The organism is Dyadobacter chenwenxiniae (genome assembly GCF_022869785.1).
GTDB classification, from domain to species: domain Bacteria; phylum Bacteroidota; class Bacteroidia; order Cytophagales; family Spirosomataceae; genus Dyadobacter; species Dyadobacter chenwenxiniae.
This window is the reverse complement of the sequence record NZ_CP094997.1, coordinates 4671396-4729066: the sequence shown is the minus strand read 5'-3', so window position 1 is coordinate 4729066 and position 57671 is coordinate 4671396. Positions and strand designations below refer to the sequence as shown.

At 44.8% G+C, this 57671-nt stretch carries 55 protein-coding genes (2 of these 55 cut by a window edge); 28 read left to right on the top strand and 27 right to left on the bottom strand.

Annotated features, from left to right (window positions below; genetic code table 11):
• On the top strand, window positions 1-118 hold the 3' end of the coding sequence (locus MUK70_RS20115; protein WP_244784481.1) for a hypothetical protein. Its footprint begins 1634 nt before the window's first position; 118 of the gene's 1752 nt are visible here — the last part of the coding sequence; the start codon falls outside the window, past its left edge; it ends in the stop codon at window positions 116-118.
• Here MUK70_RS20115 and MUK70_RS20110 read toward each other — a convergent pair whose 3' ends face one another.
• Window positions 119-580, bottom strand: coding sequence for an Lrp/AsnC family transcriptional regulator (locus tag MUK70_RS20110; protein WP_234607792.1), 462 nt, complete (start codon window positions 578-580; stop codon window positions 119-121). It abuts the gene before it with no gap.
• A gap of 171 nt (window positions 581-751) precedes the next feature.
• Here MUK70_RS20110 and MUK70_RS20105 point away from each other — a divergent pair, with 171 nt between their 5' ends.
• Both MUK70_RS20105 and kbl read left to right on the top strand, forming a co-directional pair.
• Entirely contained in the window at window positions 752-1705 is a 954-nt protein-coding gene (locus MUK70_RS20105) for an NAD-dependent epimerase/dehydratase family protein (RefSeq protein ID WP_234654878.1), read from the top strand.
• Window positions 1706-1739: 34 nt separating this feature from the next.
• The gene (gene kbl / locus MUK70_RS20100; RefSeq protein WP_234654877.1) at window positions 1740-2924 is read left to right on the top strand and encodes a glycine C-acetyltransferase; all 1185 of its coding nucleotides are present in this window, start codon (window positions 1740-1742) and stop codon (window positions 2922-2924) included.
• A gap of 134 nt (window positions 2925-3058) precedes the next feature.
• On the opposite strand, the gene MUK70_RS20095 is transcribed toward kbl, so the two are convergent.
• Window positions 3059-3865: a transglutaminase-like domain-containing protein gene (locus tag MUK70_RS20095; RefSeq protein ID WP_234654876.1), complete on the bottom strand. Its 807-nt coding sequence runs from the start codon at window positions 3863-3865 to the stop codon at window positions 3059-3061.
• 193 nt (window positions 3866-4058) lie between these two features.
• Here MUK70_RS20095 and MUK70_RS20090 point away from each other — a divergent pair, with 193 nt between their 5' ends.
• The 5 genes from MUK70_RS20090 to MUK70_RS20070 all read left to right on the top strand — a co-directional run bounded on the left by MUK70_RS20090 (window position 4059) and on the right by MUK70_RS20070 (window position 8174).
• The gene (locus MUK70_RS20090; RefSeq protein WP_234654875.1) at window positions 4059-4592 is read left to right on the top strand and encodes a YceI family protein; all 534 of its coding nucleotides are present in this window, start codon (window positions 4059-4061) and stop codon (window positions 4590-4592) included.
• Between the two features lie 138 nt (window positions 4593-4730).
• The gene (locus tag MUK70_RS20085) at window positions 4731-6083 is read left to right on the top strand and encodes a neutral/alkaline non-lysosomal ceramidase N-terminal domain-containing protein (RefSeq protein ID WP_234654874.1); all 1353 of its coding nucleotides are present in this window, start codon (window positions 4731-4733) and stop codon (window positions 6081-6083) included.
• A 9-nt stretch (window positions 6084-6092) separates the two neighbouring features.
• A complete protein-coding gene (locus MUK70_RS20080) occupies window positions 6093-7178 on the top strand; it encodes a Gfo/Idh/MocA family protein (protein ID WP_234654873.1) in 1086 nt (361 codons plus the stop codon).
• Window positions 7179-7241: 63 nt separating this feature from the next.
• The gene (locus MUK70_RS20075) at window positions 7242-7751 is read left to right on the top strand and encodes an acyl-CoA thioesterase (protein ID WP_234654872.1); all 510 of its coding nucleotides are present in this window, start codon (window positions 7242-7244) and stop codon (window positions 7749-7751) included.
• Between the two features lie 9 nt (window positions 7752-7760).
• Window positions 7761-8174, top strand: a complete 414-nt coding sequence (locus tag MUK70_RS20070) for a DUF2141 domain-containing protein (RefSeq protein WP_234654871.1) — start codon at window positions 7761-7763, stop codon at window positions 8172-8174.
• On the opposite strand, the gene MUK70_RS20065 is transcribed toward MUK70_RS20070, so the two are convergent.
• Window positions 8171-9727: a helicase HerA-like domain-containing protein gene (locus MUK70_RS20065; RefSeq protein ID WP_234654870.1), complete on the bottom strand. Its 1557-nt coding sequence runs from the start codon at window positions 9725-9727 to the stop codon at window positions 8171-8173. The two genes, MUK70_RS20070 and MUK70_RS20065, sit on opposite strands and share 4 nt — an antisense overlap.
• Before the next feature lie 219 nt (window positions 9728-9946).
• Here MUK70_RS20065 and MUK70_RS20060 point away from each other — a divergent pair, with 219 nt between their 5' ends.
• From MUK70_RS20060 to MUK70_RS20045, 4 genes are all read left to right on the top strand, one after another.
• On the top strand, window positions 9947-10987 hold the full coding sequence (locus MUK70_RS20060) for an alpha-E domain-containing protein (RefSeq protein WP_234607783.1): 1041 nt from the start codon (window positions 9947-9949) through the stop codon (window positions 10985-10987).
• Between the two features lie 97 nt (window positions 10988-11084).
• Window positions 11085-11933, top strand: a complete 849-nt coding sequence (locus tag MUK70_RS20055; RefSeq protein ID WP_234654869.1) for a transglutaminase family protein — start codon at window positions 11085-11087, stop codon at window positions 11931-11933.
• A gap of 103 nt (window positions 11934-12036) precedes the next feature.
• Window positions 12037-13440: a phosphoglucosamine mutase gene (gene glmM / locus MUK70_RS20050; protein ID WP_234654868.1), complete on the top strand. Its 1404-nt coding sequence runs from the start codon at window positions 12037-12039 to the stop codon at window positions 13438-13440.
• Window positions 13441-13444: 4 nt separating this feature from the next.
• Window positions 13445-14593, top strand: coding sequence for a cysteine desulfurase family protein (locus MUK70_RS20045; protein ID WP_234654867.1), 1149 nt, complete (start codon window positions 13445-13447; stop codon window positions 14591-14593).
• A gap of 15 nt (window positions 14594-14608) precedes the next feature.
• Here MUK70_RS20045 and hemH read toward each other — a convergent pair whose 3' ends face one another.
• The 7 genes from hemH to MUK70_RS20010 all read right to left on the bottom strand — a co-directional run bounded on the left by hemH (window position 14609) and on the right by MUK70_RS20010 (window position 21315).
• Window positions 14609-15682: a ferrochelatase gene (gene hemH, locus MUK70_RS20040; RefSeq protein ID WP_234654866.1), complete on the bottom strand. Its 1074-nt coding sequence runs from the start codon at window positions 15680-15682 to the stop codon at window positions 14609-14611.
• A gap of 13 nt (window positions 15683-15695) precedes the next feature.
• Window positions 15696-16643: an N-acetylornithine carbamoyltransferase gene (locus tag MUK70_RS20035; RefSeq protein WP_234654865.1), complete on the bottom strand. Its 948-nt coding sequence runs from the start codon at window positions 16641-16643 to the stop codon at window positions 15696-15698.
• A gap of 34 nt (window positions 16644-16677) precedes the next feature.
• Window positions 16678-17811, bottom strand: a complete 1134-nt coding sequence (locus MUK70_RS20030) for an aspartate aminotransferase family protein (protein ID WP_234654864.1) — start codon at window positions 17809-17811, stop codon at window positions 16678-16680.
• Between the two features lie 37 nt (window positions 17812-17848).
• Window positions 17849-18856: an N-acetyl-gamma-glutamyl-phosphate reductase gene (argC, locus tag MUK70_RS20025; RefSeq protein ID WP_234654861.1), complete on the bottom strand. Its 1008-nt coding sequence runs from the start codon at window positions 18854-18856 to the stop codon at window positions 17849-17851.
• Window positions 18853-19221, bottom strand: a complete 369-nt coding sequence (locus MUK70_RS20020; RefSeq protein WP_234654859.1) for a four helix bundle protein — start codon at window positions 19219-19221, stop codon at window positions 18853-18855. The genes argC and MUK70_RS20020 overlap by 4 nt, the downstream gene beginning before the upstream one ends.
• A gap of 23 nt (window positions 19222-19244) precedes the next feature.
• Window positions 19245-20450, bottom strand: a complete 1206-nt coding sequence (locus MUK70_RS20015; RefSeq protein WP_234654857.1) for an argininosuccinate synthase — start codon at window positions 20448-20450, stop codon at window positions 19245-19247.
• Between the two features lie 136 nt (window positions 20451-20586).
• Window positions 20587-21315, bottom strand: coding sequence for a GNAT family N-acetyltransferase (locus MUK70_RS20010; RefSeq protein ID WP_234654855.1), 729 nt, complete (start codon window positions 21313-21315; stop codon window positions 20587-20589).
• A 360-nt stretch (window positions 21316-21675) separates the two neighbouring features.
• Between MUK70_RS20010 and aat the strand changes: the two genes are divergently transcribed.
• From aat to MUK70_RS19985, 5 genes are all read left to right on the top strand, one after another.
• The gene (aat, locus tag MUK70_RS20005) at window positions 21676-22287 is read left to right on the top strand and encodes a leucyl/phenylalanyl-tRNA--protein transferase (protein WP_234654853.1); all 612 of its coding nucleotides are present in this window, start codon (window positions 21676-21678) and stop codon (window positions 22285-22287) included.
• Window positions 22288-22366: 79 nt separating this feature from the next.
• Window positions 22367-23398, top strand: a complete 1032-nt coding sequence (gene proB, locus MUK70_RS20000) for a glutamate 5-kinase (protein ID WP_234607771.1) — start codon at window positions 22367-22369, stop codon at window positions 23396-23398.
• A complete protein-coding gene (locus MUK70_RS19995; RefSeq protein ID WP_234654851.1) occupies window positions 23398-24648 on the top strand; it encodes a glutamate-5-semialdehyde dehydrogenase in 1251 nt (416 codons plus the stop codon). The genes proB and MUK70_RS19995 overlap by 1 nt, the downstream gene beginning before the upstream one ends.
• Window positions 24642-25724, top strand: coding sequence for a M20 family metallo-hydrolase (locus MUK70_RS19990; RefSeq protein WP_234654849.1), 1083 nt, complete (start codon window positions 24642-24644; stop codon window positions 25722-25724). Before MUK70_RS19995 ends, MUK70_RS19990 begins: the two co-directional genes overlap by 7 nt.
• Before the next feature lie 35 nt (window positions 25725-25759).
• A complete protein-coding gene (locus tag MUK70_RS19985) occupies window positions 25760-26587 on the top strand; it encodes an enoyl-CoA hydratase/isomerase family protein (protein WP_234654847.1) in 828 nt (275 codons plus the stop codon).
• 31 nt (window positions 26588-26618) lie between these two features.
• Here the strand turns inward: MUK70_RS19985 and MUK70_RS19980 are convergent, their stop codons facing one another.
• The 3 genes from MUK70_RS19980 to MUK70_RS19970 all read right to left on the bottom strand — a co-directional run bounded on the left by MUK70_RS19980 (window position 26619) and on the right by MUK70_RS19970 (window position 29619).
• Window positions 26619-28181, bottom strand: coding sequence for an Rne/Rng family ribonuclease (locus MUK70_RS19980; protein WP_234607767.1), 1563 nt, complete (start codon window positions 28179-28181; stop codon window positions 26619-26621).
• Between the two features lie 258 nt (window positions 28182-28439).
• Complete coding sequence (locus MUK70_RS19975) at window positions 28440-29282, bottom strand: tetratricopeptide repeat protein (protein ID WP_234654846.1); 843 nt, start codon at window positions 29280-29282, stop codon at window positions 28440-28442.
• Between the two features lie 31 nt (window positions 29283-29313).
• Window positions 29314-29619: an HU family DNA-binding protein gene (locus tag MUK70_RS19970; protein ID WP_026631310.1), complete on the bottom strand. Its 306-nt coding sequence runs from the start codon at window positions 29617-29619 to the stop codon at window positions 29314-29316.
• A 159-nt stretch (window positions 29620-29778) separates the two neighbouring features.
• On the opposite strand from MUK70_RS19970, the gene mutY reads away from it, so the two are divergent.
• From mutY to MUK70_RS19945, 5 genes are all read left to right on the top strand, one after another.
• The gene (gene mutY, locus MUK70_RS19965; RefSeq protein WP_234654844.1) at window positions 29779-30858 is read left to right on the top strand and encodes an A/G-specific adenine glycosylase; all 1080 of its coding nucleotides are present in this window, start codon (window positions 29779-29781) and stop codon (window positions 30856-30858) included.
• 106 nt (window positions 30859-30964) lie between these two features.
• The gene (locus MUK70_RS19960) at window positions 30965-31822 is read left to right on the top strand and encodes a phytanoyl-CoA dioxygenase family protein (RefSeq protein ID WP_234607764.1); all 858 of its coding nucleotides are present in this window, start codon (window positions 30965-30967) and stop codon (window positions 31820-31822) included.
• Between the two features lie 55 nt (window positions 31823-31877).
• On the top strand, window positions 31878-33083 hold the full coding sequence (locus tag MUK70_RS19955) for a Gfo/Idh/MocA family protein (protein ID WP_234654843.1): 1206 nt from the start codon (window positions 31878-31880) through the stop codon (window positions 33081-33083).
• Window positions 33084-33143: 60 nt separating this feature from the next.
• Complete coding sequence (locus tag MUK70_RS19950; protein WP_234654841.1) at window positions 33144-33623, top strand: single-stranded DNA-binding protein; 480 nt, start codon at window positions 33144-33146, stop codon at window positions 33621-33623.
• 111 nt (window positions 33624-33734) lie between these two features.
• A complete protein-coding gene (locus MUK70_RS19945; RefSeq protein ID WP_234654839.1) occupies window positions 33735-35075 on the top strand; it encodes a transporter associated domain-containing protein in 1341 nt (446 codons plus the stop codon).
• Between the two features lies 1 nt (window position 35076).
• Here the strand turns inward: MUK70_RS19945 and MUK70_RS19940 are convergent, their stop codons facing one another.
• From MUK70_RS19940 to MUK70_RS19920, 5 genes are all read right to left on the bottom strand, one after another.
• Window positions 35077-35493, bottom strand: a complete 417-nt coding sequence (locus MUK70_RS19940; RefSeq protein ID WP_234654837.1) for a hypothetical protein — start codon at window positions 35491-35493, stop codon at window positions 35077-35079.
• A gap of 3 nt (window positions 35494-35496) precedes the next feature.
• Window positions 35497-36936, bottom strand: coding sequence for a RagB/SusD family nutrient uptake outer membrane protein (locus tag MUK70_RS19935; protein WP_234654835.1), 1440 nt, complete (start codon window positions 36934-36936; stop codon window positions 35497-35499).
• Window positions 36937-36970: 34 nt separating this feature from the next.
• Complete coding sequence (locus MUK70_RS19930) at window positions 36971-40405, bottom strand: TonB-dependent receptor (RefSeq protein ID WP_234654833.1); 3435 nt, start codon at window positions 40403-40405, stop codon at window positions 36971-36973.
• A 108-nt stretch (window positions 40406-40513) separates the two neighbouring features.
• Window positions 40514-41515, bottom strand: coding sequence for a FecR family protein (locus MUK70_RS19925; RefSeq protein WP_234654831.1), 1002 nt, complete (start codon window positions 41513-41515; stop codon window positions 40514-40516).
• Between the two features lie 17 nt (window positions 41516-41532).
• On the bottom strand, window positions 41533-42087 hold the full coding sequence (locus MUK70_RS19920; RefSeq protein ID WP_234607756.1) for an RNA polymerase sigma factor: 555 nt from the start codon (window positions 42085-42087) through the stop codon (window positions 41533-41535).
• 13 nt (window positions 42088-42100) lie between these two features.
• Between MUK70_RS19920 and MUK70_RS19915 the strand changes: the two genes are divergently transcribed.
• Together MUK70_RS19915 and guaB are read left to right on the top strand one after the other, a co-directional pair.
• Window positions 42101-42355, top strand: a complete 255-nt coding sequence (locus MUK70_RS19915) for a hypothetical protein (protein WP_244784478.1) — start codon at window positions 42101-42103, stop codon at window positions 42353-42355.
• Window positions 42356-42371: 16 nt separating this feature from the next.
• Window positions 42372-43847 carry an IMP dehydrogenase gene (gene guaB, locus MUK70_RS19910; protein WP_234607755.1) on the top strand — a complete coding sequence of 492 codons (1476 nt, stop codon included), beginning with the start codon at window positions 42372-42374 and terminating at the stop codon, window positions 43845-43847.
• 135 nt (window positions 43848-43982) lie between these two features.
• Here the strand turns inward: guaB and MUK70_RS19905 are convergent, their stop codons facing one another.
• Window positions 43983-44639: a DedA family protein gene (locus MUK70_RS19905; protein ID WP_234607754.1), complete on the bottom strand. Its 657-nt coding sequence runs from the start codon at window positions 44637-44639 to the stop codon at window positions 43983-43985.
• 39 nt (window positions 44640-44678) lie between these two features.
• Window positions 44679-45473, bottom strand: coding sequence for a phosphosulfolactate synthase (locus MUK70_RS19900; protein WP_234607753.1), 795 nt, complete (start codon window positions 45471-45473; stop codon window positions 44679-44681).
• 163 nt (window positions 45474-45636) lie between these two features.
• Here MUK70_RS19900 and MUK70_RS19895 point away from each other — a divergent pair, with 163 nt between their 5' ends.
• From MUK70_RS19895 to MUK70_RS19880, 4 genes are read left to right on the top strand one after another with little or no spacing between them, the layout of a single operon-like run.
• Window positions 45637-46119: a PaaI family thioesterase gene (locus MUK70_RS19895; protein WP_234654827.1), complete on the top strand. Its 483-nt coding sequence runs from the start codon at window positions 45637-45639 to the stop codon at window positions 46117-46119.
• Between the two features lie 25 nt (window positions 46120-46144).
• Window positions 46145-46975, top strand: a complete 831-nt coding sequence (gene mazG / locus MUK70_RS19890) for a nucleoside triphosphate pyrophosphohydrolase (protein WP_234654825.1) — start codon at window positions 46145-46147, stop codon at window positions 46973-46975.
• A 59-nt stretch (window positions 46976-47034) separates the two neighbouring features.
• Entirely contained in the window at window positions 47035-47517 is a 483-nt protein-coding gene (locus MUK70_RS19885) for a hemolysin XhlA family protein (RefSeq protein ID WP_234654823.1), read from the top strand.
• Window positions 47518-47525: 8 nt separating this feature from the next.
• On the top strand, window positions 47526-48194 hold the full coding sequence (locus MUK70_RS19880) for a thiamine diphosphokinase (protein WP_234607749.1): 669 nt from the start codon (window positions 47526-47528) through the stop codon (window positions 48192-48194).
• Here MUK70_RS19880 and MUK70_RS19875 read toward each other — a convergent pair.
• From MUK70_RS19875 to MUK70_RS19845, 7 genes are all read right to left on the bottom strand, one after another.
• Entirely contained in the window at window positions 48186-49823 is a 1638-nt protein-coding gene (locus tag MUK70_RS19875) for a M1 family metallopeptidase (RefSeq protein ID WP_234654821.1), read from the bottom strand. The genes MUK70_RS19880 and MUK70_RS19875 overlap by 9 nt on opposite strands.
• Before the next feature lie 35 nt (window positions 49824-49858).
• Window positions 49859-50839 carry a Kelch repeat-containing protein gene (locus tag MUK70_RS19870; protein WP_234654819.1) on the bottom strand — a complete coding sequence of 327 codons (981 nt, stop codon included), beginning with the start codon at window positions 50837-50839 and terminating at the stop codon, window positions 49859-49861.
• Window positions 50840-50979: 140 nt separating this feature from the next.
• On the bottom strand, window positions 50980-52359 hold the full coding sequence (locus tag MUK70_RS19865; RefSeq protein ID WP_234654817.1) for a glucoamylase family protein: 1380 nt from the start codon (window positions 52357-52359) through the stop codon (window positions 50980-50982).
• Between the two features lie 19 nt (window positions 52360-52378).
• On the bottom strand, window positions 52379-53722 hold the full coding sequence (locus MUK70_RS19860; protein WP_310590008.1) for a glucoamylase family protein: 1344 nt from the start codon (window positions 53720-53722) through the stop codon (window positions 52379-52381).
• A gap of 62 nt (window positions 53723-53784) precedes the next feature.
• The gene (locus MUK70_RS19855; protein ID WP_234607745.1) at window positions 53785-54612 is read right to left on the bottom strand and encodes a LamG domain-containing protein; all 828 of its coding nucleotides are present in this window, start codon (window positions 54610-54612) and stop codon (window positions 53785-53787) included.
• 44 nt (window positions 54613-54656) lie between these two features.
• Entirely contained in the window at window positions 54657-56159 is a 1503-nt protein-coding gene (locus MUK70_RS19850) for a RagB/SusD family nutrient uptake outer membrane protein (protein ID WP_234654815.1), read from the bottom strand.
• A 19-nt stretch (window positions 56160-56178) separates the two neighbouring features.
• On the bottom strand, window positions 56179-57671 hold the final stretch of the coding sequence (locus MUK70_RS19845; protein ID WP_234654813.1) for a SusC/RagA family TonB-linked outer membrane protein. It continues 1522 nt past the right edge of the window; 1493 of the gene's 3015 nt are visible here — the last part of the coding sequence; its start codon lies beyond the right edge, outside the window; its stop codon occupies window positions 56179-56181.

The following is a 57671-nucleotide window of genomic DNA, read 5'->3' as shown; positions in this document are numbered from 1 at the left end:
GGGCTTTTACACATCCGATCAAACCGGACGCTACCAGGTCGTAATTGAGGGAATTACGCCTTCTGGCGTTTCGGGAAGTAAAATACTTTCCTTTACTGTGGGTAAAAGCAGCCTTTGATCAAATATAAAATTCCGACGTGTGCTTGATCTCTTTGAGCACAAAAGTACTGTTTAAGACCCCAATGTTGTCGATCTTGGACAGCTTGTATTTTACAAAGTCATGGTAATCGTCGAGGCTGGCAACATTGATTTTAAGTAAAAAATCAACTTGTCCGGCCATGTGGTAACATTCCTGGACTTCCTGCAAATTCTGAATTTCCTGCTCGAATTTTTCGATAAACGCCTCGTTATGATAACGCATGGAGACCTGGCAAATGGTCGTAACCTGGCGGTTGATGAGTTTTTTATCCAGGATTGCCACATATTGTTTGATATAACCTAAACTCTCCAGCCTGCGTATGCGCTCATAAATCGGCGATACGGTCAGGTTTAGCATGGTGGCAATTTCTTTTGTCGTCTTCTTTGCGTCTTTCTGCAATATGCGCAGGATCTTGGTATCAATTTTGTCCAACTGTTCCATGGTGCAATAATATTTACTGTAAGCAATAACCCAACCGATGTTTAAAAGTAATATATTCTTTAAATATTCAATAGTGCAGGAACATTTCCTGTGAATGAGTTGAAAGGTTGAAATAATTATCAGATTGAGGGAAATTGCAAGTGATTAATGCTTTATTAAAACAGGCTTGTAATGAAATCGGAATGCATATTGGTGATCGGTGCGAACGGACAAATCGGTTCGGTTCTGGTCGAATATTTGAGAGAGATTTATGGAGCTGAAAAAGTGGTCGCGTCGGACATTCGTTTGCCCGAATTAGAGACAGGGATTTTTGAAAAACTGGATGCAACCGATGGCAGTGCTTTGGCAGCATTGGTAAAAAAATATAGGGTTACGCAAATTTATCACCTGGCCGCGATCCTGTCTGCGAAAGGCGAGCAGGAACCGTTAAAAACGTGGCATATCAACATGCAAACGTATTTTAATGTGCTGGAAGCAGCGCGGGAAAACAATGTTGCGAAGATCTTTTATCCGAGTTCCATCGCCGTATTCGGTGATCATGTGGATACAATGGCAGAGCAATGGTCCTATCTCGATCCTGCGACGGTTTATGGGATTAGCAAAGCAGCTGGTGAAAACTGGTCCAATTATTATTTTCAGCGATATGGAATGGACATTCGTTCGCTGAGATATCCCGGCATCATTGGTTACCAATCTATGCCAGGCGGCGGTACAACGGATTACGCCGTCGATATTTACCATAAAGGTGTGCAAGGTGAAGCATTTGAATGTTTCCTAAAAGCCGACACGACGCTTCCAATGATCTACATCAGCGACGCTATGGATGCGACGGTGCGATTAATGGAAGCACCAAAGGATAAAATTTCGGTGCGAACGAGTTACAATCTGGCCGGAATCAGTTTTTCTCCCGAAGAAGTGGCGTTAAGCATTCAGAAAATAATCCCGGATTTTAAGATCGCCTATAAGCCCGATTTTCGCCAGAAAATTGCTGAATCCTGGCCTGCGCATATTGATGATGCGCAAGCCAGAAAAGATTGGGGCTGGCGTCCGGCCTACAATCTGGATAAAATGACAGAGGAAATGATCTCTGAATTGAAGAAGAAATACCAATCGGTAAAAAGCTAAAAAGCAGTCACTAGCAACATTAAAAATCCAATTCATGAACACAACCATTCAGCAAGAACTGCACGAGGAACTGGAGGCCATTAAGGCGGCTGGTTTATATAAAAAAGAAAGGGTTATCACCACTCCGCAGGCGGCTCAGATCGCGACCGACGGAAAAGACGTGCTGAACTTCTGCGCTAATAATTATTTGGGACTTTCATCCCATCCCGAGGTGATTAAGGCAGGGATTGAAGCCATTAATACACATGGGTTCGGCATGTCATCAGTTCGCTTTATATGCGGAACGCAGGACATTCATAAGGAACTGGAAGCCAAAACTGCCGCTTTTTTAGGGATGGAAGACTGCATTCTTTATGCAGCAGCATTTGACGCAAATGGAGGCGTTTTTGAACCATTATTAAATGAAAAAGACGCCATCATCTCCGACGAACTAAATCACGCTTCATTGATAGACGGCATCAGGTTGTGCAAGGCGAAACGTTTTCGATACAAGCACAATGATATGGCGGATCTGGAACAGCAACTGAAAGATGCAGCCGGAAGCCGCCGTATCCTGATCGTCACCGACGGCGTTTTCTCCATGGACGGCACCATTGCGCAACTCGACAAGATTTGCGACCTGGCCGAGGCTAACAACGCAATGGTCATGATCGATGAATGTCACGCATCTGGTTTCATGGGCAAAACCGGCCGCGGATCACATGAGTTCCGGAATGTAATGGGCCGTATTGACATTATTACAGGCACTTATGGAAAGGCATTAGGAGGCGCTTCTGGGGGCTTTACCGCTGCAAAAAAGGAAATCGTTGAAATCCTTCGCCAGCGTTCAAGGCCTTATCTTTTCTCCAACACCCTTGCCCCGTCCATTGTCGGTGCTTCCATCAAAGTGCTGGATTTGCTCTCATCATCCACCGCATTGCGCGATAAGCTCGAAAAAAACACGGCTTACTTCCGCAAAGCCATGACAGAGGCTGGATTTGATATCTTGCCGGGAGAGCATCCTATTGTGCCCATCATGCTTTACGATGCGAAACTTGCGCAGGAATTTGCCTCGAAATTGTTAGAAGAAGGCATTTACGTGATCGGGTTCTTTTATCCCGTCGTGCCCCAAGGCAAAGCACGCATCCGCGTACAAATCTCCGCTGGCCACGAGCAGGAACATTTGGAGAAAGCCGTGGAGGCATTCACGAAGGTCGGGAAGCAGCTTGGGGTAATTTGAAATTGTTGCACAGAACAGCATTTGTCAGCCTGAGCGGCTAAGACCCTTGTCAGCCTGAGCGGAGTCGAAGGCACGTTACCAAGGAGTGGCGTGCCTTCGACTCCGCTCAGGCTGACAAGTTGCTTGTACGACTATCAATTAGTCGGCTCCTGCTCCAACAGCTGCGTCTCCACATGCAGTGATTGCAGCGTGGCGTTACCATACTGCGTTACCATCGCAACGTCTGCCGCATCGCGGCCGTGAGCGATCTCAATTCTATATCCACCTGTTTTTTCCTGTACGGCATCGAATGTATACCATTCTCCACCGATATAAACGTCGAACCATGCATGCAGGTCCATTACTTTAAGTCTGTCCAGATACCCGACCGTCATCCGCGCCGGAATGCATAAGTTTCGGCATAATGCAATGGCCAGGTGCGTAAAGTCGCGGCATACACCAATGCGGTTACGTGCAACATCAAGCGCTGTCGTGCTGGAATCGGTTACGCCGTATTGATATTTTACATTTTGATGGATCCAAGTACGGATTGCTTCAACTTGCTCATATCCGGGTGTAAGATTGCCTGCAATGTTCATTACAAGCATGTTAATTTCATGCAAATCTGACTCACAATAACGGCTTGGCAGAATGTAATGCATTACTTCGTCGGGCAGATCGCCCACCAGTATGAATGTTGGTGTCGGGGTTGGGATGGGCTTTGTTACACTTACCTGCGCCTGGACTTCTGTGGAAATGGTCACCTTGCCAACAGGTAAAATTGTCCGCTGGCACGGATTGCCATATATGTCGGTATATTCTGAAAATGGAACCGGTGGTTCTATGTTGAAACCTTCCTGAATGATGGACTGGCCTTCTTGTCTGCGGGGGCGTAACATGGTGGTTACTGTGGTGGGCGCATACACGTCATACGTGAATATGCTTCTTCCCTTCATTTTCATCTATGAGTCGATTTAATATATTTGGTAAATGTTATGACAACGAGTTAGTTAAAAATTACGTGCCATTATTTGGGATAAACATCCATTACGGTCTGAATTAAAACATTTTAATGGACGTTTGTATGTCAGGAATATTAATTTTAAGTTAATAATAGGCCAATGGCCAGCTTTGTAGAATTTAAATTTTTCGCCTATGTCAGTTACAAAATGGATTGTAGACCCCGTTCATTCAGAAGTTCAGTTCAAGATCAAGCATTTAGTGATTTCCACTATTACAGGCTCCTTTAATAATTTTGAAGGAGGCGCCACGTCGGATCTGAACAATTTTGAAAATGCTGAAATTCACTTCTCCCTGGACGTTAAGAGTATTGATACTAAGGTCGATATGCGTGACGCCCATTTAAGGTCCGCCGATTTTTTCGACGCTGAGCAATTCCCGCACATTACTTTTCAGTCGAATTATTTTCATAAGGTGAAGGGTGATAATTACAAGCTTTCAGGTTTGCTGACATTGAAAGGCATCACCAAACCCATCGAACTTGATGCCGAATACGGAGGATCGGAGCGGGACGAGAACGGTAATATCAAGATCGGCTTCGAGGTGGAAGGCAGGATCAGCCGACAGGAATTTGGCCTTAATTACATGCAATTGACAGATTCAGGTGGTTTGGTGATTGGCGAGGACGTAAAGCTGATCGCTAATATTCAGTTGGTTAAGCAATCATAAAACGCAATATTTGCCCGGTCTGTCCGGGCCGGAGCCCGACATAAGCCTTAAAGGAATGTCGGGCTTTTTCATAATGAGGATAAATCGTACGTTTATTCCTTTTGCATACTGGCAACCTAACCTCCCACATTTGTTTAAATGAGATTCCTACGATTTTTCCTGCGCGTCATCGGGGTGATCCTGCTGCTTTTGATACTGGCTATTTCCACGATGATCACAACCCCGGACAACACACCTTATAAAGAAATGCCTTATTACGGGCAATGGAAAAAACAAATAAGCAGTCTCAAAAAGGATACAGCCGGCGCCACAGGGCATTTACAGGCAGGCTGGGCCAAAGTGAACATTACACCGCCATCACCCACGCCAACAGCAGGTTATGGAAAACGGAAAGGCGCTTTATACACCGCTGTTCACGATTCGGTTTATGTGCGGGCAATGGTGATTGATAATGGTGAGACACAAGCCGCCATCATCGCTGCGGATCTACTTATAATGCCGCCTACGGTAATCAAACTCCTGCAATCACGGCTCACTGAAAAGGAAATTCCGTTTGATCAAGTGTTTTTTGGCGCGACACATAGTCATAATAGTGTAGGTGGCTGGGGAACGGGCATTTCGTCTCTTTTCTTTTCCGGGAAATACAATCCTGAAACGGTTGAGCGCCTTGCGGACGCTATTTTCCAGGCGATTGTGCAGGCAAAGGCGAAGCTGGAGCCTGTGGAACTGACTTACATGGAAGCCATTGACACCGTTGACATTCGGAACCGTTTGGTAGGAGAGGAGGGAGAGGTTGACCCGGAAATCCGTTCCGCCGCATTCGTGACAAAGAGTGGTAAAAAAGCAATATTGAGCTCCTATGCTGCGCATTCAACGATTTTGAATTCTAAAAACATCGTTTTGTCCAGAGATTATCCGGGCATGCTGGTGGATTCACTTGAAAAAGGAAGGTACAATTTCGCCATGTACATGGCCGGCGCTGTCGGCAGCATGGGGCCGATTGAAAAAGGGTCGGATGATTTTGACGAGGTTAAAAATCAGGCTTATGGTGTTCAGAAGGCATTATTATCTGACTCAGCATGGAAGGTAAAATCAAAAGGCGCCCTATTGCAGGCATTCACATTGCCACTGCCCATGCGTGATCCATCGCCAAGGCTGACGATGAACATTAACCTGCGTTCCTGGGCATTCAAAAAGGCTTTCGGTGACTATCCCATCTTTGTAAAGGCATTGCGTGTCGGTAACATACTAATGGTGGGGATGCCTTGTGACTTTTCGGGTGAGCTGGTGGCGGGATTGGACGCATATGCCAAGACAAAAGGCCTTAACTTGCTGGTAACGAGCTTTAATGGTGGTTATATTGGGTACATTACCCATGATAAATATTACGATAAAGACCTTTACGAAACCAAAACCATGAGCTGGTATGGACCTTATAACGGTGCTTATCTGCAAGAGGTGATCAAAGATATTATTGATAAATTATCCTGAACTTCGAACATGAAAACACTGCTGTTAGGTTTACTCGTATTTCTAAGTATGCAATCTATGGCACAAACGCCTGTAAAAGTGGCCGTTGCCGGACTAAGCCACGGTCACGTCGGCTGGATTTTCAATCGTTCGGATAAAAAAGATATCGAGCTCGTGGGTATTTATGAAACCAATCCGGACCTGGTTAATCTGTTCATAAACAAATACAAGCTCGACAGAAAGCTCTTTTACACGGATTTAAACAAAATGCTGGAAGAAGCTAAACCGGAAGCGGTTTCGGCTTTTGGGGCAATAAATGAACATATTGCAATTGTACGCGCCTGTGCGCCCAGAAAAATCCACGTCATGGTGGAAAAACCGTTGGCAACAACTTTCGCCGACGCAAAGGAAATCCAGAAACTGGCGGATCAGAATGGCATTCAGGTGCTCACTAATTATGAAACCTCCTGGTACGCAAGCAACCAGCACGTTCGTGACCTGTTGGTGCAGGGGAAATTGGGAGAAATCAGGAAAGTAATGGTTAATGACGGCCATCAGGGACCAAAAGAAATTGGCGTGAGCAAAGAGTTTCTGGCTATTCTCGCTGACCCTGTAAAAAATGGAGCCGGCGCTTTGATCGATTTCGGCTGCTATGGCGCAAACCTCATGACCTGGCTTTTGAATGGCGAACGTCCGCTTTCGGTGACGGCGGTTACGCATCAGAATAAGCCTGAGATTTATAAGGAAGTCGACGATGAAGCATCCATTATTTTGCAATATCCGAAAGCGCAATGCATCATTCAGGGCTCGTGGAACTGGTCTTTTGCCCGAAAAGATATGGAAGTGTTTGGAAATAAGGGTTACGCGGTTGCTGTGAATGCGACCACGGTGCGCCAGCGCCTTTCAGAAAAAATGCCCGAGGAAACAATCAAACTCGATCCGCGTCCTGCGCCATTTACAGATCCGTTCTCCGTTTTGGCCGATGTGATCCAGGGCAGGTTGAAGCTTGAAAAAAATGACTTGTATGGATTGCCGGTGAATGTGACGGTTGTTGAAATATTAGAAACAGCAAAAGAGTCTGCAAAGTCCGGAAAAACCATTTATTTGAAGAAATAACCAAACATTAAGCATTTGGAACCACGTTCAGTTCGATTTTCACAAACCACCTTAACGGAACTCATGATTCCGTCTTACGCTAATTTTGGCGGAAAAATACATGGCGGCATCTTATTGTCGTTAATTGATAAGGTGGCTTATGCGTGTGCCGCGCGACACGCTGGCACCTATTGCGTGACGGTTTCGGTTGATGGCGTGGATTTTTTAGAGCCCGTAGAGGTGGGCGACCTGGTTTCGCTGCACGCATCCGTGAATTATGTAGGCAGGACTTCGCTGGTAATTGGCATCAGGGTGATTGCAGAGAATGTCAAAACCGGTTCTCAGCGGCATACAAATACTTCCTACGTGACCATGGTTGCAAAAGGAGATGATGATAAACCAACTGTTGTGCCTGAATTATTGCTTGAAAATGAGGACGATGCGCGCAGGTTCCTGGAAGCAATCAAACGCCGCGAATTGAAGGAGAATTATAAGGATGCATTTGATAACGCGAAAACGCGGATGGATGTGCAGGATAACTTGCATAAACTGTCGAAACAGCGTTGCGTAATTGGTTGGGAAACAGAAAAATAGGAGATAACTATGCTTGTATGGATTGTGAGTTGCTTGTTAGGCTGGTTTGCGGAACCGGCAATGATATTGAATATTGAGTTTACCAATATACAAAAAGGCCAGGGCAAACTCTGGATCGCTATTTACAAGCCGGAGGAGAAATTTGCGGGGAAGGAAAAGCCGAACACATACAAAATCGTTGAAGTGAAAGCAGCTGCACCCCAAAATGTCGCATTTGAGCTGAGCCCGGGCCGTTACGCATTAGCGGTTTACCACGACCTGAACAGCAATGGTATGCTGGACAAAAATTTCGTGGGCATTCCCAAAGAACCATACGGTTTCAGCAAGAACTTTCGGCCAAAATTTTCTGCCCCGAAATTTGAAGACTGCGAATTCGTACTCAAAGATCCGGGACAGAAAATAAGTGTAAAACTAACGGACTAGAAACCAAACAATCCGCCGGTTTTCTTGCGGGTACTCGTCGTTTTTTTGCCAAATAACATTCCAAAAACGCCCCTAACGACTTCCCTGCCGATTTGTTTGGCTAATGGCGAGTTGAGCGCTTCTGAAAACATTCCTTTTTCTTCCTTTTCGTTTTTTACTTCCGCAACTTCTTCCTGCGCTTTTGCTTCAACCTGTGCTTGCGCTTCCATGCGCTTGGTAAGCATTTCATAAGCGCTTTCAGGGTCAATTGGGTCTTTGTATTTCAGATAAACGTCTGATTGTCTGACGTGATTTTCATAATCTGCCTGCACCATTGGTCCCATTATGGAATTGGGCGGGAGCAAATGTGTTGCAGCCACTTCGGTCGGAATTCCTTTTTCATTCAAAACGGTTATCAGTGCCTGCCCGATTCCTAATGTGGTCAGGATCCGATCAATTGCATAAAAATCGGATCTTGGGTAGGTCTTCACGGTTTGTTTCAATGCATCAGCATCTTGTGGCGTGAATGCCCGCAAAACGTGCTGGACGCGGTTTCCCAATTGGGACAAAACCGACACCGGAACGTCCTGCGCCATTTGTGTACAAAAGAAAATCCCCACGCCCTTTGAACGGATAAGCCGCACAACCTGCTCAATCTGGTCCAGAAATGCTTTTGGGGCATCTTTAAATAGCAAATGTGCTTCGTCCAGGAAGAAAACCAGCTTTGGCTTATCCAGATCGCCTGCTTCGGGTAATTTTGTATAAAGTTCGGCAAGCAAGCTAAGCATGAATGTGGAGAACAATGCCGGCTTGTCCTGCACATCGGAAATGTTGAGTAAGCTGATTACGCCCTGACCGTCGACACGGTTGATGAGATCCGTAATATCAAACGATTTTTCGCCAAATATCGTCCCGACGCCCTGTTGTTCCAGCGCCACTATTTTACGCAGGATCGTCCCTGCCGTGGAGGTGGAAATGCTGCCGTAATCACCTTTTATCTCAGCTGCGCCAGGTCCCTCGGAAAGATAGTTCAGCACTTTTTTTAAATCGTTCAGATCCACCATGGGCAGATCCTTGTCGTCGGCATATTTGAAAAGTATAGCCAGAACACCCGATTGCGTATCATTTAATTCAAATATTTTAGAAAGCAATATGGGGCCGAATTCCAGGATAGTGGCCCGCATCTGAGCGCCCTTATTGCCGCTTAATGAATATAGTTCAACAGGATAACCCTTCGGCTCGAACACCGTTCCCAACGCCGCAGACCTCTCCTGCAATGCAGCATTAGTTTGGCCTGGCTGCGCAATACCTGATAAATCGCCTTTTATATCCGACATGAAAACCGGCACGCCTGCGGCAGAAAGTTGTTCTGCAAGCACCTGTAAAGTCCGTGTTTTTCCTGATCCTGTTGCTCCTGCCACGAGTCCATGCCTGTTCATCATACGCAGAGGCAGATTTACGCGGGCTTCTCCAATGATTTCACCATCCAGAATGGCGGAACCCAAATGGATGACAGGTTTATCGGTATGATAAGATTTTTGTATAGCTGCAATAAATTGCTCTTTTTTTGACACAGGAATAATGGTTTTGTTTAAGAAATGTTAATTTACAAAAATTAACGGTTTTGGGAGGTTTCAGCGGAATAAGCGGCTGTTTCTTAACAATACTATTCTTTTGAGAAGTTATATTACTTTTCGTAGGTTCTTGTATTTGCAAAATTTTATTAGGTATTTTGGTGATATTGCCTAGTAAATATTCTGATTAAACAATTTTAGAGACAACACTTTCATTTTATGCTTAGCCGAGTTGCCAATTCAATTTACTGGATGAATCGTTACATAGAGCGGGTAGAGAACTACGCCCGTTTTGTGGGAGTTAATTTTAATCTGGCATTGGATCTGCCGCCGGACGTGGACGAGCAATGGGAACCGCTTCTGATCGCAACCGCGGATCATTATTTGTTTTATAAATATTACGAGAAGCCTACAAAAGAGGACGTTATACATTTCCTGACTTTTGATAAAAGAAATCCCAACTCTATTATAAGCTGTCTTTACGAGGCACGTGAAAATGCGCGGACGATCCGGGAAACCATATCGAAGGAGATGTGGGAGAGTATCAACACTTTCTACCTTTCCATTCGCAGCACGAATCCGGATAATTTCAGAAATATGGATCATATGCAATCCTATTTTACGGATATCCGCAAAAGTTGCCAGCTTTTTCATGGCGTCGTGGATTCGTCTATAACTCGGAATGAAGCCTGGCATTTTGGTCGCCTCGGCCGGCATATTGAGCGTGCAGATAAATGTTCACGCTTTCTGGATGTGAAGTATTTTACATTGTTACAAGACTCGGGAACCTCAGGCTCAACGCTTGATTTGATGCTTTGGACGGCGGTTTTGAAATCTGTGAGTGCCTATAATATGTATAGGCAGACACACCGTGCGCTAACGCCCATGAACATCGTCGCTTTTCTTATTTTGGACAAATTATTTCCGAGGTCCATCGCTTACTGCGTAAGGCAGGCGGAGCTGTCATTATATGCAATTGCGGGGTCCATTCCGGAACGGGGACACACCAATCCTGCCGAGCGTGCGTTAAGCAAAATCCGTACAGAATTAGAGTTTACAGACGTTGAAGATGTTTTCAAAATGGGTCTTCACGAATATCTGGATAAATTTCAGACTAAAAATAACGAAGTCGACAACGCGATTTTTGACATGTATTTTGGCTTGGAAAAGGGTCAGTCGCACAGTCAATCGCAAAGCCAGTCACAGGGACAGATCCAGTCACAGTCGGCAAGCCATTTCAAGACACAATGGATGAACTGATTAAAATTTGGATAACTTGGTGGCCATATAGTAAATCAGTTCAAAAACTGCCATTGGATTGGATGGGTCCGGTTTTTAATAAAACGCAGGAAACTTCATGAATCTAAAAGTCCGGCACTCTCTGGAATATCAATATAATTTTCCGGTAGTTCTGGAAATGCACACATTGTATTTATACCCGAGATCTTATCCACACCAGCGATTGCTGGAATACAATCTGTTTATTGATCCGCAGCCCTCTAAAATTGTAAAAAATATAGATGTGGAAGGCAATGTCCAGCATTTGATCTACTTCTATAATCAACCGTACAACAAGCTTTTCGTAGACGCATCCATTACGGTAAGCTCTGAGCCGGTGAATGTTTTCGACTTTGTGTTTTATCCTTTCGAAACCAGTAAGATCCCGTTTCTATACGATAACAGGATTTACAAATACCTGATCCCTTATCTGGACAAAACCGACGCGACGCAACAGGTTGAGCAATTTGCGCGCAAACTGGCAGCGCATGTCAACTATGCCACCATTCCGTTCCTCGTTGAAATGAGTCAGCATATCAGCCAAAACTTTGTATATCAGGACCGTGAATATGGGAAGGCATATCCGCCGGATGACACATTGCGTGACAGGAGCGGCTCTTGCCGGGAATTTGCGCGGTTATTCATCGGCGCTTGCCGAAGCCTTGGAATTGCGGCCAGATTCGTAAGCGGATATTTATACGGAAATCCCCAGCAGGCACATGAACTCCACGCATGGGCCGAAGTTTTTTTGCCCGGTGCCGGATGGCGCGGATTTGATCCGACCGAAGGTAAGGCGGTGATTAACAACCATATTAGTATGGGGACTTCTGCGGATTATGATCAACTGGCACCCGTGATGGGTTCGTTTCTAGGATATACAACCTCCCGGCTAACTACCCATGTAGACATTCAGTTACTGCAAGATTAGTTGCGACGATAAGTCAAATGTTGTTTTTGTTTCAAGAAAAATCGGATAGTAGAGAGGGAAATTTAGTATTTTTGCAACCAAACAAAAAGAGGAATTCTAGATCGTGACGTTAATTAAATCTATCTCAGGAATCAGAGGTATCGTGGGTGGAAAATCGGGTGAGGGGCTGACTCCCATTGATGTTGCCAAGTTTGCAGCGGCATACGGAACATGGCTGAGACGTACAAATCCACAAAATTTAAAGGTTGTTATAGGCAGGGACGCACGCTTATCCGGTGAAATGGTGAGCCGCCTTGTTGCCGGGACATTGCAGGGAGTCGGACTTCATGTAACGGATCTCGGACTTTCCACTACGCCTACAGTTGAGATAGCGGTCACGGCCGAAGGAGCAGCAGGAGGGATTATCTTAACAGCAAGCCATAACCCGATTCAATGGAACGCGCTGAAACTGCTGAACCAGGACGGAGAATTTATCTCGGAAGAAGAAGGTGCAGAAGTTTTAAGAATTGCAGACGAGGAAGATTTCGCTTTTGTTGATGTTAAAAAATTGGGAAGCTACAGTGCGGATGATTCATATTTACAAAAGCATATAGATCAGGTCCTTGCATTACCATTGGTAGATGTGGAGGCTATAACCAATGCTAATTTCAGGATCGTTGTTGATGCGGTCAATTCTACAGGCGGAATCGTTGTCCCGATGCTCCTGGAAGCATTAGGCGTTTCAGTTAAAAATATCAAAAAGTTAAATTGCGAGCCCACCGGAAACTTTGCCCATAACCCCGAGCCGCTTCCTGAACATTTGCGTGAGATCAGCAAAGAATTGAAGGATGGCTCTTTCAATCTCGGCATTGTAGTTGATCCTGATGTGGACCGGCTTGCGTTGATGTGTGAAGACGGAACGCCGTTTGGTGAGGAATATACGTTGGTTGCCGTTGCGGACTATGTGCTTAAAAACACACCTGGTAACACCGTTTCCAACTTATCTTCTACCGCTGCATTGCGCGATGTGACGATCAAGGCTGGCGGAAAGTATTTTGCTTCCGCGGTAGGCGAGGTGAATGTTGTCAATATGATGAAGGCAAATCAGGCGATCATCGGTGGTGAGGGAAATGGCGGTGTCATTTATCCGGAGAGTCACTACGGACGCGATGCATTGGTTGGAATCGCATTGTTTCTGACACATTTGGCCAAATTTGGCAAAACGGCTTCCGTTTTGCGCCGGTCATATCCAGGTTATTATATTTCAAAAAACAAGATTGAGCTCACGCCCGATATAAATGTCGATAACATTCTCAGTCGCATTCAAACCAGATATTCTAAACAGCCTTTGAACACGATTGATGGCGTTAGGATTGAATTTGACAGAGAATGGGTACACTTGCGCAAGTCAAACACTGAGCCGATCATTCGGATTTATTCGGAATCAGAAACGCAAACGACCGCAATCAATCTGGCCAACAAGATCATTTCCGACATTAAGGAGATCATTTCAGAGCCAAAAAAATAATCAAATGAAAGTTTATTTGGACAATGCGGCCACGACGCGTCTTGATCCGGAAGTTTTAGAAGTGATGCTGCCGCTCATGACCGAGCAATTTGGCAATCCATCCTCCATTCACGCTTACGGTCGTGCCGTGCGGTCGTCTATTGAGCGAGCCAGAAAGACCATTGCCGGTATTTTAAATGCGGCGCCTGCTGAAATATTCTTCACATCCGGCGGCACAGAAGCAGATAATACGGCCATTCGTTCGAGTATTGAAACACTTGGACTAAAACACGCCATCACATCCCGAATCGAGCATCATGCCGTTTTGCATACGCTTGAACATTTAAAGAAAACGGGTCAGATTCAACTAAGCTTTGTGAATCTAAACGGGAAGGGTGAAGTTGATCTGGAACATCTGGAGACATTGCTTCAATCCAATTCCCGATCGCTGGTTTCCTTAATGCATGGCAACAACGAAATTGGCAATTTGCTGGATCTGGAAGCAGTAGGAGACATTTGCGAAAAATATAATGCCGTTTTTCATAGTGATACGGTGCAAACAATGGGTCACTATAAGCATGACCTGCAAGAGCTGAAAACTAATTTCATCGTCGGCGCAGCCCATAAATTCAATGGCCCAAAAGGCGTTGGGTTTCTTTATATCAGACCCGGACTAAAAATTGCTCCCTTCGTGCACGGAGGCGCGCAAGAGCGAAACATGCGCGGGGGAACCGAAAATATATATGGCATTGTGGGCTTAGCCAAAGCATTGGAAATTGCCTATCGTGACATGGACGCACACCGCAAGCACATGGAAGGTCTGAAATCGCGAATGATCGACAAACTGACGAGCAGCATCGAAGGCATAACATTCAACGGAAATTCAGCGGATCTGGACAAAAGTCTTTACACCGTCCTGAATGTAAGCTTGCCGCCGTCGGATATCAGCGATATGCTGCTTTTTAACCTCGATATTGCTGGCATAGCAGTCTCAGGAGGAAGCGCCTGCGCCAGTGGAACAGAAATTGGTTCGCACGTCTTGAATGAACTTAAAATTGACGAGAACAGAGCTAACGTTCGTTTCTCTTTTGGAAAATATAATACAGAGGAAGAGATAGATTATGCCGCGCACACGCTTGCGGAATTGTACAAAAAGGAAAGTGTGATCCTGTAAAAGCAAAAGCGGTTGTTAAACCGCTTTTTTTATGATGTCTTCCAAAGTTTCTATCCAAATGTCGCTGTCATTCAAACTCTCAACAAGCTGCCAGTGAATTCCGCCTTCTTTTTCAAAGATCTCTTTATATTCCTCACCAACTTCTATCGTCGTTTCCAAACAATCAGCAACGAATGCAGGTGAAAATGCCAGCACGCTTTTCACGCCTTTTTTGGTCAATTCAGGAATCACTTCGTCTGTATAAGGCTTGATCCATGGGTTTTTGCCTAATCTGGATTGGAAGCAAGTCGTGTAAGTGCCTTCTGCAAGGCCTAATCCTTTGACGAGCAAACGCGTTGTTTCGAAACATTGCGCGCGGTAACAATGTTGATTCCGGGCATCCAAATGATCGCAGCAAGATCCAAATTGGCAAAAATTTCCGGTTACATCGCCTTTTGTAATTTGCCTTTCAGGAAGTCCGTGGTAACTAAACACAACATGATCATAATGGCGCTCCGCCATGTATTTTTTACCCAGATTCACAAAGCCTTCAATGAACTTGGGGTGATCCAGAAAGCGGTTGACGAATTTAATCTCCGGCAAAACTTCCCAATCCTGCACCACGCGCATTACTTCTTTGTATACAGAACCTGTTGAAGCAGAGGCGTATTGCGGAAAAAATGGAACGATGATGATCTCTGAAAGTGTTTGCTTTCTCAATGCCTTCAAACCATTCTCAATGCTCGGACTTTGGTAACGCATGGCTAGTTCCACAACATAATCGTCGCCGAGCACGCGCTGCAATTTTTCTTTCACCGAAAAGCCGTAAATCTTTAAAGGTGATCCATCCGGTCTCCAAAGTTGCTTGTAAATTTTAGCAGATTTTGGTGCTCTGAATGGTGCAATGATCAGGTTAATCAGCATCCAGCGGTTCAGATAGGGGATATCAATCACACGCTCGTCCATCAGGAATTCACGAAGATATTTTCGCACATCCGGAACTGACGGGCTATCCGGCGTTCCCAAATTGACAATGAGGACACCGGTTTTACGGACAGCATTAAAGTTTGTTGAAGTGTTGTTTGGCTGAGCCAATGTATCAGTATTCATTCTTTCGATTATTTCAAATATTTAGCAAAACTTCACGCAATGCTGCTTGTGCAGACCATTCACGATTGGCTGCTTGTTCAATTACCAATGATCTTGGTCCATCCAAAACCTCGTCCGCCACTTTCATATTGCGGCGCAATGGGAGGCAATGCATGAATTTACCATTATCAGTAAGGGACATTTTTGCTTCCGTAATCATCCAGGAAGGGTCGCTCGTTAAAACCTGGCCATAATGCTGGTAAGACGACCAGTTTTTTCCATAAACAAAATCTGCGCCTTCCAATGCTTTGTCCTGATTATAAATAACTTGCCCTTTTCCCACAAATTCGGGAGCAAGATCGTAACCTTCCGGATGCGTGATCACAAGCTCCACATCCATCGGATTCATCCATTCACAGAATGAATTGGCAACGGCCTGTGGCAATGCTTTGAAATGTGGTAACCACGTCAAAACGACCTTAGGACGTTGTTTTACCTTAAATTCTTCGATTGTAATGCAATCAGCAAGAGACTGCAAAGGGTGCCTTGTGGCGGATTCGAGGTTAATAATCGGAACCTCAGCGTATTTTTTGAACTGCTCAAAAACAATTTCCGCATAATCCTTATCCCGATCCTGCAAGCCCGCGAAAGACCGGATTCCAATGATATCACAATAACTGCCGATCACCGCCGCCGCCTCTTTTACGTGCTCCGCTTTATCGCCGTTCATAATGACGCCTTCTTCCATTTCCAGACCCCATCCATCCTGGCCTACATTCATCGTAATCACATTAAGCCCAAGGTTTTGCGCCGCTTTCTGTGTGCTGATCCTTGTTCTCAAACTAGAATTGAAAAATAGCAGTCCGATGGTTTTATTTTTGCCTAACTCAAGGTCAGAAAACGGATTACGCTTGGCTGCAATGCCATTTGAAATCAGCTGATTCAGATCGGTTACGTCGTTTATGGAAAGAAAGTGTTTCATTCAGTTCGGTAATTTCTGCGGCGGTTAGGTTAAATTAAATGGCGACGGATGTCTCTTTTTTCAATGCTTCCAGGAATTGATCTGCCTCTTCCTTGCCCAAAGCAAGTGAAGGCAATAGCCGAATGGTGTTAGCGCCCGCCACTCCAGTGAACATTTTATAATCGAATAAAAGTTTGTTCCGAAGATCCTTTACCGGGAAATCATACTCAATCCCGATCATCAACCCGCGGCCTCTCAGCTCTTTATACCCGCCAATTTCTTCGATTCCTTTTAGGAGATAGTCGCCAATTTCCGCCGCATTTTCCAGCAGATTTTCATCCTTCATGATATCCAGGACCGCGACGCCCGCCGCACAAGCCAAGTGGTTACCGCCAAAAGTTGTCCCCAGCATTCCATAAGTGGCTTTGAATTTCGGAGAAATCAGGATTCCACCAATCGGGAAACCGTTACCCATTCCTTTGGCCATGGAAATGATGTCCGGATCAATGCCGCTAAACTGGTGCGAGAAGAATTTCCCGGTCCGTCCGTAACCGCATTGCACGCTGTCCAAAATCAGCACAGCGCCGGTTTCATCACATTTACGTCTTAATGTTTGCAAAAATTCATCAGAGCTCACATTAATCCCGCCAACACCCTGAATCCCTTCAACGATCACCGCGCAAACTTCATCCGTAATGCCGTTTTCAGCAGCCTGCACATCATTAAACGGCAAGAATGTTACGTGATCCTTATAGTTAACAGGCGCGACAATGGAAGCATTATCCGTCGCCGCCACCGCGCCGGCCGTCCGACCGTGAAACGATTTGGTAAAGGAAATAACCTTTTTGCGGCCGTTGTGAAACGAAGCCAGTTTCAAAGCATTCTCATTCGCCTCAGCGCCCGAGTTGCATAAGAACAGCTTATAATCAGGATAGCCAGAAAGCGCACCCAGCTTTTCAGCCAGCTCCTCCTGCAAGGAGATCTTCACCGAATTGGAATAAAAACTGATCGCATTCAGCTGCTTCGTGAGCATATCCACATAATAAGGATGGCAATGCCCAACAGAAATCACCGCATGCCCGCCATAAAGATCCAGATATTTGGTCCCATGCTGGTCCCACAAATAACTTCCCTCAGCCTTAACTGGCTCTATATCGTAGATGGGGTAAACATCAAATAAGTGTGACATTTCTTGTATTTTATGTCTTTTAATGGGTGTTAACAACTTAAAACGCGGGCGCTTTTAATCTCAATCCTGCATCTTCAGGCAAGCCAAAAAGCAAATTCATATTTTGAACGGCCTGGCCGGAGGCGCCTTTTGTGAGATTATCAATAATGCTGCTTATCAGCAATTGACCGTCGTGGACTTCCAGGTTGATGAAGCATTTGTTGGTGTTTACAACCTGTTTCAAATCAATCGGTGCGTCGCTCATGTGTGTGAACGGGTGCGAAGCGTAGAAGCTTTTGTAAATGCTTTTAGCTTCTTCCAATGTTCCTTCAAAAGCTGTATAAACATTAGCCATAATGCCACGGGTGTAATCGCCGCGGTAAGGGATAAAGTTGATCGCGTTGTCAAAACCAGCCTGCAATTTGCCCAGACTCATTTTAATCTCTGTCAAATGCTGGTGCGTGAAAGCTTTGTAAATAGAGATATTATTACTTCTCCAGCTAAAATGCGTCGTCGCGCTCAAAGCCTGGCCTGCGCCTGTGCTGCCTGTTACTGCACTCACGTGAATGTCGTCCTTAATCAGTCCGGCCTGTGCCAATGGCAAAATTGCGAGCTCAATGCTTGTGGCAAAACAACCGGGATTTGCAATCTTAGTTGCTGTCTTAATCTTTTCACGTTGCAATTCTGGCAATCCGTAAACGAAGCCATTTGACTCGTCACGAAAATCAGTGCTCAGGTCAATGATCTTAACAGATTCGGGAACATTGTATTCATTCAGAAACTTTTGCGATTCTCCATGACCGGAGCAAAGAAAGATAGCATTTAGATTCTCTTGTTCTAAAAGCGTCTGAATCTCTTCTCCTGAAAAAGCAAGATCTGTGTCTCCAAGCAAATCCGTATGCGTCGCATAAACCGGTTTGCCAGCCTGACTTTTGCTATGAGCGAAAGCAATGACCGCATTCGGGTGATTGAGCAATATTCTGATCAACTCGCCTCCTGTGTAACCCGCCGCGCCTATTATTCCTATATTTAAAGTGTTTAGGAGTTTATTAGTTAATGAGTTCATTTCGTATTGCTAATGTTACGGACTGTTTTTATAAGAGATATCAGCATTGCCTTAATTTCCTTTATCTCCAAGTCTCGTGATTCAAACGTTTCATTGGAAATGTATTGTAAATCTTTTGATAGAAGCAAGTAATATTCCGTTTCGTGCAGCGATCCAAGAGATATTTGAAAAAAGTTTGCGATATCAAGCGCTCCCTTCTTGCCACAACCTTCTGCAAGGTTGGCGGCAACGGAAATACTAGCCCTACGCATTTGTGAAATCAATCCAAATGTCTCAGTTTTAGGAAAAGCATTTGTAATCTGATACACTTCTAACACGAATTGGTGAGCCTTTTGCCAAACCTTCAACTCTTGATAATTTTGCATAAATCAACTTCACAACTCTAAACTTATAGACTTTCATTAGACTCACTCACCTTCTGATAAATCATCACCTGGTTGGAAGCCACTTTTGAAAATCCTCTTACGTCGTCGCCGGTCCAGGCGTTGTTCATTTCACCATAGCTTCCGAATTTGGACGACATCAGGTCAAATGGTGATTCGATTCCTTCCACATGGAAGCGGTAAGGAGCAAGGTGAACGTGCACTTTTCCGGTTACATGTGCTTGTGTATCAGAAAGGAACGTTTCGATGTTACGCATTACAGGCTCTACGAACTGACCTTTATGAAGCAAGCTGCCATACCAGTTTGAAAGTTGTTCTTTCCAGTAAAGTTGCTGCTCGCTCAACACATGTTTTTCCAAAGTATGATGCGCCTTGATAATAATTAGCGGGGCAGCGGCTTCGAAGCCAACACGACCTTTGATACCGATAATCGTATCACCAACGTGAATATCACGGCCAATGCCGAAAGGTTGGGCAATCGCAGCAAGCTTTTGAATTGCTTCCACTGAATTCTCAAATCTTTCGCCAGCAACGCCTTTCAATTCGCCTTTTTCAAATTCAAGCGTAATGCTTTCCGGTTCTGATTTGGTAATTTGTGTAGGCCATGCAGATTCCGGAAGATATTGATCAGAGGTTAATGTCTCTTTTCCACCAACCGAAGTTCCCCAAAGACCTTTGTTAATGCTATATGCTGCCTTAGCCCATTCACGGCCAACGCCTTTATTGGTTAAATATTCAATTTCCGCTTCACGCGAAAGTTTCAAGTCGCGGATGGGTGTAATAATCTCAGCCTCAGGAATAATAATGCGGAAAGCCATATCAAAACGAACCTGGTCATTTCCAGCACCCGTGCTGCCATGCGCGATGGCATTTGCTCCAATTTCTTTTGCATATTCAGCAACTGCCACAGCCTGGAAAACGCGTTCAGCGCTAACAGAAAGCGGATAGGTATTATTTTTTAGAATGTTTCCAAAAATCAGATATTTGATACAATCATTATAATAATCGCTTGTTTTCGTTATTGTAGCATGTTGTTTCACACCCAAAGCATACGCATTGGCCTCAATCGTTTTCAGTTCTTCGGCAGAAAAACCGCCTGTATCAACCAAAACCGAATGGACTTCATAACCTTTGTCTTCGGCTAAATATTTTACACAAAAAGAGGTGTCTAATCCACCGCTGAACGCTAATACTACTTTGGGTTGTGACATTATATTTAAATCTGATTCTGACTAAATGCTTAAATTGGAGTACAAAAGTAACAAAAAAATACCTCGCTTCGGACCAAAAATGGCTGCCGGGCGAGGTATTTAAGAGATATATAAATCTGTAAATAAAGGCTGTACTTTAATGTACGAGCAATGTGCCGGCGTTTTTCTTTCTGGTGCGTTCTTCCCTTCGCAACAAAATACGTTGCTTAATCCGCATCCAGCGCTCGTACAAGCTGGATTCTTTCAGAAAGTCCCAGGAATGTTTTTCTGGTTCCACACCAGCCGTAACCGCCACTTCCTCTTTCTTCTTATCCTCTGGGTTGTACATCATTCCTGTGCATAAGCAGTGTTTTCTGCCGGTCCGCGTTAATACATCGTAATTGACACAGCTGGCACACCCTTTCCAGAAAGCGTCATCAGCAGGCAACTCGCTGAACGTTACCGGCTCATAACCCAGATCTGAATTGATTTTCATCACAGGCAGACTTGTTGTAATGCCTATAATCTTTGCATCAGGATATTTTTGGCGCGATAATTCAAAAGCTTTCTGTTTGATTGCTTTTGCCATTCCGCTGTTACGGAAGTCAGGATGTACGATTAAGCCCGAATTCGCCACAAATTTGCCGTGCTCCCACGTTTCAATGTAACAAAAACCTACCCATTCGCCGGTGTCGGTGGTTGCGATAATCGCTTTACCTTCCACCATTTTTTCCATGATATATACAGGAGAACGTTTGGCGATACCAGTACCACGCTTTTTGGCGCTCTCTTCCATCTCTGCACAGATTGTTTCTGCAAAGTGAAGATGATTTTCATTGGCAGTCTGCACTATAAACTTGCTGCCCACTACTTCGGTATTTTTCATTGATGGCTTGCTGACAAAAAATGTTCGAAACAATAATTATTACACCCAGAGAAAACGATGGGACGTTTTGAAAATTGAAAAAATTGGTGGGTATAAAGTTTTACCACGTAGGTAAAAGATAATTATGCGGTCCGGGGGGACCTGAATCGAAAAGGCGTAGTATGAAGAACAGTATGTATGCCGTTGTCGTTCATTGACTTGCTAATGCGTCTAAGAGGCTGCAAATTTTGAAAAAAAAATTGTCACTCCAAAGAAACAGAAGATATATTTTTATGGTTCGTTTTTGAATAAACTTTTTACTACTTACCCGCTTGCGTTTTGGACAAAACCGAGGCGTATAAATCTTAAAAAATGGCTTTCATGTCAGCAATCAGCACAGACGACCTTTTGAACGGATATATAAATGGGATTTTCCCAATGGCCGAAGCAGACGGGACCATTTATTGGTATTCGCCGAATCCGAGGGCCATTATTCCAATTGACACATACAAGCCTTCCAGATCCCTGCGGCCTGTTTTAAATAAAAAATACTTTGAAATAAGGGTTAACCGGGATTTTGAAGGTGTAATGCGTGGCTGTTCGGCACCACGGGCAACAGAGCAGGGAACGTGGATCTCAGAGGAAATTATAGCTTCCTATACGGCCTTGCATGAACTTGGATATGCACATAGCGTAGAAGCATATCGCGAAAATAAGCTGGTAGGAGGGCTTTATGGTGTTTCGATCAATGGCGTTTTCTTCGGGGAATCGATGTTTTCCTATGAAAGTAATGCTTCGAAAGTTGCTTTCCATTACTTGATACAAATCCTCCGGATGAACCGGTTTGTTTTGCTGGATACACAGTTTATCAATGATAATGTGCTGCGATACGGCGCCATAGAAATCCCACGTGACGAATATCTCGACCAGCTGCAACAAGCATTAAAATCGAAAAGGAGGTTTAATGGTAATGTGCTGGAAGACATTCTTTGAATAATTTTCTACTTTTAGGCTCAGATTTCAGACTTGGGAGCACCGGATGGCTCGCGTCCCGTTCAAGCAATATTTCAAAGTGTCAAAACCAATACTCGTAGTAAAATTCGGGACTGCTTCTATAACCCTGCCTTCCGGTGAACCTGATGTCAGGATCATTTCAGAAATAGCGCGTCAGGTTTCAACGATCCATTCTCAATACAGGATTATCATTGTTTCCTCCGGTGCTGTTGGTGCAGGGAAGGCTTATATTCAGGATTACAAAGGCACGATGACGCAGCGGAAAGCAGCTGCATCGGTTGGAAATCCACTTTTGGTGGGCTTATATGCGACATATTTCGCTCCTAATAAGATCTACATTGCCCAAAGTCTTTGCGAAAGACAGCATTTTGCAAACCGGGCCAAGTTCCTTCAATTAAAGGAAACGTTCGAGGAATTGTGGGAAAACAACATTATTCCGATCGTAAACGAGAACGACGTTGTGAGTGACCGTGAACTAAAATTCTCGGATAATGATGAACTGGCAACATTATTAGCAGTGGGTTTTGGAGCAGAGTCTTTAATGTTCTGCACGTCGGTAGGCGGTTTACTCGATGAGCACGGGAATATTCTCAGGAACGTATCCAATGTAAATGAGGTTTTCAAATTCGTAAGGACGGATAAATCCTTTCTCGGTTTGGGCGGAATGGCCTCGAAACTAACATTCGCCAAACTGGCCGCTAGAATGGCTATTAAGGTCGTTATTTTCGGCATGAAGCAGGAAAACGAATTGCTGGAAGCATTGAATGGGAACGCCGGAACGCTCATTAGTCCGGGGAAAAGCACACTTTCAGCCCGAAACAGGTGGTTAGGCAGCGGCGGGTTGGTTTCCGGAAGCTTGCAGATTGATGAAGGCGCTTCCAAAGCATTGTTGAAAAGAAAAAGCTTGCTCGCAGTGGGCGTTGTAGAAGTAACCGGCGATTTTGAGGCTGGTGAAATTATTGAAATTTATTCTCCGTTGGAGGAAATGATCGCAGTGGCCCGCGCCAGAGAAACTTCGGCTGCCATCCGCGCAAATATGAAAACAGTGAATTTTGAAGTGGCGCATGCCAACGATATCGTACTATTATAATGGAATCCATTTTACCTCTATTAGAACAAACTCAAAAGGCATCAGCCGCTGTCCGGAATTTGTCGGGTCAGCAGCGGTCAGACCTTTTGCTGAGTCTTGCGGATAAGGTTTTGGCCAATGTTGCCAACATTATCGCCGAGAATAAGAAAGACCTTGATGTGATGGACGACGCCGATCCGAAAAAAGACCGGTTGTTGCTGAATGAACAAAGAATTCAGGGCCTGGCACAAAGTCTCCGCGATGTCGCCGCACTGCCCGATCCGAGTGGTCAGGTAATTTTGGAGCGTACCATTGAGCAAGGTTTGTCTTTGCGTAAAATAGCGGTTCCGCTGGGTGTCGTTGGTGTGATTTATGAATCCAGGCCAAATGTCACATTGGATGTTGCATCGCTCTGCCTGCGTTCCGGCAATGCCTGTGTCCTAAAAGGAGGTAAGGAGGCGCATTTTTCCAATTTATTCTTGGTTGGACTGATCCACAAAACATTGGCTGAATTTGACATTAATTCCGAGGCAGTCATGTTGCTGCCTACTGACAGGAAGTTTGTCACAGAATTGCTCACTGCAACCAAATTTGTTGACATTATCATTCCAAGGGGATCTGAAAGCCTTATCAAATTTGTACGTGAAAATTCGCTCGTTCCTACGATTGAAACAGGAGCGGGGGTTTGTCATACATATGTTGAAAAAACAGGCGATCTGGAAAAAGCAGCCGCAATCGTGGTGAATGCCAAGGTTTCGCGGCCATCTGTCTGCAATTCGCTGGATACGATATTGCTGGATAAGGAAATTGCTTCGGAGCTCTTGCCAAAACTGAAGGCGGATTTCATTAAATGGAATGTCGAGGTTTTTGCTGATGAAACGTCTTATGCTATTTTGGAAAAAGACGGTTACCCCATGCTGCAACATGCGGAGGAGAAGGATTTCGGAAGAGAATTTTTAGACTATAAATGCTCTGTAAAAGTCGTTGACGGACTGGATGAAGCGTTGGATCATATACGGGCACATTCTTCCAGACATTCCGAGGCGATTATTTCAAAGGACGAAGGTAAAATCGAGCGGTTTTTGAGAGAAGTGGATGCTGCGGCGGTTTATGCCAATGCGTCAACACGTTTCACAGACGGCGCTGTTTTCGCATTAGGAGCGGAAATTGGCATATCCACACAAAAACTGCACGCGCGCGGACCGTTCGCACTCGAAAAGCTCGTAACTGAAAAATGGATTGTTAAAGGTGACGGACAGGTAAGATGGTAAGTGCATTGGAAAATATACAAACATTAACAAATGAGGCGATTGCGCTGCTGAAAAGCCTGATCGAGACGCCATCGTTTAGCAGGGAGGAGGAAAATACTGCGCAGCTGATTGCCAATTATTTTGAAGAGAAAAACATTCCTTTTCAGCAAAAAAAGAACAATCTGTGGGCTTATAATCGCCATTTCGATAAAAGGAAACCGACATTACTTTTAAATTCTCATCACGACACGGTTAAGCCAAACAAATCCTGGACGCTGGATCCGTTCAAGGCCATTTTGGAGGGGGATAAGCTGTTTGGTTTGGGCAGCAATGATGCGGGCGGATGCCTGGTTTCGCTGATTGCTACATTCTGCTATTTCTACGACAAGGCCGACCTTGCCTATAACATTGCCATCGCCACGACTGCGGAAGAGGAAATTTCAGGAAAAGAAGGATTAGAAATCGTTGTTCCGGAATTGCCTGATATCGCATTTGCCATTGTCGGTGAACCTACCGAAATGCAGTTAGCTGTCGCAGAAAAAGGTCTGCTGGTTTTAGACTGCACGGCAAAAGGGAAATCCGGACATGCTGCGCGCGAGGAAGGTGAAAATGCCATTTACAAAGCACTAAAAGACATTAATCGGATTCAGGAATACAAGTTTCCGAAGGTTTCGCCCACATTAGGACCGATAAAAATGTCCGTGACGATCATTAATGCAGGGACGCAGCACAATGTTGTTCCCGATGCTTGTAATTTTACCATTGACGTCCGGGTAACCGATCAATATACTTTGGAAGAGGTAATTGAGGTGATTCAAGCCAATATAGAGTCCGAGGTTGCTGCGAGATCAATTCGGCTGCGCCCGTCGAGCATTCCTATGGATCATCCGATAGTTTTGGAAGGATTGAAATTGGGAAGAGAAGCATATGGCTCGCCCACCACTTCTGACCAGGCATTGCTCGATTGCCCCTCGCTAAAAATGGGCCCCGGACATTCCAGACGTTCTCATAGTGCGGATGAATTTATCTATCTTCATGAAATCGAGGCGGGAATCAAGCAGTATATAACCATGCTCGAAGGTGTTTTGAAACCTTAAAAATTCCGCATTTCCAAACGCTAATAAGCGATCATATGCGATTTTATACAGAAGAGGACGTGCAAGATTTCGGGTCAGTGAAGTTTTTGTATATCAAAACCTCCTTATCCAATCACATCTTCACCATCACGCTCAGCCGTCCCGAAAAACGCAATGCTTTCACGCCGACTATGGCGGAGGAAATCATTTTCGCATTGGCCTACGCAAATTATAATAACAAAGTACGCTGCCTGATCATCAATGCCGAAGGGTCTGTCTTCTGCGCAGGAGCTGATCTGAATGCTTTTCATGACACTTCTGCAAATACTAAAAATTCAACATTGCCGGCGATCAGAGAAGAAGCGAAGTTAGGCGACGCTTTTAATGAAGTTTACAAACCAACCATTGCGCAGGTTGAAGGGCCTGTTTTAGCAGGCGGATTTCTAATAATTTGCGGCTGTACATTCGTTTTTAGTGTAAATGATGCAGTTTTCAGCTTGCCGGAAGTCAAACGCGGAATCTGGCCAATGCAAGTTATGGCTTCACTCAGTCGGGTTATTTCCGCGAGGAAGATTTTGGAAATGTGCATTACAGGCAAAAGCTATAACGCTGAGGAAGCGCTTGAATTGGGCTTGTTAACCCACATTACAGAAACAGAAAGCATTAAAAATGAAGTTCAGACAATGGCTGCGCAAATCGCTCAAAATGCTCCTTACGCGATCCAGCAAGGCATGAAGGCATTTCAAAAATTGAAGCAGATCCCGGAGAGTGAAAAGCACAGCTTTTTAAAAGCGGAATTGGATCAAATTCTCGCTTCCGAAGATGCAAAAGAGGGAGTACAGGCTTTTAAAGAGAAAAGAAGCCCGAACTGGAAAGGGAGATGATAATTAATGCTGCTATCTAGGAATCAGCTTTTTAATTACCCGGAACAATTTCAATTTCCTCTCCGTATCGGTTGTGGAATTTAAAATCGACCACGCCCAAAGAAGTGTCTTTGATCAGCTTCACCCACGTTTTATAGTGGAAAAGCCATTTTACTTGCTCGGAAATTAATCCCTTTGTAAAATAAGAATGCAGGAATGGATGAAGAGAAATGGTAATTCCACGTTCATTTTGCTTGGTAAGAATGTAATCCAGATTATTCGCGATCACATCAGAAACCAGGATGCTCGCTTGAATCGTGCCCGTTCCGCCACAAGTCGGGCATGTTTCGCGGGTTACAATGTTCATTTCAGGTCTTACGCGCTGACGTGTAATTTGCAGCAGACCAAATTTCGAAAGCGGCAGAATAGTGTACTTGGAGCGGTCACCTTTCATTTCGTCGCGCATCGTATCAAAAAGAACGCGTTTGTTTTCCGCTTTCTTCATATCGATAAAATCGACAACGATAATTCCCCCCATATCGCGAAGCCGCAATTGACGGGCAATTTCTTTGGCTGCTTCGAGGTTGACGCTCAATGCAGTCGCTTCCTGATCTTCTTCTGAGTTGGACTTATTACCGCTGTTTACGTCGATAACGTGCAATGCCTCAGTATGTTCAATGATCAGATAACCACCATTCGGCAAGCTAACAGAACGTCCGAATAACGATTTAATCTGTTTTTCAAGACCGAATTGTTCAAAGAGCTTATTCTTGCCATTGTGCAGTTTCAGGATGTTCTCCCTATCCGGCGCAATGTTGTGAATGTAAGCCTTAATGTCGTCGTAAACCTCTTTGGAATCAACCGTAATGCTGTCGAATGATTCATTCAGCATATCGCGAATGATGGAAGAAGCACGGTTCATTTCACCTATGACACGATCACGCGGTTTGGCATCGCGCAATGTTTTGATCCCGTTTTCCCATTTGTCCAGGCAATCTTGCAAATCCTTGTTCAGCTCATCCACATCTTTCCCTGTTGCAACAGTCCGGATAATGACACCGAAGTTGGCAGGCTTGATAGAAGACATCAGACGCTGCAGACGATTTCGCTCCTGCTTGTCAGTAATCTTTTTGGAAAGGTTTACAGAATTTGAAAAAGGGACCAGTACAATGTAACGGCCGGCAATCGAAATATCGCAGGAAAGTCTCGGGCCTTTTGTAGAAATAGGCTCCTTAACGATCTGAACAAGAATAGGTTGGTTTTTTGAAAGGACTTTGTCAATCTTACCCAGCTTTTCAATTTCGGGCTCCATTTTGAAGTTATTCAACTTCCCGGAAGTCTGACGCTTGGATATTACGTCCTTCGTTAATTTGTTGAGAGAGTTAATATTAGGCCCAAGATCGAGATAATGCAGAAACGCATCTTTTTCAAAACCGACATCAACAAACGCGGCATTAAGCCCCGCTACAAGCTTCCTGACTGTCCCGAGATAGATATCCCCCACAGTAAAGCTTTGATCCGGTGTTTCGACGTGATATTCTAAAAGACGTTTATCCTGCAAAAGGGCTATACGTTCTCCCTTTTGAGTAGAATTGATTAGTAATTCGTTACTCAATGTTCAACCAACTAAATGGCTATATAATGTTGATACTTAACCTCCGCTTTCAGATTGAAAGGGGCAATACATACGAGGGGAAGAAGGCATGACCGGACTTTTATTAAAATCCGGTCATGATATATTATTTCTTCTTATGTCTGTTTTTTCTAAGTCTTTTCTTTCTCTTGTGAGTGGAAATCTTATGTCTCTTTCTTTTTTTTCCGCAAGGCATGTTTTATGTCGTTTAAAATAAAAATTGATTTTCTTTTCTGCTTATCAATTGTTCAGACGACCTTCCAATTCGCCAATCGCTTGCTGGATTACAGGATCTTTCTCTTCCTTTTTAACTTCGGAAAGGACTTTGCGGGCCTCTTCCTTGTTTCCCAGTTCCACGAGCGTCAGTCCTAAATAGAATTTCGCTTTTGTATTGGCCGGATTATTGGTCAAAATCTGTCTGAACCTGTCGGCAGCTTTTGAATATTGGTTAGATCTCATGGACAAGATCCCTAAATTGAACAATGCCAATTCGTTGGTAGGATCGGTGTCAATCACTTCGCGCAACATTAAAATTCCCTGCATTGGGTTTTCTGTGTTCACGTAAGTCATTGCCATGTTGGCTTTGGCAGCTAACAGGCCAGGATTCTGATCAAGTGCTTTCTGGTAGTATTCGCGGGTTTTTGCTCCAAGGTTTTTGGCTTTCTGATCATCAATGGCAAAACCGTAAGCTTCGTAATAACGATCGCCGGTCCTGACAAGATTTTCAATGCTTGGAGACAAAAGAGCTGCTTTTTCAGCATAAAATGCTGCGCTATCAAACTTTTGCAACTGTGCGAACTTATCTGATAACTTCAAGCCCGCAGCCGCTTTGTCTTTATCGCCCGCCTGCTCGAAGCCACTTCTCAGCTGATCTACAATTTTTTGCTGATCAGGCGAAATGGTGGCCTTGTCATGCGATTGAACGGAAGAGTCCGGGGCAGCTACTGTTGCAGCTGCCTGGGACTGGCTTCTCTCTTTGCCCACTTCTTTTCCCTTTGTATTTACAACGACCTTGGGAAGGCTGAAAAGCGTTCCTACAAGAGCAACTGCAAGCACACAAGAAAGAAGAATGGACTTTTTCATACGTTTATAACCTCAAACCTTTTCAGGTAAATTACTTTTCAGCGACAGCTTTCAATTTGTCACTTTCCTTTACCTGCTCAACAAAAACTTTTGCAGGCTTGAAGCTTGGTACAAAGTGCTCGTCAATGATCATTGAAGTTCCCTTCGAAATATTACGGGCAACTTTACGCGCACGTTTTTTATTGATGAAACTACCAAAACCTCTTACATAAAGGTTCTCTCCCTCAGAAAGTGAGTCCTTTACCACGGTGAAGAACGATTCGAGCGTTTGCTGAACATCGCCCTTGTCTACACCTGTTTTCTCAGAAATCTGTGCGATTACGTCTGCCTTAGTCACTTTGATTGTTTACTTTAAGTGGATATTATTTCATTTATTTACTTACTCCTCTAAATTTTGGGAACACAAAGGTACGCTAATTTTACCAAGATTTAAAAGGAAGGCGTTTTCATTTTTTTTCTAATTGGTTAAATAACAGCGTACATAAGTGCAAACATTATGATATCGGATCATTTACAGGCAATTGATTTTAACAAAAAACTAAAATCCTGGTATCTCAATAACCACCGCCCTTTACTTTGGAGACAAACGACAGACCCCTATAAAATATGGTTGTCTGAAATCATTTTACAACAAACCAGGGTCGCCCAGGGAACGCCTTATTATCAGAAATTTCTGGACAATTATCCTACGGTTTTTGACCTTGCTAATGCCGATGAACGCGATGTGCTCCGACTCTGGCAAGGCCTGGGTTATTATTCCAGGGCCCGGAATATGCACTTTACAGCGCGCCAGATCGTCAATGAATTTGGTGGCAAATTCCCCGAAACTGCATTATCGCTTTCAAAATTAAAGGGTTTAGGACATTATACCGCAGCAGCCATTGCTTCTTTCGCATTTAATGAGGCGATTGCGGCGATTGACGGGAATGTTTACCGGGTCATGTCGCGCATCTTCGGGATCAAGTCGGATATGCTTAGCAATGAGGGGAAAAAGGAGTTTGCCAAAGTTGCGAAAACGCTCATTTCACAGGAAGATCCGGCGACATATAACCAGGCAATGATCGAGTTCGGGGCGCTTCAATGTGTGCCTGTTTCGCCGAACTGCAGCATTTGTCCTTTTAATGACAGTTGTTACGCCTATGCATTCAATGTGCAGAACGAGCTTCCGGTGAAAGCAAAAAAGATGAAAGTAAAGAAACGGTTTTTGAATTATTTTATCATTGAGCAGGATGGTAAGCTGGCGATGCAGGAACGCAGCACGAAAGATATCTGGAAAGGCCTCTATGATTTTTTTCTCGTCGAATCCGCCGCTCATGTCGATTCGCCGGAAGATTTGGCCCACAATGCAATGTTACTGGCATTGCTAACAAAAGGGAAGATCCGTCAGGTGCCGAAATCATACATTCATTTGCTAACCCATCAAAAACTCCACGTGCAATTCTGGTGGGTCACTATTCCAGAAAATGAGCCGTTTGATTTACCTGCTGAATTTTATTTTTTCTCAAAAAGTGAGGTTGAGGAGCTTCCAAAGCCGATTCTGATTGACACAGTTTTGAAAGAGGAAAAATATTTGTGACCAGTTCAAAATGTTTCCGTCTAAATGTTTTTTAAACTTCATCAAGTGCAAGGAATTGTATTTTAAGTAATATATTTTTGTACTAAACACGTAAAACGGAAAGGTTATGACAAGTTTTAGTTTAAATGCAAATCAGATCAAGACATTCAATGAAGATGGTTACCTGGTTGTGAAAGGGTTGTTTTCAAAAGAAGAAACGGATAAATTATATCAGACTGCGGTTGAGAATTCGGTGATGCAGAAGAATGCGATGGATCTCAATGATCAGTCTGGCAAGAAGACGAAGCTCTCGCTGTGGTTTACGCCCGGTGATGATGTTTTTGGCTATCTGATCAGGAGTGAAAGAATGGTCAATTCGGTTTGGCAGTTGCTGGGGCAGGAAAGTCCGGTTTGCCATTTTCATACCAAATTAATGCAGAAAGAGCCGAAAGTGGGCGGCGCCTGGGAGTGGCATCAGGATTATGGATATTGGTATAAAAATCAATTTATTTACCCCGACCAGTTAATGAGCGTAATGATCGCTTTGACTCCTGCTAATAAGGAAAACGGCTGCTTGCAAGTGATTAAAGGTTCGCATAAAATGGGCCGCGTTAATCACGGTTTTGCGGGTGAGCAGGTGGGTGCGGACATGGAAATGGTTAATCACGCGCTTAAAACAATGGAACTTGTCTATTGCGAGATCGAACCGGGCGATGCCTTATTTTTTCACAGCAACCTCATGCACAGGTCGGAAGCCAATTTATCAGATCATCCAAGATGGTCGTTGATCTCGTGTTACAACTCGCAATCTAACATTGCCTACGCCGAAACTTCCACGTCATGGCGGGTTCCGGTGTCAATTGTTCCGGATAGGGCGCTTCTGGAATGGGATGCTTCCTCATTCGGTAATGTTGACTTTTTGAAGAAAGAAGACGATCCCGCCTTGAAAACGACCGGCTGGGAAAGTGAAGTGAAAACGAATTGATTTGGCAATAGGCTTTCGGCGATCGGCTTTTTTATAACATTATTAAATATTTTTTATGCAGAAAATTGCAATGTTAGGTTCCGGTTTTATCGGACGATTTTATGCTGAATCCATTCATGGACAGCGGGGCCGGGATAGGGTTGTTGCAATTTACGCGCGACGGGATGAAAGCGCCCAAAAGTTCGCAAAGGATTACGGCTGCGATTTTTGGTCAACTAATATGGAAGAAGTGATTGCCCATCCGGATGTGAATATGGTGTGCATTGCATTGCCTAACAACATTCATGAAGAAGCAGTTTTGCTTTGTGCAAAGCATAAAAAGGCAGTTGTTTCCACCAAACCTTTGGGACGTAACGGGGCCGAAGCATTGCGCATGATGAAAGCAGCCGAGGAAGCCGGGATTTTCGCCGGTTATCTGGAAGATCTTTGTTACACACCTAAATTCCTGAAATCACTGGAAAGCGTGAAAAACGGCTCATTAGGAAGGATAATTTGGGCAAAATCCCGCGAAGCGCACCCGGGCCCGCATAGCGAATGGTTTTGGGACATTGAGCAAGCCGGAGGCGGCTGCATTCTGGATCTGGGCTGTCATTGCATTGAAATATCACGCAATTTTATTGGAAAGGACATTAAGCCCGTTGAAGTCATGTGCTGGGCAGATACGCAGGTGAAACCCATTGATGCAGAGGATCATGCGATCGCATTGGTCAAATACGAAAACGGCGCGATAGGACAGTTTGAAGTGAGCTGGACTTTTCGCGGCGGCATGGACTTACGCGATGAAGTAATGGGAACGGAGGGCACGATCTGGATCAATAATTTCCTGAGAACCGGTTTTGAAATGTTCACCACAGGTCAGAATGCGGAAGGAAAAGGAGAGGATTATGTGGCCGAGAAAGCCGAAAGCAACACGGGCTGGCTGTTTCCGGTGGGTGACGAGGTGAATGACTTAGGTTATAACCATATGTTTACCGATATGTTTAATGCAGTGGAAAATAGCAGTGAGCCGGCGGAAACTTTTTATGACGGTTACATTGTGAATGCGGTCATTGATGCAGCTTACAAATCGGCGAAAACCAAGCTTTGGGAAAAAGTAGAGCTTCCTGTTTGGCGGGGCAGGGAAGGTGTGACCAAGCCGTCCAATTACACGTCTTATAATGAAGATTATTATTTGATCAAACAGGAAATGACGCACGACGGCCGGAATAAATTAATTCTTAAACATAAAATTACCGGCAAAATCAGCGAACAGGATGTTTAAAAGTGCTTTTACATCTGTATCTTTAAATTTAAGTCTATAAATCATCCACAAATAGAAATCATGGCAGGAAGTGTTAACAAGGTCATTTTAATAGGCAATCTGGGCAGCGACCCGGAAGTGAGATATCTGGAAAGCGGCTCAGCAGTTGCTAAGTTCAACATTGCCACCACAGAGTCATACACCAACAAAAGCGGCGAACGCGTCGATAATACAGAATGGCACCGCATTGAGCTTTGGGAAGGATTAGCCAAAGTCGCTGAGAAATATTTGAAAAAAGGCAATCAGGTCTACATTGAAGGTCGAATCCGCACCGATAGCTGGACGGACAAGGAAGGTCAGCAAAGAACGGGCGTTACGATCCGTGCGAACAGCATGACATTGCTAGGCGGTCCCGCTGGCTCCGGAGGCGGCGGAGAAGGAAATAATGGCGGTTATGCGCAGCAATCTTCTGCACCACGTTCAGGCCAGGCACCAAGATCATCGGACCCGATCCCGCCGTCACTGGCAGCTGGTAATGATGATGACGACCTGCCGTTCTGATTATTTACAACATTCAGTAAATTCTGCTCAAAAGTATTTATTTCAGGTTTGAGAGCACACTGGAATAATATTTTTGAGCAGAATCGCTACATTTATTCAAACGAGAGTTTATTGCAAACTTTTCCAGACCTTTTCGTGAAAGAAACAGCAGACAGCGACGATCCTCTTGCCCGAACGCGTACGGGGATTTCCGTCCCCCAAAGATGTACGCAAACCTTATTTGCAGGAGTCATTATACCCACTGATTTCCTTGCGCCCTACGACCTGATTCTCGTAATATTTCTCTTCCTGATTTCCCTTTTCCTTTCCGGCGTCCGTGCTGCATATGCTGCCTCAGGTGCATTAGAAAATCCCTGGGAAAGAAAAAGTGACACCGAAAGCACACTTCCTAATCGCATACAGCAGCTTGCCCTTTCGCTGATCCAGCGCGGAATTACGATGCTAGCATTAATTCTAGCCGCCAGAATTGCCTGGATCCACATTCAGGATGATCCGAACAATATTTACCGCTGGGTTTCGATTGGCTGTCTGGCATTATGGATCTGGCTGGATGCTATGGTGCGTTACCACAGCGCGAGAAGAGCATTGGAGTTTATTCCCAAAATTGCGGGCGTTACCAATTTCCTGATTAAAATATGCCAGCCGCTTGCGCAGCCCATTATGAAGCTGGGCTATTCTTTTGGCGTGCTTACGCCCGAAGGTGCTGAAATCACAACCGAAAGACTCGAAGCAAAAGCAGAAAGCGAAGAAGAAACGGATCTTTTACGCGGATTGGCCAATTTCAGACAGACCAGTTCGAAAAAGGCCATGCAGGCCCGATTGCACATTACAGCATTTGATATAGAACTGGATTTTCATGAACTAATGGACAAGATCAATAAGTCGGGCTACTCTCGCGTGCCGGTTTATCGGGATGATCTGGATCATATCGAAGGGATTTTGAATGTGAAGGATTTGCTTCCGCACATTCATCTGGACGAACATTTCAATTGGCAAAAACTCCTGCGGCCCGTTTATTTCATTCCAGAAAGTAAGCACCTGGACGATCTGATGAAGGATTTCCAGAACCGCCGTGTGCATATGGCCATCGTCGTGGACGAATACGGCGGAACAAGCGGGTTAATCACACTGGAGGACATCATTGAAGAAATTTTTGGTGATATCAATGATGAATATGACGACGACGAGGAAGTGAATTATACCCAGGTTGATGATAACACTTATGTTTTCGAAGGAAAAGTGTCAATCAGCGATCTTTGTCGCCTTCTGAACCTGGAAACGGACTATTTTGACGAAGTAAGGGGCAATAATGAATCATTAGCAGGACTACTGCTGGAATTGTTTTCGAGGTTACCACGCACAGGAGAAATGGCGACGCACAGGGAAGTGACATTCAAAGTGCAATCGGCTGATAAGAAGCGTATTAAGAAGGTTAGAGTGCTAGTTAGCTAGCTTATTGGCCCTTTGGAACTGCTTTTGAAAAATATCTTATTTCATACAATTCCTGGTTCTTGCCGGACAAATAAGGCTTTTGTGACATTTTCAGAACCATAATCTTGTCGTTCAGATCCAGGATTTTATAGCCTGTCAGCATTTTGCCCGTAGAATCGGTGTAAAGAAGGGAGTCGGCTGACACGAGCTGATAACGCGATTTTCGATATTCTCCTTTTCTTCTTTCGAACAATGTTCCATCGGCTCGGTAATCAAAGTAGGACCAATGTGCGTCCTTTGTGTTATTGGTAAAACTGAAACCATTTACATAATTCGAAATGGAATCAGTCCTCCATAAACCTACAATGTCTTTTTCACGGGACGAGCATCCCGTAGAAAAGACAAGCAGGCAGATCAATAAAAATCCTTTGTTGATCAAAACTTAATAGTTGCTATTCTGAATTAAAACGCCGTTACTCAAATCCACCTCGCGCTGCGGCAACGGGAAATAGTAATGTTTTGGTTTAACGAAATTACGGCTGGGCTTATTCGGGCCGCGGTTGATCTTATAATGTGCTACAATGTCAATCAGTCCGGCTTTGTCCCAGCGCATCAGATCCTGATGTCTTTCGTTTTCGCCAGCTAGCTCTACGCGCCTTTCGTGCATAATGTTTTTCATCGTTGCACCTGTGATAGCAGCCAGTCCCGCACGTTTTCTAACCACATTCAATTCCGCATCACCATTAGCCCCCGAGCGAATTTTTGCCTCAGCTGCTAATAAATATACATCCGCAGTTCTTAAAAAAGGAGCATTTAAACTTTGGCTCATATCGCCATTTTCAGCGAATGTCGTGTATTTTTTGAATGCATAACCCGTCACCCGCGTCATTTTCACCTCGAATGTCTCTACGCCAGCCTCATTGCGATCCACTTTATCGCCCGGGCTGAAAATGGAAGATGTTTTACGCGTATCGCCTTTCTCAAATTCCTGTACAAGATCCGCGATCGGCTCATGGAAACCCCATCCGCCAAATGCCTGCGGCGTGTGGTAAAAAGTAGGGGAGTTATCTGCCGTCCAGCCGGTTTCGTATTGCAGGGAAAACAAGATTTCAGGATTGTTTTCTGTCGCAAGTTCAAAATTCTGGTTAAATCCGGTTGCCAGTTTATAAGCAGCATTGGAAGTCACCTTTGTGCTTGCCTCAATCGCTTTTGCCCATTGCTCCTGGTAAACATATAATTTGGTCAAAAATCCGTAAGCTGAACCTTGCGTAACGCGGCCCGCATCGCCGTCTGGATGAGAGACCGGCAGCAGTGAAGCAGCTTTCAGGAAATCAGCCTCCGCTTGTGCGCGCACTTCCGCCAATGTTGATTTTGGCTTATTGAAATTCAATGCTAGTGCATCCTCTTCAAGCAAGATCGGCACTTCGCCATAGATCAGCGAAAGTCTCCAATATATAAAACCTCTCAAAAAATAGGCTTCTCCCATGCTGCGGTTACGCAATGTCTCATCCATATCGACCTTTGGCGCGTTGATCAGCACAGCGTTGGCCCTTGAAATGACTTCATACTTGGTTTTCCACGTAGCCAGAATGTGCGAGTTGGAAGCGTCAAAAGTGAACATTTCCAAAGCCGTTTCATCCGAGTGGTCACCCGCACGGTTCATGTCATCCGAGCAGTTGTCGAATGTGTATTCCGTATGTGCAAAGCCATCCTCCTCCAATAGTGGTGCGTAAACAGCATTCACAGCCGCCACCACATCGTCACCACTTCGCCAATATTGTTGGGAAGTAACCTGGCCGTAAGGCGTTGTTTCGAGTAAATCGTCACAACCCGTGAGCATTGCAAGCAGTATATAGCCGGATAGAATTGTTATCTTTTTCATAAATGAATTCTTTCGATATTAGTCTGAGTGGGTTTTAGAAAGAAATGGTGGCACCGATCGTCCACGTGCGGGCCAGCGGATATTGCGCATAATCCACATTCAGCTGATTGTACGAGCCACTAGTGCCAACATATCCCAATTCCGGGTTCAAGCCAGAGTATTTCGTGAATGTCAATAAATTTTGGCCAGTCACATAAATTCGCGCCTGCGACATTTTCAGCTTGCTGATCGCATTCTTTGGAATGGCATATCCAAGGGTCATGTTTTTCAAACGCAGATAATCCCCTTTTTCAACGAAGAGATCAGAAGGCCTGAAATTGCGATTCGCATTGTTAATGCTCATACGCGGGATGGTGTTGCTCGAACCTTCGCCGTTCCAGCTATTCAAAGCATCGGCGTAGAGGTTGAACGGATAACTTGCGTCCAGGCCTTGCATACGGTCAGCATTGTAAATTGAAACGCCGCCTACGCCCACGAAAAATAATGTAAAGTCAAATCCTTTATAATTCGCGCCGGCAGAAAAACCGTAATTGATTTTTGGTTGTGGGCTGCCAATGATCGTCCTGTCCTCGTCGTCCACAATGCCGTCTTTATTCAAATCCACGAAACGCACATCGCCTGGTACGATCTGTCCGTCGGTGCGGCGCGGATCGTTTGTAATGTTTGCATCGCCATCAATCTCGCTGGCGTTCTGATAAATTCCATCCGTTTTATAACCGTAAAAAGTACCATATGGGTGTCCTTCATAGGTTCTGACGATTTCCTGTTGTCCTCTTCCATATAATTGCGTCGCAAGGAAGCCGCCCGGTGTGGCTAGTTTAGTAATTTTGTTTTTAATAAAAGTCGCATTACCACTCACATTGAATGTCACCGCACCAACTGTATGTTTATAAGAAGCTTCGAGCTCTAAACCCTGGTTCCTGAGCTGTCCCACATTCTGGTCCGGAATGGTCGCGCTGCCAATAGTGCCGACCGATGGCGGCGCCAGCAGCATTTTCTTGGTGTCTTTGATAAAATAATTGGCAGAGAAATAAAGGCTGTTTTTAAACAAACCTGCTTCCAATCCGAAGTTGCTCATTTCCGCTGTTTCCCATCCAATGTTCAGGTTTGCCAGCCTGCTTTGCGCAGCGCCCGAAACCTGATTTTGAACACCGCCGTTGCCAAATGCATAACGGAAAGTGGAGTTGATCAAAGCCAGATATTGCAGGGAAGCAACATTCTGGTTACCCAATTGTCCCCAGCCGCCCGTCAGCTTGAAATTGCTGAACATAGGCAATGCATTTTTGAAAAAAGTCTCTTCTGAAAGTCTCCAACCCAAAGAAAACGCTGGGAAAACGCCCCACTGATTACCGGGAGCAAATTTGGAAGATCCGTCACTCCGCATGGTTGCCGTAAAGAGATAACGGTCATTGAAAGAATAATTCACCCTGCCAAACCACGATCCAAGCGCATCATAGCTGCGCCCGCCGTTGCCACCATTCGCCAAAGGCACCGAAACGATGATCCCCGCATACTGCATGTAACGCAACGAAGGGTCTTCACTGGCAAACTCGCGTCCCCACTGATTGGCATAAATGCTTTTGAATGTCTGCGAAGTATAACCGCCCACCACACTGAGCGAATTTTTTCCAAAAGCCTTGTCGTAAGAAAGGAAATATTCCTGCAAGAAGGACCACGTTTTATCACGGCCAACGCTCAACTGATTGTAGGAATTCTTGCGGAACTGGTCGTTAACCTTGATATCAAATGTCTGGCTGTCTGAAAACGTAGCGTCCATGGCCAGGTTTGTACGCAATTTCAATCCGTTTACAATTTCAAGTTCACCAGTCAGATTGCCGAGAAAGCGGTTTCGTATATTGTTTTTGTCCTGGGTATCAACAGTAAAAATAGGATTGTTCAAGTCTCCGAAAGCACCCAATCCGTCCGTTGATCCATATGAACCATTGGCATTACGGATCGGCAAACCAGGATGGAAGCGGATAGCGGTGAACAGTAGGCCTGTTTGTGAAGATTGCGTGTCCGGACCTGAATTATGCGTGTTGGTATACTGGAAATTCTGACCGATTTTAATCCGCGAACCCACTTTATGGTCCGAATTGATCCTGAATGTATACCGCGTATAGTTTGATTTGCCGATTATTCCATCCTCATTGTAATAACCTCCAGAAATCGCAAAAGTTGAATATTTTCCGCCACCGCGCAGCGACGCGTCGTAATTGCGGGTAACGCCCTGCTTTAAAAGTTCTTCCTGCCAGTTGGTCAGTTGGTTCTGATATTGTTTGTCTTCCCAAATTGCCGGAATATCTAAGTCGTCATTGGTGTATGCCTTTTGCTTCATTTTTGCCAAATCAGGCGCTGTGAGCACATCTAGGGATTTGATCCGGTTTGTCACGCCCACATAAGCATTTACCGTAACGGACAAAGGCGCGTCGAATTTTCCGCGTTTTGTGGTTACGAGAATAACGCCATTTGCAGCCCGCGTTCCGTAAATCGCAGAGGCAGATGCATCTTTCAGAATTTCAATGGATTCAATGTCATTCGGGTTCACATCATTCATGTTGCCGGACGGGATTCCGTCGATGACAACCAGTGGCGAAGAGTTGTTAACCGTTCCAAAGCCGCGGATCTGAATAGAACCAGCGTCACCAGGAGCGCCACCATTACGGACAATGTTGACACCCGCAGCACGGCCCTGCAGTGCTTGTTGCGCACCACCGGAAGGCAGATTTTGAAAATCAGCGCCTTTAACAGACGACACCGCGCCCGTAACGTCTTTCTTTTCCTGCGTTCCATAACCTACTACAACCACTTCTTTGAGCGCGCTTACATCAGGAGCGAGCGTAACATTGATAATATCCTTATCCACAACCACTTCCTGGCTGACATAACCGATAAAAGAGAATTTCAATGTTGCATTTTGATCGGGCACAGCAATGCGGAACTCGCCGTTTTCATTGGTCGATGTTCCCTGCTGGGTGCCTACCAACAAAATGTTTACGCCAGGAAGGCCAGCGCCCTTTTCGTCCAGCACTTTTCCCGTAATGTTACGCTCCGCTGTGATTTCTAGGTTTTGCGATGTTTGTGCGTTCCCGGTCGGAGCTTGGGGCTTTTTTCTGAGCAGGATCCGCGAGTTTCCCACCACTTCATAAGACACATTCAGCGGCGTCAGCAATTGGTCCAAAACCTTATTCAACGAGCCCTTAACCTCTTTCAGATTTGTATTTTGAGAACCCTGAATGCTCGATGTGCTGTATACGAACTTCACGTCCGCCTGCTTTTCGATCATTTGGAGCACTTTTTTCACTTCCAGCGACTCCACTTTAAGGGAAATCTCCTTATTGAGCAGTTCCTGCCCGTGAAGTGTGTGCGCGAAAGAAATTCCGCAGCATAGGATGGCAATAATCAGTTGTTTAGCCGTAGTACTCATGACCTTGTAAACAACCCTTTTGAGGGGTATTTTTTTATGCATATTTTTAAAGGTTTTTGTGAACGCAAATGCAAAGACAAACAATGAAACTGTTGGTAACAACAGCGTAATGGTGGCGGTGATGTTCGAGCATCATCGCCATTTTTTTTACTAATCGCCGCATCCCGCACCCTGCACAAACAAGGCCGTTCCGCGTCTTTCATAAGTAATGTTGGCCGACTGACAAATCAAATCCAGCTGTTGGAACAGGGTTAGCCCGTTCAGATCGCCCGTAAAAAGGCAAGAATCGGTTGAATCGTTTTCGAGCACGATATCGATTCCGTAAGATTTTTCAAGGGCTGAGAAAACATGCTTAACCGGGACTTCGGAAAAAGTAAAGCCATGTTCGGTTTCACTAACCGGAATGACCAGCATCGGATTTTCAATGATGGACAACTCTATTTTTTTGGATTTTTTATCAAAAACAATTTTCTGATTAGGCGTCAAAATCACCCCATTAGGGTTAACAACATTCTTGGCCGTTCCCTCGTAAACGGACACGCGCCCTGTTTTCACCTGCACTTCCACAGACGCGGATTCATCATAGGATTTGACTGTAAAACTGGTCCCAAGCACTTTCGTCATCAATGTGCCCGTGGAAACGATAAAGGGCTTAGCCGGATTTCTTTTGATTTGGAAAAAAGCTTCGCCGTGTAAATAAACAAGCCTGTTTTTCTTCCCGAAATGTTCCGGGTAACTAATGCTGCTATTCTTTTGCAAGATCACAACACTGCCGTCCTCCAACGGGACATTTTGGGATTTGCCTGATGTATTTTTGATTTCAATTACACTGTCATTGGGTAAGAAATCAGGCCCTGCGACGGTTTCAGGCGTGTTTTTATTTACAAAAAAATACCAGAATCCGATCACAACCAGCACAGACGCCGCCGCTGCCAGAAAAGGCTTCATGCGGATCAAAATCGGCTCACCGATTGTATCAGCGATTATCTTTTTCTTAATGCGCTTCCCAATGGCTTCTTTTTCGTCCTCGAAAACGGGCGTTTCTTCCAAAGGATTATTTTTGAAATGATCCAGAATAAAATCCTCTTCTTCCTGGGTTTGCTGCCCGGCAAGATATTTTTTTAAGGTTTTCTGGAAATCGTATTGATTCATTTGCTAAGGGTAAGGTCTCAATTATCCGTCTGATAAATCCAAAGATTGTCTTTCAGGACTTTCAGGGACTTGGTAATGTGATATTCCACGGCTTTTTCTGAAATGTGGAGTTCTTTGGCAATGCTCTTCACCGATTGATTTTCAAAGCGGCTCAGTTGAAACACGCGGCTTGTTTTTTCCGGCAATTTTTTCATCGCCTTGTCAATGGCTTCGGAAAGATCATTGAATTCAATGTTCTCCTCCGTCGTCGAAATCTCATGCATCTTGTTCAAAAGCACATATTCCTGATATTTCCGCCAGGTAATCTGCGATTTGATGTGATTCACAATCAGATATTTCAAAGCGATGACGAGGTAGGAACTTAGGTGGTTAATTTTACTTTCCAGCCTTCTTTTCCAAAGACTTTCAAACAAATCGTGCACCAGTTCTTCCGCTTCTTCCCGAGATCCTGTCTGATGAAATGAAATGCAAAACAACTTGTACCAATAACGGTCATAGATCTCCTCGAAAGCGCGTTTATTGCTTTCGGAAAGCTGAATTACCAGTTGTTCATCGGTAAATATTGGCTTCATCTGATCCCTGAATGTGGCCTCGATTGGTGGCTGCAAAGTTATAGTCAAGGAACCGGCATTAATCCCTAAACCATTTTATAAAATTTTTAATAATTATAAAAATACGCATTTCGCAGATGGTTTTAATCACATGGGGCAAGTTGCGATTGGGGGAATGGAAAGCGCAATAGGCGATAGTGGATTTCGGATTCTTAAAAAATTAATATTTGGCATTTTACAAAATGTTTGGTCGGCATCAAACTTATTCCTAATTTTGGCCGGCAAATAACAATAGTTTATTTGCTATGAGCACAGACCCATCCAAAGTCCTCTTCGAGGCGCTAACGTACGACGACGTTCTTCTAATACCTGGTTATTCAGAAATTCTGCCTCGCAACACAACAACAAAAACCAAGTTAACCCGTAACATTGAGCTGAACATTCCACTTGTTTCCGCTGCAATGGATACCGTTACCGAATTCGATCTGGCCATTGCCATGGCGCAGGAAGGCGGGATCGGGATTATTCACAAAAATATGAGCCTGGAAGCTCAGGCTGAGCAGGTTAGGAAAGTTAAACGCTCCGAAAGCGGTATGATCCTCGACCCGATCACGCTTTCAGACACTGCAACATTGGGTGATGCGCACCAGATCATGCGCGAATTTAAAATCGGCGGAATTCCCGTTATTGACAAAGACCACAAGCTGATCGGCATCCTGACTAACAGGGACTTGCGTTTCGAAAGAGAAATGGCGAAACCTGTGACGGACATTATGACCAAAGACAAGCTGATCACCGCTTCCGATGGGTTGTCACTGGACGACGCGGAGAAAATTCTTCAAGAGTACAAAATCGAAAAACTCCCCATCGTAGATTCGGAATACAGACTGACGGGTTTGATCACGTATAAGGATATCCTGAAACGCAAATCGCACCCGAACGCATGTAAAGATGAGTATGGCCGCCTGCGTGTAGGCGCTGCGGTGGGTGTGACAGCTGATCTTTTGAAAAGAGTTGAAGCATTGGTTAAGGCTGGTGTAGACGTAATCAGTCTGGATACCGCTCACGGACATTCATTTGGTGTGATCGAAGCATTGAAATCCGTTAAAAAGCAATTCCCAAAGCTGGACGTGATCGCTGGAAATGTGGCAACGGGAGAAGGAGCGAAGGCTTTGGCAGATGCGGGCGCGGATGCCGTGAAAGTGGGGGTTGGTCCGGGAAGTATTTGTACGACACGTATCATTGCGGGAATTGGTGTTCCGCAGCTTACTGCTGTGATGTGGGCAGCGGAGGCATTGAAAGACACAGATGTTCCGGTTATCGCAGACGGCGGAATTCGTTTCTCCGGTGATATGACTAAGGCACTGGCTGGCGGAGCAAGCACGATCATGATCGGATCCATGCTCGCAGGAAGTGATGAAGCGCCGGGTGAGATCGTCATTTATGAAGGGCGGAAATTCAAAGCATATCGCGGAATGGGTTCCGTTGAGGCGATGGAAGATGGTTCAAAAGATCGCTATTTCCAGGATGCAGAGGATGATGTGAAAAAACTGGTTCCGGAAGGAATTGTTGGCCGGGTTCCTTTCAAAGGCAAAGTTTCCGAGATCGTTTACCAAATGGTTGGAGGCTTGAAAGCTGGAATGGGTTACTGCGGAGCTGGCGACATTGCATCCTTGCAAAAAGCCCAGTTCGTAAAAATTACATCAGCCGGTGTAAGAGAAAGTCATCCACACGATGTAATGATCCAAAAAGAAGCACCGAATTACTCGTCGAAATCGTAAGCGGCTTTCGGCTTTCAGCAATTAGGTTAAGCGTCAAAATAAAATGGCTCGCAACAACATGTCGCGAGCCATTTTATTTTGATCTAGTAGTATACAACCCGACTGCTGAAAGCCGACCGCCGATTGCCGAAAGCCCTACGCTACATTCGGCTTTGCAAATCTGCTTTTCAGATATTGGTAAATCATTGGGAGGATTGAGAATCCGATAATACCAAAAATTACAAGCTCAAAGTTCTTTTTAACGATTTCCATATTTCCGAAGAAATAGCCCAATAATGTAAGCGAAGGCACCCACAGCACCGCACCGATTACACAATAGACAATGTATTTTGAGTAATTCATACTCCCTGCACCTGCAACGAAAGGCGCAACAGTACGAACGATCGGAATAAAACGTGCCATGATCACAGTGCTTCCACCGTGTTTTTCGTAAAATGCCTCGGTTTTTTCAAGATATTCTCTTTTTAAGAACAGAATGCGTTCTCGTTTCTTGATCTCACCCCCGAATTTTTTACCCATAAAATAATTGACATTGTCGCCCAAAAGCGCCGCAATGATCAGGATAACGATAATAAGCCAAACATTCAGGCCGGTTCCTTCATTGGCAGCAATGGCTCCCGCAGCAAATAGAAGCGAGTCGCCTGGCAGCAGTGGCATGATGACGAGGCCGGTTTCCGTGAAAACAATCAGGAACAGGATCACATAAGTCAACGTGCCGTATTGCTCGACAATGTTGAACAAATGCTTGTCCAGATGGAGGAAGAAGTCAATGAACTGCGTTAGAAATTCCATAAATAATTTTTGTTAACAATATATTTGATTGAACTGAAACTACTTGGAATCGATTTTCCACTTTTGCTTGGTCTTGGCATTCAGGAAGTGGTTGAATGTATCACCACGAAGACCGAGTCGGATTGTCTCGAGGGGAATGAGCTCGCTGGGAGCAATGTTTCCCAGATTTACATTGGCGCCCAAAAGTTTTACAAACCAAACCTGCTGTGATTTTTGAGGAGCTTCCCAAAGCATATCTTCAAAAGCGATTTCTGTCAAAATTTCTTCGACTAATCCCTGACGGACTTCGCCGCTTGCACGAAACAAACCAACATTACCAGACTCGCGTGCTTCACCGATCACTTTCCAGGCACCGGCCTGCAATTCAGATTTGATCAGTTGGATCCATTTGTAAGGAGGAATGATTTTGTTCTCATCTTTGGAACCAACCTCGGAAAGAACGGTAACCTGCTGGGCCAGCGTGCGGATGTATTCACATTTCACGTCCTGGTTCATTTCTATTGACCCATCCGAAACTTCGGCGTATTTTAATTCATACTTATCCAGTAATTTCCGGTAATCCTCGAACTGGTTTCTTACCACAAAAGCTTCAAAAAGCGTCCCGCCGAAATACACCGGAATGTTCGCATTTTTATAAACAGCCAGTTTTTCATTCAGATTGGGACTCACAAAAGAGGTTGCCCAGCCTAATTTTACGATATCAATATAGGGTGCAGCAATGGATAGCATATCTTCCGTTTCCCTGACACTGAGCCCTTTATCCATTACCATGGTGATCCCTTTTTTTCGGGGCTTTTCAGAACGGGCAGGAACTTGCGATAACGTAAAATTCATATATGGGTATGCTTTTATCTCTGGCAAAAACTTCGGCAAAGGTAGTGATTACCTTTGATACGCCGCAATGAAATCCACATCATCGACTCTTTTAGACGTATCTTTCTATGATAATTACTATTTTTAGAATATCTCATTACAAACGATCAACTTATCATTTTGAATGGATCCACAAGCTAATCCGTCCTACTTGCCGCCGAACAGCCGGATTGAATTATTACTGCAATTAAAAGGAAAACACATGACCGGGAATTTTTCCCCGGTTGCAAAATGGTTGAATGGCAGACTCATCGATATTTCGGAGGGAGCGATGGAGATCGAGTACGAAGTCCGGGAAGATATGTGTAATCCAATGGGCACATTGCATGGCGGAATAGCGTCGACGATTCTGGACGATATTGTTGGGACAATGGTTTATGCGCTCGGAAGGGAATTTGCTTTTACTTCTGTGAATCTCAATTGTGATTTCTTAAATCCGGCATTACCAGGTGAAATTCTTACTGCAAAATCACAAGTGATCCGCACAGGGAAAAACATTATTCATGTGGAAGGCCAAATTTATAAGGCGGATGGGCGTATTGTGGCCAAATGCACAAGCAATATGATCCAGACCAGTTTTAAAATTCCAGCCGCAACCGCCGACTAATGTAGGCGCGGCATATCTTTGTGTTATGGAAAAGCAATTTAATAATTTGCCGGAGCGTCGGCAGGAACAGCTCATGGCCTTTGACCGACTGTTGACCATTATGGACGAGTTGCGGGAACAATGTCCCTGGGACAGGAAGCAAACAATGGATACATTACGACATTTGACGATTGAAGAGACTTACGAGCTGTCCGATGCGATCCTGGAAAATGATTTGCCTGAGATAAAAAAGGAGCTGGGAGACGTTTTGTTACACATTGTTTTTTATGCCAAAATTGCTTCTGAAAAAGTCGATAACAGGGTTCAGTTTGACATGAAGGATGTTTTGGACGGTATCGCTGAGAAACTGATTTCCCGACATCCGCATATTTACGGCGATTTCGTGGCTGAGGATGAAGAGGCTGTGAAGCAAAATTGGGAAAAGTTGAAGTTGAAGGAAGGGAACAAATCTGTTTTATCAGGTGTCCCTGGTTCACTGCCTGCGCTGGTAAAGGCCATGCGCATTCAGGAAAAAGCCCGGGGCGTTGGTTTTGATTGGGATGAGAAACAGCAGGTTTGGAATAAAGTAGAAGAGGAGCTTCAAGAATTTAAAGAAAACTTTAATATCGAAAAGCACGAAGTGATTGACCAGAAAGAAGCAGAAGGGGAGTTTGGAGACCTGTTATTTTCTTTGGTTAATTATGCAAGATTCGTAGACATTAACCCCGAAACAGCGCTGGAACGTACAAATAAGAAATTTATTCGTCGGTTTCAATATTTGGAAGAAGCCTCCAAAGCGGATGGTAAAGTGCTGTCTGACATGACCTTGAGCGAAATGGATGCTTACTGGAATAAGGCAAAAACAATAGGTGTGTAAAAAATATTTTATTTTCAGTGACCATATCAAAATGACTGCGTCTAAACAGCGTGTTGTTTGTGAACCACGGGATTCTTTTCGATATTGATCAGGATTTTGGTGAAGGCGGACAGCATTTGGTTTATTATTCATCAAATAAAGTCACTGAAATGTTTTTAGAAGAACGAGTTGAACAATTAGAGCATTTAGCTGTGGACCAAGGCAAGCAAATCGAAATCATCGCAACCGGACTGGCAACGCTAACTACGGAAGTTAGGGATGGCTTTGCTTACGCAAAGCAAAAGTTTATAGCCGATGATGAGCGTTTTGAGAGAATTGGGCTAAAGTTCGATCAGTTTGATACACGCATTGGTCGTGTGGAAATAAGATTGGATAAAATGGAAGGTAAAATAGATAAACTCGAAACAAGAGTTGGTAGTCTTGAAACGAAAGTTGATAACCTTGAAATCAAAATGGACAAACGTTTCGATGCAATGAATCAACGTTTCAGCGAGATGAGCCAGCAATTCGGTGAGCTAGTCACCCTTATCAAACGACAATAAATTTTTTAATGTCTTCCCACCACATCGTAAAGGAAAAGCAGGAACCGGCGTTGATAATCGCCAATGGCGAGGCTTGTAGTGAAGAACTTTTGGGTCAGCTTCTGGAATGGAGCCCGTTTATCGTTGTTCTGGATCATGCCATTTATAGAGTGCTTGATCTAGGCATCAAAGTGGATGTCTGGATGGGCGACTTTGATCAGCAACATGATTTTGATGCGATATCTGAAAGGCAACACCCGATCGAGATAATCAGCACACCGGATCAGGAGAAGACAGACTTGGAGAAAGCAATTGATTTCCTGATAGAAAGGGGTTTTCCGGCCGCTAACATTGTGTGGGCAACCGGTCGCCGTGCCGATCATGCGATAACAAACATTACCAATATGGTGCGTTACAAAGAACACATCCGATTGGTAATGTTTGATGATTATTCCAAAATCTTCCCTTTATCAGGCACTTTTGAAAAATGGTATGTGGCAGGAACGCCCATTTCGCTTATTCCGGTCGGCGTGGTGGAAGGAATTGAAACCAGCGGATTGAAATACAATTTATATGACGAAACCCTGACTTTGGGCCACCGCACCGGAAACAGCAACGAGGCTGCGGTGGATGGAATGGTCAGGGTTTCGGCTAAAAAGGGCGACCTTCTGATTATGGAATGCTGGGATCTACATTGATGCCTGCTTCGTTTCTTTTGACTCTACATAAAAATTCCTGTCCACGGTTAACGTTTTGATGCCTTTCGTTTTCAGGTTTTGCCAGCTCGCTGTTGGATAAAGGAATTCGTCTTTGCCCCCGATTTTAACCTTAACAGGCATATCAAAACCCTCGATCACATTCGCCCAGCGATATTGGAGGCCTTTACTGCCAAACGAATATTCAAAAACAGGGATCTTCACATCGCGTAAATACTGGTCAAAAACCTTAGAAATATTCCTTCCTGCATGGTCGCTTATGTAAGCTTCTATTTGTGATCCGTCAACAGTTTGGTGGTAGAAAGTTTTGTTTAATCCACGGAGAATCTGTCGCCATTTTTCATCATCATTTACGATTTGCCGGATGGTGTGCAAAATATTTCCGCCTTTGTAATACATATCCTTAGAACCCTCCTGATTTACACCGTATGTTCCTACAATAGGAATGTCATTGGCAATCATTGCCCTTGTCCCTATCACATAGTCGGCACCCGCCTCTTTGCCAAAATAGAATTCAGTGTAAAGATTTTCCGAATAGTTCGTAAAGCTTTCATGCACCCACATATCTGCCACGTCTTTGTAAGTAATGTTATTGGCAAACCATTCGTGGCCACTTTCGTGAATAATGATAAAATCCCACTTTAAGCCCCAGCCTGTGTTGGACAAATCTTTGCCCAGATAACCCATTTTATAACCATTCCCATAGGTTACTGAACTCTGGTGTTCCATTCCGAGGTAAGGCACCTCAACCAGTTTGTAACCATCTTCATAAAAAGGATAAGGCCCAAACCAGTGCTCAAAAGCCTTTAACATCTGAGGTGCCTGCTTAAATTGCTCCTTTGCTTTTTCCAAATTCTGCGGCAGCACGTAGTAACTCAACGCCAGATCGCCTTTCTCACCTTTATATGTTTCTTTCCAACTCACATAATTGGCAACATTCATATTCACCCCGTAATTATTGATCGGATTTTGAACCGCCCAGTTGAATGTATGCGTGTTATCATTATTTTCAACCACTGACCGCAACTGACCATTTGAAACATCCATCATGTTTTTCGGAACGGTGATGCTGATGAGCATGCTGTCCGGCTCGTCGTACATATGGTCCTTGCACGGCCACCAAACGCTGGATCCCAAACCTTGGCAGGATGTGGAAATGATCGTATTTCCCTTTCCGTCCGGCACCCATTGCACGCCTCCGTCCCACGGCGGGCGCTTCGCCAATCTTGGCTTACCCTCATAGAAAACCTCAATGGCTTCCGTTTTTCCCGCCTGTTGCTTTTTTGTTAATGTAATAAAAAAGGCGTTGCCATCCCGCTTGTAAGTGAGCGACTCGCCATCCTGCGTAACCTTCGTAATTTGAAGCGGTTCCTGTAAATCGATTTGAATGGTCTGCTGCGGTTGCAAAACCTTGTAAACGACTTTTGTGGAGCCGGTTAAGGTGCTGTCTTGTGCATTCGGGTGCACGCTTAAATGATAGTAAGTCAAATCCCACCAAACCCGTTCCGGCGTGATGGAGCCTCTTAGCGTGTCGGCGTGGGTGAATTTAGTGTTCTGCGCCCACGTTGCGCATGAAGCCAGCAGTAAGAGGCAAACGAATGTTTTCCGCATTTAAAATGTGTTTCTTAAAGTGATTATATCAAACGTTATTTATCCAGAATTTCCATGTCATTCAGTTCAGGGCCGCCGCCTCTGTTCGCTGATCCCGCGGCTATGTAGATTTTCTTATTAAGCGAAACAGCCTGCGTGCCGTGGCGTCCCTGATGCAATGAGGGCAGCTTTTCCCATTTCTGGGTTTGTGTATTAAAGGCTTCCACCTCATTATGCGCCTCTACATGCGCGTCGCTTTCTCCGCCAATCACAAGGATTTTATTACCATAAACAACCGTGGTGTTACCCGCTCGCAGCGTAGGAAGGTTATTAGCCGCATCCATCGTCGACCATTTGCCTGTCTTGAAATCATAAACATCCACTTCCTTAATAACCGTGTTCAAGACCTGATTAATTCGCGCTGTCGACAAACGGCCACCTGCAACATATAATTTGTTGTCCAAAACAGCCACTTGAACGTGATCTCTCGGTCTGGGCGCATCCGGAAGTGTTTTCCAGGTGTTTGTTTCCGGATCAAATTCGTCGAACCATGTAACCTGTCCGTCCCAATGCCCATCCTGAATGCCGCAAACCAGATATATTTTGTCATTCAGAACGAATGCTCCTGCTGCGCCCCGCAAGCGGTTTTCGGGGATGGCCGCGCCTTTACGCCACTCGTTTTTGATTGGGTTGAAAATGTAAATGTTGGGAATTGGCGTTTCATGTGGATAACCGCCCGTGAACGCGCCCAGCACATAGATTTCGTTTTTATAGGTAACCGCCTGAAAATGGCTCATTTCCAAAGGCGTCTCTTTCAAATGCGACCAGGAGTCTTTTTTGAAATCGTATTCATCAACTGGTTTTACGCCTCGCCCGCCCAGAAGATAGAGCTTTCCATTTGCTGTAGCCATTGCATTCTCGTGCCTTTTTTCAGGCAAATTTTCAGGTTCTGAAACTTTCCAGATCTGCGCATTCACAGGAGCAACAAGCAAGCTTAGGGCAATCAGGAATATGAAGGTTCTTAGAATTGCGTTCATTTTGATTCACGTTAGATGTGGGTTAGGAAAGTATTTGATTAAATACTGAGCTGAAATATGCATCAAGGTACAAACATATTTTATAAATCAGAAAGACCAGCACAGGGCCGGTCTTTCTGTCAATTTCAGTAAATAAAATGTTAATTTTTGCTGCTTAATTCCAGTGCAGGGCTTTCAAAACCCAGTTTTTTAAGCCCCGTCTGCACATCCGGATCTTTCATAAACAGTTTCCAAAGCAGACCAGTCCTGTAATTTTCTATCATTACAATGATCGGCCCCTGATCTATGGCCAGATGCGATTTGGCATACCAGTTTTGGCTTTCATTAAAGGCATCCGTAAACCCATATTCACTCCATATTTTATCACCTAGATTTTCATAAAAATGCCTCAGCGCTTTCATGGATTGCTCGGGTGTATAAGGAAATGAGGCAAGGGCAGCAGTCGGGGTGATAGTACCGAAATCGTTTGTGGGAGAATGCGCATTATAACCATTATAAGTATCGCTGGCTGTCAAACCCCAGCTATTTTCTCCATAACCCTTGAATTTGCCCGGATTAGCGACACAATGTTTATAATTAATAAGTGAGTGATTGACATTTTGCTCCCAGTAATCGGCATACTGGTCTTTTAGTTTTCTTGGGTCCAGGCCCAGGAATGAATAATGTGCGAAAAAAAGCGGCCCGCCATATTCAAATCCCAAAGGCAGTTTGACACCGTAATATTCTTTTCCATTTTTGAAATGATCACTTTGCGCCCAGCATTTATTATAAACCTGCGCGGTAATGGGATAGCGGGGCGAAGATGCCGCCAGGACGTAAGTGATTAATGTTTCATTATAACCTCTCAATTCAAAATTCATGGCCCATCCATTATTTGGGCTCCAGTGCCAATACAATTGATTTGGATTTCCTCTCGTATACCAATCCCATTCGGCCTCGCTCCAGATCCATTGAATGCGGTTTCTCAAATCCCTTTCCACGTCATTATCCCGGTCAAAATATTGTCTGGCGGCTAGCATTCCCTGGAAAAGGAAGGAAGTCTCCACCAGGTCGCCACCGTCATCTTTACGGCCGAAGGGCACGATTTTACCTGTTGCACCATTAAGCCAATGCGGAAAAATGCCGTGGTAATGGTCGGCTTTGGATAAGAATTTCATCATTTTCAAAAGCCTCGCCGCAACAGAATCTCTTGGCTGCCAGCCTCTTTCTGCCGCCACGATCATGGCCATAATGCCGAATCCCGTTCCTCCGGTGGTCACCACTTCGTCGCCATAGTCGAAGGCAATGTTGCTCCGCTCGCGTGACATGCCGCTTACAGGATGTCCAAATTCCCAGAAATAACGGAATGTTTGCTTTTGGACTAATTCAAGTAATGCTGTATCGGATAGATTTTTCGGCCTGTCTGCCGGATTGAATATGGTTGGTTTGCTGGCCGGGCTTTTCTTTTTCTGCCCAAAAGCATTGTTTGCGTGAATGAGCAGGAAAAACAGGCAGGAAAGGTAATAGCAGGATATCTTCATGATTTCGTTGATTAATTTACTAATTGAGGTTTGGACTGCTAAATCCAAGTTTTTTCATGCCGGACTTAATCTCAGGAACACTCATAAAAAGCTCCCAAGGCAAGCCGCTGCGATGATTCTCGATCATAATAATGATCGGTCCCTGGTCAATAGCCAGGTAAGAGTCTGCCACCCATTGCTCTTTGACGGAAAAGGAATCGTAGAAACCGTATTCACCCCAGAGCTGGTCGCCAAGTTTGTAATAAAAGTACTTTAAAGCCTGCATGGACTCGTCTGGCGTGTAAGGGAATGAGGAGAGTGCAGCAGTTGGTGCTATTACGCTTTTATCATTGGTGGGCGAATTGGCATTATAACCATCGGGAATATCACAGGCAGTTAATCCCCAGGAGCGGTCGCTGTATCCGAAGTCCATTGGATCAGCCTTGCAATAATTGTAGTTGATAAGCGCATGCGCCTTATTTTGGGTAAAATAATTTGTGTATTGATCCGTAAGATCGGTTGGGTTCAGCCCAAGAAATGAATAATGCGAGAAAAATAGCGGACCTCCGGATGGTTCGCCAAGGGGAAGCGTCAGTCCATAGTAAGAGCTTCCGTTCACAATACCTCCATCATTGGTCCAGCCTTTGTCATAAACTGTTTTAGGAATGGAATGTGTCGGCGACGAAGCTGCCAGCGCGTATGTGATCAGGCATTCGTTCCAGCCTTTGATCTGATGGTTCATTTCCCATTTGTAATCGGGGCTCCAATGCCAGTAAAGCATATTCTCACTTCCTTTCCTAAACCAATCCCACTCAACGCCTTCCCAAATTGTGTTAATATCTTTTCTCAAAGCGGTTTCGGCAGGAGTTGAGGCTGAGAAATATTGTCGGGCCGTCAACAACCCCTGAATCAGAAAGGAGGTTTCGACGAGATCGGCGCCATTATCTTTTTGACTGAAAGGAACCACAGCGCCGGTTGCGCCATTGAGCCAATGTGGAAAAGCGCCGTGAAATTTCTCCGACTTGTCCTTTAAGAAAGTTACTATTTTCTGCATTCTCTCCAAACCCTGTTCACGCGTGATGAACTTTCGTTCTATGGCGATTGGAATAGTCATGATCCCAAAACCACTTCCGCCCGAGGTCACAACGTCTCCCGACGAATTCCGCTCCCGCGCAAGTCCGCTAACCGGATGCCCGAAATCCCAGAAATACTTGAATGTTTGCTGCTGGACAAGAGTTAGGAGCTCGTCATCAGATATCAGAGGAAACTTATCCGTCGAATCCCGTGAGTCAGGAGCTGATCCTGACCCTTTGTCCTTTTTATCACACCCAAGTAGAAAAAGTATGAGCAATAAAAAGCCGTGCTTAAAAAAGCTTTTGGTCATGACATTTAATTTTTGGGATAGAAAAAAGGGAGAGGAATTTGTAGTTTCCTCTCCCTTGAATGTTACATTTTCTTTGTAAAAATTTCCGAAATTTCCGCGTCGGTGAGCGCTTTGGTATAAACCCGGAATTGATCAAGCTTGCCGGTGTAATGCAGCATCCAGGCGTCGGCAGGGGCCTTTATGCCGATGTGCTGTTGGAATCCGCCTAACACAAACTTAGAAGCATTGGTCATTTTCAATGGTCCAAAAGGCGCTTTATCCTTCATAATGTTAGTCACAGACTCAGCAAGCGGCAATTTTTTTCCATCCACGTAAGCAGCAAATTTGGAAGTTGTTCCATCATAAGTGTACGCAACGTGCTTCCATTTGCCATATGCATTTGGCCATTTATTCAACCCATTCGCATTCTTTGTTCCGTCGAAGGTGATCCAGTTGCCTGCAAAGTTGAATTTGACAAGCATGGAGTCACTTTTGGTATTATTTCCTTCAATGATCATAAAGGTGTTACCCCAAAAATCCTCCGTGTTAGGCAACATAAAAACGCTTTGTGCGCCGCCGTCGTGCTTGGCCGTGTTCATCCAGAATGCTATCGTAAAGCTTTCCATAGTTGCCAGTTTGCCAGCAGAGGCATATTCTATTTGTCCCGTTGCAGATCCCTGATAAGCTTTTCCGCTTACTCCTTCGACGTAGGAAACGCCGGTTGCAGCTCCGCGACTGCCCCAAATGCTGTCGGTTGCGACGCCTTCGAAAGCCCAGAGACGTTGCAGTGGACCGTTAAACGAGGGATCATCGTCAGAAACCAGAACCATTTCCGGTCTGTCAAAATTCTGGCAGGAGAAAATTGAAACGGCTAAACCCAGAATCCATAGCCGGGATGTTATATTTTTCATTTCAATACGATTAATGTTGATCAAAAAATGTAGTTACCTGACTATCAATATTCCGGATTTTGAACCAGCACACCACCAGATTTGTCAATTTCGGGACGGGGGATCGGCAGATAACGGTTGCGGTTTTGGTAAAGGTTTTTCCCCGCTACGCGCAACACATCTGCCGCGATTCCCCAGCGGACAATGTCAAAGAACCGCTCGTTTTCCATTCCCAGCTCCACGCGTCTTTCTTTGCGGATTGCTTCTCTTAACTGCGCTTGATTCCTGGTAACCACTTTTGGCAAAATAGCCGCATTATTGCCCCGTGCACGGCCCCGAACCATTTCCAGCCAGGCCAATGCATCCGTTATATTTTGCTCACCGCCGACCTCAGTCGCCGCTTCGGCAGCCATTAGCAACACATCTGCATAACGGATAATGCGCACATTCATCCATTGCCCGAAACGGCTGGCTGTGGCGTCCCGCGTTGCCGGGTTTGTGTACGCTTTCTTGTTCCAGTACGCTCGGGGAATGCTTGTCGAAGCAGGCGGCACATTCTCGTTGTACGGCGTGTTAACCTGACCTGAATAAAGCAATGTTGCATCTTTTCTTGGGTCACCTTTTTCAAAAGCGTCGGCTAATGATTTATTAGGCGTATTCCAGCCCCAACCCAAATCCCACGCTCCTGATCCTCTCACGCCCTGATGCATTGCATTTTCAATGCCCAGAGAAGTTTGTGTAATGGAGTAAAATGCTTGCAGCTCAAATACAGACTCGGAATTGTTTTCGCCCGTTTCCCGGAAAATACCTGCGTAATCACTCACCAGTGAATATTTAGCAGAAGAAATCACCTGTTTTGCAGCTGCCAATGCGGCTGGCCAGTTTTTACGCCATAAGTGTGTCTTGGCATGCAGTGCATAGGCAGCGCCGCTGGTGAGGCGCCCAATGTATTTGGAATCCCAGGAAAGTGGAAGAAGTGCAGACGCTTCCGTTAAGTCGGCATCAATTAAGGCAAATATTTCATTGACCGGAGATTTGGGGATATTAGCCTGGGCCGATTCAAGCACTTTGAAGTCAATTTTAGGGACATCGCCGTAAGTCCTGGCCAGATTAAAGTAGGCATAGGCGCGCATAAACTTTGCTTCCGCCTTATTAACCAATGTTCCGGCATCTGTTGCACCAACCGAATCAATGTCGGCAATGACTGCATTTGCCGCGATGATCAATGCATAATGGTCAGACCAATAGCTGTTTAGCAACCACTCATCTTGTGTATATTGAAAATTATCGTAAAAACTCTCCTGCGCCACACCGTCTGTGGTCGAGCTTCCTTTGTCGGCATCGTCCGAACGAAAATTGTGGATAGCCAGATAAGGCATCGAAGAAACCCCAAAGCTGCGCATTTTAGCATACACACCAAAAACCTGACTATCAAATGAGCCTGCGGGAATGTCCTTTTCAACGTATCTTCCCAAAGGCTCACGATCCAGGAAGTCGCTGCAGCCGGACAGAACCAGCAGGCTGAAAACCGTCAGCACGGAGATTTTATTTATTAATTTACTTTTCATATTTTAAAGAGATAAGATTTTAGAAATTCAGATTGATACCGAATGTGTAAATGACAGGAACCGGGTAAGTCCCATTGTCCACACCAAAAGCAGTTGTATTACCTCCGATTTCAGGTGTAAATCCAGTGCTGTTTGTAAATGTTTTCAGGTTTTGCGCATTAACGTAAAGGCGCAGGGATTTCAGCCGGAGGTTTTTAAGCGCTTGTGACGAGAAATTGTATCCCAGCTGCACATTCCTGATCCGAAAGAAACTTCCGTCCTCAATCCAGTAAGATGAAGGCAGATAATTGTTGGCCCGCGATGTGTTCAGGACCGGCTCCCAGTTGGAAGTTCCCTGCCCGTTCCAGCGGCCCAATCTTTCCGTTTGGTAATTGAATTGCGCAAATGTGCTGCGGTTCCACTGCCGGAAAATTTCGTTTCCATAAACGCCGTTCAGATCAACGCCTACGTCAAAACCTTTGTATTTTGCTGAAACAGAGGCGCCGTATGTGAAATCAGGTGTCGGATTTCCGATTAATGTTCTGTCAGCCTCTGTGATGAAGCCGTCGCCATTTACATCCTTATATTTGATGTCTCCGGGCGAAACTTCACCGATTGAGCTTACAGGGGATTTGATAAATTCAGCTTCCGACTGGTATATACCGTCATGCACGTAACCCCAGAAATAACCGATCGGGAAGCCTTCCGTTGTCCGGGAAGCGCCGTTGATAATATCGTAACCTTTGGTTGAAAGCTTTTGAACTTTGTTATTGATCGTGGTAAAATTACCACTGATAGAGTAGGAAAAATCGTCTGTAACATCCTGGTTCCAGGTTGCGGCAAATTCGAATCCGTGGTTCTTAACTTCTCCAAGGTTGCTTAGTCCTGGAATCGTGCCGGCTATACCGGGCACAAGCACCAGAATGTCTTTGGTCAGTTTGTTGTAATAATTAGCCTCAAACGTCAAGCGGTTTTTCAGCATGTTGAATTCGACGCCACCTTCATAGGCCAGCACTTTTTCCCAGTGCAGGTTAGGGTCGGCAATGTATTCGTTTTGAAGCCCGGCAACAATGTTCTCACCAAAAACACCTGAATTAGCGGCGGTAAGTGTTGGATAGGCAGGATATCGGTATTTGTCGTCAATATTTTGATTACCCAGAATACCATAAGATCCCTTAATCTTCAGATAATCGAAAACGCTCTGGTTTTTGAAAAAATCCTCCTCACTAACCACCCAGCCTAACCCCACCGCACCGAAATCCTGCCATCTGCCGCTGCCCAGGAACGCCGAACTTCCGTCTCTGCGATACGATGCATTAACCAGATATTTGCCTTGGTAATTGTAAAGGATACGTCCCAAATAGGATAATGTTGCTGATTCCCAGGCTGATCCCGCACCCGTTCTGGTCGCTGCATCTCCTACATTGTCTGTATACCAGAAACGCGGATCATTCGGGATCGGGAAACTGCTTCCTTGTCTTACCGTGGAAGATGTTTCTTCAAAACCTCTGTAGTAAGTGGTTATACCGCCTA

Excerpts from the sequence above, each read along its gene's own strand:
- MUK70_RS20110 (WP_234607792.1), bottom strand. The coding sequence starts at position 580 with ATGGAACAGTTGGACAAAATTGATACCAAGATCCTGCGCATATTGCAG.
- MUK70_RS20105 (WP_234654878.1), top strand. The coding sequence starts at position 752 with ATGAAATCGGAATGCATATTGGTGATCGGTGCGAACGGACAAATCGGT.
- kbl (WP_234654877.1), top strand. The coding sequence starts at position 1,740 with ATGAACACAACCATTCAGCAAGAACTGCACGAGGAACTGGAGGCCATT.
- MUK70_RS20095 (WP_234654876.1), bottom strand. The coding sequence starts at position 3,865 with ATGAAAATGAAGGGAAGAAGCATATTCACGTATGACGTGTATGCGCCC.
- MUK70_RS20090 (WP_234654875.1), top strand. The coding sequence starts at position 4,059 with ATGTCAGTTACAAAATGGATTGTAGACCCCGTTCATTCAGAAGTTCAG.
- MUK70_RS20085 (WP_234654874.1), top strand. The coding sequence starts at position 4,731 with ATGAGATTCCTACGATTTTTCCTGCGCGTCATCGGGGTGATCCTGCTG.
- MUK70_RS20080 (WP_234654873.1), top strand. The coding sequence starts at position 6,093 with ATGAAAACACTGCTGTTAGGTTTACTCGTATTTCTAAGTATGCAATCT.
- MUK70_RS20075 (WP_234654872.1), top strand. The coding sequence starts at position 7,242 with ATGATTCCGTCTTACGCTAATTTTGGCGGAAAAATACATGGCGGCATC.
- MUK70_RS20070 (WP_234654871.1), top strand. The coding sequence starts at position 7,761 with ATGCTTGTATGGATTGTGAGTTGCTTGTTAGGCTGGTTTGCGGAACCG.
- MUK70_RS20060 (WP_234607783.1), top strand. The coding sequence starts at position 9,947 with ATGCTTAGCCGAGTTGCCAATTCAATTTACTGGATGAATCGTTACATA.
- MUK70_RS20055 (WP_234654869.1), top strand. The coding sequence starts at position 11,085 with ATGAATCTAAAAGTCCGGCACTCTCTGGAATATCAATATAATTTTCCG.
- MUK70_RS20045 (WP_234654867.1), top strand. The coding sequence starts at position 13,445 with ATGAAAGTTTATTTGGACAATGCGGCCACGACGCGTCTTGATCCGGAA.
- hemH (WP_234654866.1), bottom strand. The coding sequence starts at position 15,682 with ATGAATACTGATACATTGGCTCAGCCAAACAACACTTCAACAAACTTT.
- MUK70_RS20035 (WP_234654865.1), bottom strand. The coding sequence starts at position 16,643 with ATGAAACACTTTCTTTCCATAAACGACGTAACCGATCTGAATCAGCTG.
- MUK70_RS20030 (WP_234654864.1), bottom strand. The coding sequence starts at position 17,811 with ATGTCACACTTATTTGATGTTTACCCCATCTACGATATAGAGCCAGTT.
- argC (WP_234654861.1), bottom strand. The coding sequence starts at position 18,856 with ATGAACTCATTAACTAATAAACTCCTAAACACTTTAAATATAGGAATA.
- MUK70_RS20020 (WP_234654859.1), bottom strand. The coding sequence starts at position 19,221 with ATGCAAAATTATCAAGAGTTGAAGGTTTGGCAAAAGGCTCACCAATTC.
- MUK70_RS20015 (WP_234654857.1), bottom strand. The coding sequence starts at position 20,450 with ATGTCACAACCCAAAGTAGTATTAGCGTTCAGCGGTGGATTAGACACC.
- MUK70_RS20010 (WP_234654855.1), bottom strand. The coding sequence starts at position 21,315 with ATGAAAAATACCGAAGTAGTGGGCAGCAAGTTTATAGTGCAGACTGCC.
- aat (WP_234654853.1), top strand. The coding sequence starts at position 21,676 with ATGTCAGCAATCAGCACAGACGACCTTTTGAACGGATATATAAATGGG.
- MUK70_RS19995 (WP_234654851.1), top strand. The coding sequence starts at position 23,398 with ATGGAATCCATTTTACCTCTATTAGAACAAACTCAAAAGGCATCAGCC.
- MUK70_RS19990 (WP_234654849.1), top strand. The coding sequence starts at position 24,642 with ATGGTAAGTGCATTGGAAAATATACAAACATTAACAAATGAGGCGATT.
- MUK70_RS19985 (WP_234654847.1), top strand. The coding sequence starts at position 25,760 with ATGCGATTTTATACAGAAGAGGACGTGCAAGATTTCGGGTCAGTGAAG.
- MUK70_RS19975 (WP_234654846.1), bottom strand. The coding sequence starts at position 29,282 with ATGAAAAAGTCCATTCTTCTTTCTTGTGTGCTTGCAGTTGCTCTTGTA.
- mutY (WP_234654844.1), top strand. The coding sequence starts at position 29,779 with ATGATATCGGATCATTTACAGGCAATTGATTTTAACAAAAAACTAAAA.
- MUK70_RS19960 (WP_234607764.1), top strand. The coding sequence starts at position 30,965 with ATGACAAGTTTTAGTTTAAATGCAAATCAGATCAAGACATTCAATGAA.
- MUK70_RS19955 (WP_234654843.1), top strand. The coding sequence starts at position 31,878 with ATGCAGAAAATTGCAATGTTAGGTTCCGGTTTTATCGGACGATTTTAT.
- MUK70_RS19950 (WP_234654841.1), top strand. The coding sequence starts at position 33,144 with ATGGCAGGAAGTGTTAACAAGGTCATTTTAATAGGCAATCTGGGCAGC.
- MUK70_RS19935 (WP_234654835.1), bottom strand. The coding sequence starts at position 36,936 with ATGAAAAAGATAACAATTCTATCCGGCTATATACTGCTTGCAATGCTC.
- MUK70_RS19930 (WP_234654833.1), bottom strand. The coding sequence starts at position 40,405 with ATGCATAAAAAAATACCCCTCAAAAGGGTTGTTTACAAGGTCATGAGT.
- MUK70_RS19925 (WP_234654831.1), bottom strand. The coding sequence starts at position 41,515 with ATGAATCAATACGATTTCCAGAAAACCTTAAAAAAATATCTTGCCGGG.
- MUK70_RS19920 (WP_234607756.1), bottom strand. The coding sequence starts at position 42,087 with ATGAAGCCAATATTTACCGATGAACAACTGGTAATTCAGCTTTCCGAA.
- guaB (WP_234607755.1), top strand. The coding sequence starts at position 42,372 with ATGAGCACAGACCCATCCAAAGTCCTCTTCGAGGCGCTAACGTACGAC.
- MUK70_RS19905 (WP_234607754.1), bottom strand. The coding sequence starts at position 44,639 with ATGGAATTTCTAACGCAGTTCATTGACTTCTTCCTCCATCTGGACAAG.
- MUK70_RS19900 (WP_234607753.1), bottom strand. The coding sequence starts at position 45,473 with ATGAATTTTACGTTATCGCAAGTTCCTGCCCGTTCTGAAAAGCCCCGA.
- MUK70_RS19895 (WP_234654827.1), top strand. The coding sequence starts at position 45,637 with ATGGATCCACAAGCTAATCCGTCCTACTTGCCGCCGAACAGCCGGATT.
- mazG (WP_234654825.1), top strand. The coding sequence starts at position 46,145 with ATGGAAAAGCAATTTAATAATTTGCCGGAGCGTCGGCAGGAACAGCTC.
- MUK70_RS19880 (WP_234607749.1), top strand. The coding sequence starts at position 47,526 with ATGTCTTCCCACCACATCGTAAAGGAAAAGCAGGAACCGGCGTTGATA.
- MUK70_RS19875 (WP_234654821.1), bottom strand. The coding sequence starts at position 49,823 with ATGCGGAAAACATTCGTTTGCCTCTTACTGCTGGCTTCATGCGCAACG.
- MUK70_RS19870 (WP_234654819.1), bottom strand. The coding sequence starts at position 50,839 with ATGAACGCAATTCTAAGAACCTTCATATTCCTGATTGCCCTAAGCTTG.
- MUK70_RS19865 (WP_234654817.1), bottom strand. The coding sequence starts at position 52,359 with ATGAAGATATCCTGCTATTACCTTTCCTGCCTGTTTTTCCTGCTCATT.
- MUK70_RS19860 (WP_310590008.1), bottom strand. The coding sequence starts at position 53,722 with ATGACCAAAAGCTTTTTTAAGCACGGCTTTTTATTGCTCATACTTTTT.
- MUK70_RS19855 (WP_234607745.1), bottom strand. The coding sequence starts at position 54,612 with ATGAAAAATATAACATCCCGGCTATGGATTCTGGGTTTAGCCGTTTCA.
- MUK70_RS19850 (WP_234654815.1), bottom strand. The coding sequence starts at position 56,159 with ATGAAAAGTAAATTAATAAATAAAATCTCCGTGCTGACGGTTTTCAGC.